The following is a 55,912-nucleotide window of genomic DNA, read 5'->3' on the forward strand; positions in this document are numbered from 1 at the left end:
CCACTGCGCCTGGGACCAGGGCCGGCACCTCTGGATGATCTACCTGATGCGCGTCGTCGACGCCCAGGTCGTGCTCAACAAGCCGGGTTCGGTGGTGCTGTGGACCAACTGCCACCACCCGTTCTACGACAACAACCCCTACCCGGAGACCGCGCCCGCACAGCGACCCGTGTGGGTCGGGGACTTCTGGGACATGTTCGGGGCGGGCCACCGCCTGGAACTGGACAACCTCAAGGCGATTGCCGAATACCGGCACCGCAACGGTCTGCCGATCACCCCGGCCTGGATGAAGTGAGTCACGCATGAGCCAACCAGTTGTGAGCCTGCTCGACGTTTCGACCTATCTTCCGGGCGAGCCGATCAGCGCCGACTACTACGCGCAGTTCGCCGATTCCGACGACCTGCGGGACAACCTGATGTTCCGGGCGCCGAAGTTCCGCCACCACGTGGCACCCGACGAGACGGCCATCGACATGGTCGAACGCGCGGCGGCGGGCCTCGTCGACCGGCACGGCTCCGACGCCCTCGCCGACGTCGACATCCTGATCACCCACACCCAGTTGCCCGACATGCCGTTCTACGGCGGCGGTGGCGGTATGGCCAATCGGCTTGGCATGAAGCCGAACTGGGTGATCGACCTGCACAACGGCGGGTGCGCGGCCTTCATCCTGGGCCTCAAGCTGGCCAAGCAGTTGATCGCCTCCGGGGAGGGGCGTACCGCGTTGGTGGCGGTGGCGCAGAACGCGGCGGGCCAGGTCTTCGACCAGGTCACCATCCGGCCCAAGGCGCAGGCGTCGGTACCCGGTGATGGTGCCGCGGTGGGACTCGTTGCAGCCTCTGATGTTTCGCCGATTCTCGACGTCGAATGCCGCACCTACGGCGAATACGCCGGTGACATGACGATGTCGGTCGACCCGCCGCGCAAATGGTGGCAGGCCGGGCCCGGCGAGGGCTGCATCGGCTTCACCGAGAGCAAGATCACCAAGGTGCTGGCCCGGGGCAATCGTCAGGTGCCCGAGGTGGCGTACGCGGTGTGCGACCGGATCGGTCTGGCGCCCAAGGACATCGGCCTGCTGGTCACCAATCAGCCGAACCGCGTGTTCCTGCGGAACTGGCGCGAGGCCCTGGAACTGCCAGAGTCCAAGCACCGCGACACGTTCGACGAGTGCGGCAACCTGTTCGCCGCCGGCGTGCCCGTCAACCTGGACCGGGCGATCACCGACGGACAGGTCGGCGAGGGTGACGTCGTGATGATGGCGGCCTTCGCGCACGCCGGTGACTTCGCCGGTGCGGCCGCCGTGCGCTGGGGCGGACAGCGATGACGCCCACGTGCGCGTTGGCCGATGCGGTCGGTTCGCTACCCGCCGCGGACGACCCGCTGGCGTTGGCGCTCAACGAGAATCCGTTCCCGCCACTGCCTGCGGTGCGGGCCGCGCTCACCGCGTCGATCGGTGTGGTGAACCGGTATCCGGAGTTCCTGCCGCAGCGGCTGCGGTCGCTGATCGCCGGGCACGTCGGCGTCGACGACGACCAGGTGCTCGTCGGTGCGGGCGCCACGGGCGTCATCCTGCAGGTGCTGCAGGCCGTCACGCACCCCGGCGATGTGCTGGTGACGGCGTCACCGACCTTCGACGGCTACCCGATCTTCGCGCAGATGGCGCGACTGCGGTCGGTGACCGTGCCGCTGGACCGGCACGGTCACCACGACCTCGACGCCATGGCGGCGGCCGCGGCGCGAGCACGCGTGGTGGTGATCTGCCGTCCGCACAACCCGACCGGGACGGTCGAGTCGGCCGCCGACCTGTACCGGTTCCTGGACCGGGTGCCGTCGGGCACCGTCGTCCTGCTGGACGAGGCGTACGTCGAATTCCTGGCCCCCGAGCTGTGCCTGGACATCCCGTCGCTCGTGGTGCGGTATCCCAATCTGGTTGTGGTGCGCACCTTTTCGAAGGCCTACGGACTGGCCGGCCTGCGCATCGGCTACGGCGTGTGTGCGCCGTCGCTCGCCCGCGACCTGTGGGGTATGCAGCTGCCGTTCGGGATCGGGATCACCGGCCTGGTGGCCGTCGCCGCGTCCTACGATGCGGAAGATCAACTGCGGCAACGTATCCGGATGATCGCCTCGGAAGGGGCGTTTCTACGGGCGCGGCTGCGCTCGATGGGTGTGTACTGCACCGACAGTCACGCCAACTTCGTCTATCTGCCGAGCGGGGCGCGGGCCTGGGAGTTCGGCGACGACGGCCCGCGGGTGCGCAGCTACGCCGACGGCGGCGTCCGCATCACCGTCGGGGACCGCAGGTCGTCGCGCGCGGTGCTGGCGGCCATCCGTAAGGCGGTGGACGGGACGGGCGTCGGGGCCTGACTGCATCGGCCGAGGGGTCCGGTGCGGTATGAATGAGCGGTGAGCAGCGACCCCATCGCCCGGGCCCGGGCCAACTGGGAGCGGGCCGGCTGGGGCGACGTCGCCGACGGCATGGTCGCGGTGACGTCGGTGATGCGGGCCCACCAGATTCTGCTGGCGCGCGTGGAGACTGCGCTGCGGCCCTATGACCTGAGCTTTTCCCGCTACGAACTGCTGCGGCTGCTGGCGTTCAGCGGTAGTGGCGCGCTGCCGATCACCAAGGCGTCCGACCGGCTGCAGGTGCACGTCACGAGCGTCACCCATGCCATCCGGCGGCTCGAGGCCGACGGTCTCGTCGAGCGGGTGCCGCACCCCACCGACGGGCGGACCACCCTGGTGCGGCTGACCGAGGTGGGCCGCTCGACGGTCGAGGACGCCACGGTGACCCTCAACAAGGAGGTGTTCGCCGACGTCGGGATGTCCGATGAACAGTCCGCGGCGCTGGTCGATGCGATCGAGACCCTGCGCCGCACCGCCGGCGACTTCTGACCGGCTCAGCGCCGCAGCGGATTCCGCGATTCGATCAGGGGCCGCAGCGATTCGGCGAACATCGGTTTGGCGAAGTAGTAGCCCTGGCCGATGTCGCACCCGTACGCCGAGAGCTGCTCGGCGGTCGCGGCGTCTTCGACTCCTTCGGCGACGCTCGTGATGTTCAGGGCGTGGGTCAGATTGATCACCGATCGAACGATGGCGGCGGCGCGGGGATTGTGCGTCATCGGCAGCACGAACTCCCGGTCGAGTTTGAGTTCATCGACCGGCAGGTCGCGCAGGTAACTCATGGTCGAGTAGCCGGACCCGAAGTCGTCGATCGACACCCGCAGTCCCGACTTCCGGAGCCGATCGATCACCACCTCCGTCCGGCTCATGTTCGACAGCAGCATCTGCTCGGTGATCTCGACAGTGAGGGCGCTCGGCGGCAGTGAGTGCTGGGCGAGGATGGCCCCGATCCGATCGGCCAGATCGACGTCGGTCAGCGACGGCGCGAAGAGGTTGATGGCGACCGGCACATTGCGATATCCCGACCCGAACCAGGTCGAGGCGTCCAGGACCGCTTGCTTGAGCACCGTGTCGGTGACCGAGCCGATCAGGCCGTTGCGCCGGATCAACGGCAGAAACTCGGACGGGGTCAGCAGGCCGAGCTCGGGATGGGGCCAGCGGAGCAACGCCTCCACACCGACGATCTCGCCGGTGGCGAGCAGCACTTTTGGCTGATACACCAACTTCAACTCGGAGTCGCCGATGGCACGGCGCAGTTGCCCGAGCAGTTGCACACCGGCTTGGGCGGGCGGCTGGATCCGCCCGCTGTCGCTCCACCGCTGCGGCAGGTCCAGCGGCGAGACCTGGCGCATGTCCGCGGAGAAGGTCTGTACGCCGCCGATGCCGGTCCGCTTGGCGGCGTACAGCGCGATGTCGGCCTGCTGCATCAGATCGTCAGCGGTGACGTCTGGTTCGTCGGCGGGGGTGATCGCCAACCCGACACTCGGGTGGATGAAGACCTTCTCGCTGTTGAGCGAGAACGGTGCGTCGAACGCCTCGATGATCCGCTCGGCGATGGTGGTGGCCGCATTCGGTGCCGACCGGATGAGAACGGCGAATTCGTCGCCGCCGAGCCGGGCCACGGTGTGCTCGGCCGGCACCGTGTTCTTGAGCCGACTCGCGACGTCGATCAACAGCTCGTCACCGCTCGGGTGCCCGAGGTTGTCGTTCACCATCTTGAAGTCGTCGAGGTCGAGTGCGAGCACGGCGATCGGAACCCGGTCGTCTCCACGTGACTGGATGGCCGCATCGAGGTGGTCGTTGAACATCAGCCGGTTGCCCAGCCCCGTCAACGGATCGCGCCGGGTCTGGTCGGCAAGGTCGAACAACAGCCGCCGATTCTGAATCAGCACGATCAGCTGCCGGACCAGTGCCGTCATCACGAGCACCGACGCGGCGACCAGTACCGGCTTGTCGTTGGTCACCGGCCAGAGGTCGATGAGCCCGACGACCACTGCGGCCACCATCGGCGAATAGGGGAGCCAGAGCAATGGATCGGACAGGGCCTGCCGTTTCCGCCCCGTCGCCGACGGCGGTTTGCGCGCATCGATCAGCCCGCCGGCGCTGAACAGCACCAAGCCCGCGGCCCAGCCGACGACAGCCACCGGACTGGTCGAATTCGATTGGGCCAGAACGTATATCCAGATGCTGTCGGCCACTGCGACGACGATCAGCCCCGTGCACACCAGGACGATGGCCTGGCGTTTGCCCGGTACCGTCGAACTGACCGTCAACACCGCCACCGTGATCATGACGACGTCCGAGATCGGGAACGCGACCGACACCGCGGTCGCCAGCCAGCTGGAATGCGTGGATGCGAACAGGTCTTCCAGGATCAGCACCCAGCACACGAGGAACAGCGCGGAGGCGACGATGACGCCGTCCAGCACGGGGCGCAGTGCCGACATGCGGTCGGGCCGCACCTTCCCGGCGGACGCGACCACCACAGAGCAGGGCAGCAGCAGGAACGCGGCATCGGCCACCGACGGAAACGCGGGCGGCGAACCGAGCACGGCGTGGTGATAGAGCAGGATCAGGTTGCCGGCGACCCAGCCCGCCATGCCGATCGCGAGTGCCAGCCAGGCGCGCTGTCGCCGGCCTCGGTTGGCCCGGTAGGCGGCCACCGCGGCGAGGCAGGCAAGGCTGCTGAAGACCGTCAGCCCGGTGTCGTTGGTGAGACGTGCCGCCAACGTGCCATGGTCACCGAAGATCACCAGATAGGCGAATACAGCGAAGATGACTGCAGCAGCGCCGATGACCGTATTTGTGTTGCCTGTGCGCACCTACACCCCCATGTCAACCACGATGGTTCGGTATTTTTCGGGCGTTGTCAAAATTTGCCAAATCAGCCGCGAGATACATGACGGATGATTTCTAGCAACCGTCAGGCCATTGTCATCAAGTCGTCGATGGCAGCGGGATGGTGGCGGTGACGATGGTGCCCGAGCCGGGCCGGGACCGGATATTTAGCCGGCCGCCGACGATCTCGGCGCGCTCGGCCATCGACAACAACCCGTAGCCACCCGTCTCGTCGGCGCCCAGCGGGCGCTCGAACGTGTCGAAACCGGTGCCGTTGTCGATGATCTCGAGCCGGGCGTGCTCCGCGTCGGCGGTGAACTTCAGCAGCGCATTGCTTGCGTGGGCGTGCTTCACGACGTTCTGCAGGCACTCCTGCGCGATGCGGTACAGCGCCAGCTCGATGTGGTCGGGCAAGCGGACGTCGGTCAGCTCCACGTCGACGTCGAGCTGACCGATGGAGCGCGCGAGGCTGGCCAGCCCGCCGGCCAGCCCCAGATCGTCGAGGACCGGCGGGCGCAGGTTCCCGATGGCGGCGCGGGCCTCGCCGAGCGTCAGGTCCACCAGCTCCCGGGCCAGCGTCAGCTGCTCGGCCGCGACGGCGGTGTCGGTCCCGACCGCCCGGCTCGCGGCATCGAGCCGGTACGACAGCGTCACCAGCCGTTGCGAGATGCCGTCGTGGATGTCGCCGGCCAGCCGGCGGCGCTCGATCTCCTGGGCCTCGATGACCTGCTCGACGAAGTTCTCATGGGCACGTTCACGGGCGACGAGCTGGCGGTGCAGCCGGGCCTGGTGCATGGCCCCGGCGATGAGCCGGCCGATGACCAGCAGCAGCTCAACGTCGCGGGCGGTGAATTCCCGGCGCTCGACGGTGTGCACGTTGAGCACGCCGACCAGCCCGCCCGGGTCGGTCTCCATCGGCACCGACACCATGGACGCGAAGTCACTGCCGCGCAGCGATTCGAACGGCCGGTAGCGCGGGTCGGATTCCTTGTCGTGGCTGATCACGACGGGCTCGCGGTTGCTGGCCACCCACCCGGAAACGCCCTCGCCCAGCGGCAGCCGGATTTTGCCGACCTCCTGGTCGAACGGCGGGGTGGCGCCCGTCAATGTCAGCGAGCGTTCGGTGTCGTCGAGCACGTGGACGAAGCAGACGTCGGTGCCGGTGGCCGCGGTGATCATCCGGGCGGCCGCCGCGGCCAGCGGCTCGACGCCGGGTCCGCTCGATGCGGCCTGGATCAGCTCGCGCAGCAGGGCCAGCTCGCGGTCGGCGGTCAGCACCTCATTGCGCGGCGTCATCGGTAGATGCCCTCCCGCAGCGCGGTGGCCACGGCGCCGGCCCGGTCACTGACGTCGAGCTTGCGGTAGATGGACCGCAGGTGACTCTTGACGGTCTCCTCGCCGATCACCAGCCGGGTCGCGATACCGCGGTTGGACAGTCCGTCGACGACGAATGACAGGATTTCGCTCTCGCGCTGCGTGAGGCCCTGCCGGGCGCCGGGCCAGAACTCGTCGCGCTGCATGCGGGCGGCGGTATCGGCGGCCCGGGCGGCCATGCTCGGGTCGATGGCCGTCGCCCCGCCGTGCACCAACTCGAGCTGACGGACCAGGTCGTCGCTGCTGATGCTCTTGAGCAGATAGCCCGCCGCCCCGACCCGCAGCGCCTGATAGAGGTACTGCTCGTCGTCGTACACCGACAGCATGACCACCTTGCGGTCCGGGGCACGTTCGCGCAGTTCACGGCACAGGTCCAGGCCGCTGGCGCCCTGCATCCGCACGTCGCACAGCACGATGTCGGGCTGCAGCTCGTCGACCACCGCGGCCGCACGTTCGGCCCCGACGGCCTGGCCGACCACCCGCACCCGGTCGCTGAACGCGGCCAGCATGGCCTTGAGCCCCTCGATGACCATTTCGTGGTCGTCGACCAGGATCAGCCGTACCGGCGCAGCGGCGCCGGCTTCGGGCTCGCTCGTCATGCGCGATGCGCCTCCGGCTTCTCGCTGGTGGTCATACGCGATGCGCCTTCGGCTTCTCGCTGGTGCTCATGGCATCACCTTAGAGCGGCGATTCCGCGCTGGTCGGGAGGACCGGCTGTGGACCATCGGGAATGTTCATCCCGAATCTCGCCCGTCTAATCCCCCGTTGGGGGGAGGCCCCGCACATGTGACGTGGGACACCCTTGTACTCATGTCGGTGAGTTGTGTGGAGCGCACGTTCTGGTGGGATGTGGCGCGCCCGGCCCATGCCGTGATCGACCCGCTGCGTGCGGTGATCTTCGACCTGGACGGTGCGCTGGCCGATGTCGAGCGCGACGCTCATCGCGTGGCGTTCAACGCCGCCTTCGCTGAACACGGACTGGACATCTCCTGGTCGGTGGCCGAATACGGCCGGCTGGTCCGCATCGCCGACGAACAGCGCCGCGTCGCCTCGGCATTGCGCCGGCGCGGATACGGGCGGGTCAGCAACGAGATCGCGGCCCACGTGTACCGCACCAAGACCGACCTGTTCGAGACGTCGGTCCTCGACGGTGACGTGAGCCCGCGCGACGGCCTCGACGACCTGGCGGCCGGATTGTTCGGCGCCGGGGTGGCGGTGGCTGTGGTCAGCACCGGCAGCCGGTCGTGGGTGGAGCCGCTGGTCCGTCAGCTCCTCGGTGACGGCATTGCCGAGACCATCGTGACGCCCGACGATCTGCCGCGGCCCAGTCGGGAACCGGATCTGCACGGCCACGCCCTGTGGGAGTTGGGGCTGGGACCGGAGAGCGCGCTGGCGGTGGCGGGTGGTGTCCGTGGTTTCCGCGCGGCGCGCGCCGCCAAACTGGCGACGCTGGTGGTCACCACCGGCTACTCCGCCGGCCACGAATTCCCCGGGGCGGTCCAGGTGCGCGCGGAGTACGACGGCCTGCTGGCCGCCGGGTGCGAGCGCCTACACAAGAACTGGTGGTCAGCCCAGGGCTGACCACCAGTTCTTCACAGCTTTTCAATTGTCGAGGCGGGGCGCCGAGCCCCGCCTCTTTCAACGGCTCAGAACCACGGAAGGCTGATCTTCGGCAGGCCGATCTTCGGGAAGATCCGCGGGTGCGGCGGGAAGCCGATCTGCGGGTGCGGGATGTCCGACATGTCCGGCAGGCCGACCTTCGGGGCCTTCGGCAGACCGATCTCCGGGTGGGGCAGGTCCTCAGGCTTGGGCAGCTTGGGGGCTGCCAGCTTGGTGAAGTCCGGCATCTCCGGCAGACCGGCGGACGGGAGCTTCGGCAGACCGATGCCGGGCAGCTTCGGTGCGGCCAGCGCGCCGAGCGAGCCGATGGCCGGTGCGCCGATGGCCGGCAGGCCGCCGAGGCTGGGGGCAGCCACGGCCGGTGCCGCGAGTGCCGGAGCCGCGATCGCCGGGGCGGCGGCCGCCGAAGAGACCTTGGCGATGTCGCCGACGGCGGACAGGGTGCCGAACGTGGCGGCGGTCGCAGCCGGAGCTGCGGCAGCGGCGACCGGCGTCCCCAGCGTCGCGCCTGCGGGCACGGCGGCTGCGGCACCGTTCAAGAGCAGCGCCCCGAGGCCGGTGACCAGACCGCCGAGACCGGCGTCGAGCACCAGGCTGGGCAGGCTCAGGCCGGGCAGACCGAGGGACAGCGGCACCGCGACGGTGGCCTCCGGCGGCTGCATGCTCGACAGGTTGATCGGCGGGAAGCCACCCAGGCTCCAGTCGTCACCCCAGTCGAGGCCGTTGTCGTTGTTGCGCGCCGTCTTGCCGGTGTGGCCGGCGGTCGAGCTCGAGGTCGAGTTGGAGACGGTCTTGCTGCCGGCCGTACCCACGTCACTCGACGGCGTCGTGGCAGATTCGTTGTTCTTGCTGGCCTGCTGCGTCTGTGTCGGCTGTGCCGGGTCGGTGCCCGGGTTGCTCGGGCTCGACGGACCGGGCGATGCGAAGGCGACGCCCGCCCCGAAAAACGCCACAGCAATCGCGGTAGCCGAGGCGGTGGCCCCCTTGGCGGAATATTTGAAAGTCATGCGGCGCGAATCCTCCCTGTGCGACCCACGCATCCTATGCCCTAATGCGCGCGATGTCACAGTTAACTAACGAATACCACTGTGACGTGCGGTGATGGTGATGCGACCTCATTGACGCAGGAGATTGATTACCGCGCTGAAGTCGAGATCGGCATGCTCGGCGGCAAACTTTGCGTAGATGTCCGCGGCGTGGCTGCCGAGGGGTGCCGACGACCCCGTCGAGCGCACCGCAGCCATCGCCAGACCGAGGTCCTTGTTCATCAGGGCGGTGGCGAAACCGGGCTGGAATCCGTTGTTGGCCGGGGAGCTGGGGACCGGTCCGGGGACGGGACAGTTCACCTGCACGGCCCAGCAGTTGCCGGTGGCGCCGGTGATCACGTCGAACAGCGACTGCTTGTCCAGGCCGAGGTGCTCGGCGAGCACGAACGCCTCACCGATCGCGATCTGCTGGACGGCGAGCACCATGTTGTTGCACACCTTGGCGGCCTGGCCGGCGCCCGAGTCGCCGCAGTGGATGATCTTGCCGGCCATCGGCTCGAGCACCGCGCGTCCGCGTTCGAAGGCCTCGGGCTCGCCGCCGACCATGAACGCCAGCGTGCCGGCCGTCGCGCCCTTCACGCCGCCCGACACCGGGGCATCCAGCTGCGCGAAGCCGTGCTCGCCGGCCAGGCGGTGCACCTCGCGGGCGTCGTCGACCGAGATGGTGGACGAATCGATGAACAGCGCGCCGGGGGCCGCGGCGGGCAGGACGTCGGCGTAGCAGCTCTTCACCAGGTCGCCGTTGGGCAGCATGGTGATGACGACGTCGGCGCCGGCCACCGCCTCGGGGCCGCTGTCGAAGGTCGTCGCGCCGTGGTCGCGCGCTGCCTGCGCCGCGGCCGGGACGGGGTCGAAGCCGTGCACGGTGTGCCCGGCCGCGATGAGGTTCGCCGCCATCGGGCCGCCCATGTGGCCCAGGCCCAGGAATGCAATCGTCGCCATCAGTCTGTCCTCCCTAGTTCTCCGCGATTTGTGCACGATTTCTCGCGCTCACCGCGGATTTTCGTGCACAAATCGCTCAATTACGTGCGGCAGCCGAAGCTGCCCGGCCGATGACCACGCGCATGATCTCGTTCGTCCCCTCCAGGATGCGGTGCACCCGGAGGTCGCGGACGATCTTTTCCAGCCCGTACTCGCGCAGGTAGCCGTAGCCGCCGTGCAACTGCAGCGCCTGATCGGCCACCGTGTAGCAGGCCTCGGTGACATGGAGCTTGGCCATGGCGCACAGTTCGACCTTGCGCGGATTGTTGGTGTCGAGCGCGGTTGCCGCCCGCCACAACATGTTTCGCGAGGTCTCGAGCGAGGTGGCCATCTCGGCGAGGGTGAACCGGATGGTCGGCTCGTCGATCAGTGCCCCGCCGAACGCCTCGCGCGAGGCCAGGTAGCCCAGCGCCTTGTCGTAGGCGGCCTGCGCGCCGCCCAGGGAGCAGGCGGCGATGTTGATGCGGCCACCGTTGAGGCCGTTCATCGCGATGGAGAAGCCGGTGCCCTCGCCGTCCGAGCCGCCGAGCATGGCCTCGGCGGGCACCCGCACGCCTTCCAGGATCACCTGGGCGGTGGGCTGGGCATGCCAGCCCATCTTCTCCTCGTTGGCGCCGAAACTCAGTCCCGGCGTGTCCTTTTCGACGATGAAGGCCGAGATGCCGCGTGGTCCGTCGGCCCCGGTGCGGGCCATCACGACGTAGACGTCCGAGACGCCCGCGCCCGAGATGAACTGCTTGACGCCGTCGAGCACGTAGTGGTCGCCATCACGAACGGCCTTGGTGCGCAAGGCCGCGGCGTCGCTGCCGGCACCCGGCTCGGTGAGGCAGTAACTGGCGATGGCCTCCATCGAAGCCAGCTTCGGCAGCCAGGTCTTGCGCTGCTCCGGCGTGCCGTAGCTGTCCACCATCCACGCGCACATGTTGTGGATCGACAGGAACGCCGCGATCGTCGGATCGGCGGTGGCCAGCTGTTCGAAGATGCGCACGCCGTCCAGCCGGCGGAGCCCACTGCCGCCCACGTCGTCGTTGCAGTAGATGGCCGCCATGCCCAGCTCGGCCGCTTCCCGCAGGACGTCGGTGGGGAAGTGGTCATCGGCATCCCACGCCAAAGCATTTGGGGCCAGCCGTTTTTCGGCGAACGCGGCCGCTGTTTCGGCGATCACGCGTTCGTCGTCGTCCAGTCCGAAAAGGTCGATGCTCAACGCCGGCCCTTACTTGAAGGTCGGGATCGAGAACTCGGCCCCGTCCTTGATGCCCGACGGCCAGCGCTCGGTGACGGTCTTGACCTTGGTGTAGAACTGGATCGATGCCGTGCCGTACTGGTTGAGGTCGCCGAAGCCGGACCGCTTCCAGCCGCCAAAGCTGTGGTAGGACACCGGAACTGGGATCGGCACGTTGACGCCGACCATGCCGACCTGCACGCGCGAGACGAAATCCCGGGCGGTGTCGCCGTCGCGGGTGAACACCGCGACGCCGTTGCCGTACTCGTGCTCCGACGGCAGGCGCAGGGCCTCCTCGTAGTCGTGGGCGCGGACGATCACCAGGACCGGGCCGAAGATCTCGTCGGTGTAGATCGACATGTCGGGGGTGACGTGGTCGAACAGGGTGGGGCCGAGGAAGAAGCCACCGGACAGGTCGGCATCGTCGAATGTGAGGTCGTCGCTGGCGCGTTCGCGGCCGTCGACCACGAGCTCGGCACCGGCGTCGACGCCCTGGGCGATGTAGCCCCGCACCCGCTCGAGGGCCGCACCGGTGACCAGTGGGCCGTAGTCGGCCTTCGGGTCCAGGCTGTGCCCGACGCGCAGCTGGTTGACGCGCTCGACGAGCTTGTTGCGCAAGCGATTTGCGGTCTCTTCGCCGACCGGGACGGCGACGCTGATCGCCATGCACCGCTCGCCGGCGCTGCCGTAGCCGGCGCCGATCAGTGCGTCGACGGCCTGGTCCAGGTCGGCGTCGGGCATCACGACCATGTGGTTCTTGGCACCGCCGAAGCACTGCGCGCGCTTGCCGTTGGCGGCGGCGTTCGAGTAGATGTACTGCGCGATGTCGGTGCTGCCGACGAAGCCGACGGCCTTGATGTCCGGGTGCTGCAGGATGGCGTCGACGGCCTCCTTGTCGCCGTTGACCACCTGCAGGACACCGGCCGGCAGGCCCGCCTCGATGAACAGCTCGGCGAGGCGCAGCGGCACCGAGGGGTCGCGCTCGGACGGCTTGATGATGATGGCGTTGCCGCAGGCCAGCGCGGGCCCGGCCTTCCACAGCGGGATCATGGCGGGGAAGTTGAACGGCGTGATGCCGGCGACGACGCCGAGCGGCTGGCGCATCGAGTAGACGTCGATGCCGGCGCCGGCGCCTTCGGTGAACTCACCCTTCATCAGGTGCGGGATGCCGACGGCGAACTCGATGACCTCGACGCCGCGCTGGATGTCGCCGAGGGAGTCCTCGAAGGTCTTGCCGTGTTCCAGCGAGAGCAGGCGGGCCAACTCGTCCTTGTTCTGGTTCACCAGGTCGATGAACTTCATCAGCACACGCGACCGGCGCTGCGGGTTCCACGACGCCCATTCCCGTTGCGCGACAACGGCACCCGCCACGGCGGCGTCGACGTCGGAGGCTGACGCCAGGAGCACCTGGGCCTGGGTCTGGCCGGTGCTGGGGTTGAGCACGTCGGCCGTGCGGGTCGATTCGCCGGTGGTGCGCCGGCCGTTGATGAAATGCGGAATCTGGGTGGTCATGACATCCGTCCAAGGTGTGCAGAGTTCGGGTTCTCGGCTCGAGGCGAGATACTTGCATATCCTAGTAATTCGGAACCGGTGTTGGCAAGGGGTTTGCTGACGGGGTTCCGCGTGCGGTTGCCGACGCGGTTGCTCAGCAGGATTTCGGAAATGCCGGACTTCTTTGCCGATGCGTAGACCAAACTCGGAAAAACTTGTCAGGATTGATACGGCGAGATGCTCCTACATACAGGCGAGGCCATCCGGGCCGAGCCGAGGAAAGGCGGAGCACAATGGCTACCAAGCTGAAAAAGTTCGTTGCTGGAATTGCTGCTGCGGCGGCGGTCCCGGTAGCTCTGGCAGGCGCGGGCACCGCGCACGCGAACCCCTTGGGCGTGAATCCGGTGCCGCACTACGGCGGCATCTGGATCGGCTGGAGCGGTGGCAGCGGAGGCACCTGGTGCACCTACACCTCCGACTGGTTCACCACGAGGGCCTACCAGAACTCCGCCGGCGAGGCGGGCTTCTTCGTCCCGGGCATTCCGCTGAACCGGTTCTGGGACATCAACGTCAACTGCGACAACGGCGACACCGGCTCCTACCCGGCCTACTACTACTGATGATCAGGGGAGAACCCTGCCGATGAGCGCGCTTATCGATTGGGACGAAGCACCCGACGAGGAACTTGCCCGCGCGGCCGCCTCGGGCGACCGCGCGGCATTCGCCGCGATCTACGACCGCTACGCGGACCGGCTCAACGACTTCGTCGTGCGCATGGTCCGTGACAGTGACGCCGCTGCCGACTGTGTGCACGAGGCGTTCTGCACCGCGGCGACCGGGCTGTCGAAACTGCGTCAGCCCGAGAAGCTGCGCCCGTGGTTGTACGCGGTGTCGCGCTCGCAGGCCCTGCGGCACATTCAGCGCCGCAAGCTCGAACAACCGGCTGACGACGAATACCTCGACAGTGCATCGGCCGAGGCCGGTCCAGATGCGCTCGCCGAGCGGGACGACCTGGCCCAATTGATCCGGGAGGCCTGCGGCGGTCTCTCGGACCGCGACCGTGAGGTCATCGAACTGAGCTACCGCCACGGCCTCGACGGACCGGAACTCGGCAAGGCTCTCGGCGTCAGCCCGGCGACCGCCAACACCCTGACGCATCGGGCGCGGGAGATGGTCGGCCGCTCGCTCGGTGCGCTGCTGGTGGCCCGGCAGACGCGCCAGGATCCGGCGCGCTGCCCGGAGCTGGCCGCGGTGCTCGATGGTTGGGACGGCACGATGACGGTGCTGATGCGTAAACGCATCGCCCGGCACATCGAATCGTGCCCTGAATGTGAATCCGAACGGCGCCGCCGGGTGAGTCCGGCCGCGCTGCTCGGCGCCATGCCCTTCATCCCGGCCCCGAGGGAACTCCGGGATACGACGCTGGCCGACATCCAGTTGGTCTGCCGGACAACCGATTTGGTCGACGGCGCCGATACGGGGACCGGCGCGGGTGCCGTAACCCCGCAGGCGGAGGACCGGCGCCGCCGGCTCGTCCTGCCGATCAGCCTGGCTGCCGGCGCGCTGGTACTGCTGGTGGCAGGCCTGGTCTGGACGTTGGCCGGGCCGGGCCGCCACGGCCGCGAACCGGTCGACAGCGGCATCACGGCTCCGCTGGAAACGCCTGCGACGACGCCGCTTTCCGCTCCGCCGAGCACGCCGCGCAGCGCGCCGCCGCCGTCGAGCGAGCCGGGGACGCAGGTGCCCGGAGTCTCGACCAAATCTTTCCCGCCGGTGGTGGCACCGAGTCAGCAGCCGCAGCAGGAATTGCCGGCCGCCGAACCGATGCCGGCACCGCACCCGGCGCCGCCGGATCGCACGGCCAGCCGGCCCGGACCGGTGACGCGGCCGCCGATGTCGGTTGCGCCGCCCTCGTTCGAGGCGCCGCCTGCTCCCACCGGTGATCCGGGTTCCGGTGGCCGGAGATAGACCTGCTGCGCGCAGAGTCGTTGACCCTGACGTGAGGGCGTAGGCCACTCGAACAACTGCGCCCTGAGTGCAGGGTCAGCGTGGTTGCGTCGCGCAGAGTCGTTGATCCTGTCGTGACGGCGTAGGCCACTCGAACAATCGCGCCGTCAATACAGGGTCAACGCGAAAATGCCCGCCGCGGTGGGGGATACCACCGTGGCGGGCGTTTGCGTCTACCGGACGTCAGCCGGCATCCAGGGGCAGATTCGGGTTGATCGGCGGGGTCTTGCCGGGGCTCGGAATGGCGAGCGGGCCCTTCAATACCGGGCCATCGGGCTTGGGAGCGGGTGCCGGCTCCTTCGGCGGTGCGGCCGGCGGCGCCGGCAGGTTGATGACGATCGGCGGGAACGTGGGCAGTGGTTGCGCGGGCGGTTCCGGGATCGCCTCTGGTGCGGGAGCCGGTGGCACGACCTCGGGGGCGGGAACGGCCGCCGGCGCCGCGGTGACGACGACGGGTGCTGCCGGTCGCTGGGGCGCGGCCGCCGGCACGTGGTCGGGAATCACCGGCGCCGCCGGCGCCGCCTGCGGGGCAGAGGGCGCGGGCAGCGCCGCCGGCGGCTGCACCAGAACGGCCGGCGCGGCCGCGGGCACGGCAGTCGAACCACCGGCCGGTGCCACCGAGGTGCCGGCGTCGAGTGAACTGATCGCGGTGAAGGCCACGGCGGCCGACGCCACGATGACGCTGGCCGCGCCGCCCAAGGCAAGTGCGACGCGGCGCCGGGCCCAGCGGCCGTCGTCGGTGCCGACGGCGACGGTGACGTCGTCCTCCGGTGCATCGGGCAGGGCGAGTTGGTCGCTGTACGCGAGCCGGGGGAAGGTCACCGAACGCGGGCCGGCGGCTACGGCGTCGGCAGCGATGGTGTTGTCGGTGTCGGGGTTCCACGGGGTGGGTGAATGGTTGCTCATGCTGGTATGAGCACTGCCGGCAGCAGAGTCTGACAAGTTTTTCGCGGCGATTCGGAATCTTCCGAAAAAAGTGTCCCCGGTGTCCGGGGGTCGCGCTCCTACCTATGACAGAGCCCGCACGGGGCGCCTGCGACACCAACCAAGGAGCACGAAATGAGCAACAACAACCCTGCCAAGCGGCAGTCCCTCGCGAAGCGGGCCGCCGCGGCCGCGCTGCTGTCCGGCAGCATGGCCCTGGCCGGCATGGGCCTGACGGCGGGCACCGCCCAAGCCCAGCCGTCCATCCCCGCACCACAGACCTGGGGCCACGACTACTGCTCGTGGGCCTGGTGGGACTGGGAGCACTGCCACTACTACTGGCACTGGTACGACTGGGACTGGAAGCACTCCGATCACAAGAAGCACTGACTGGCCGTGATGGCACACCGCCCACGCGGATTCGAGACGCAGCCGGGTCTGGTGTTGAACCGGGTCCGGTCTGCTCTCGTTCTCCTCATTGAAGCCAACGCCGATGCTCGTTAATTCGGCAAACCACCTCGCCTTCGCCGGATTAGCATCAGTGCATACCGGCGATCGATCCGGTACGGGAGCCCGTCTCATGACCGCAGTGCCAGATTGGGACATTGTCAGCGACGCCGACTTGGTCGGCGCCGCCCTCTCCGGAGACCGCATGGCATTTGCCGGTATTTATGACCGCTATGCCGACCGGCTCCACGACTTTTGCGTCGGCATGGTCCGGGACCGCGATGCTGCCGCGGACTGCGTCCAGGACGTGTTCTGCACTGCCGCAACAGCTTTGGACAAGCTACGGGAACCCGACAAGCTGCGTCCCTGGCTGTACGCGATCGCCCGGAACGAGGCGTTGCGCCGCATCCGGCAGCGGCGCCGCGAAGAACCGTCAGAAGAACTGCCCGACGAGGCGTCCGGGGACGCCGGACCCGACACCCTGGCGGCCCGCAACGAACTGGCCAAACTGGTCGCCGAGGCCGCCGGCGGATTGTCCGACCGGGACCGCGCGGTGCTGGAGCTGGGCTATCGCCACGGACTGGAGGGGCCCGAACTCGCCGAGGCCCTCGGCGTAAGTACCGCCAGTGCCAAGAAGATCATGCAGCGGTTGCGCGACACCATGGAGCGCTCGCTGGGCGCGCTGCTCGTCGCCCGCCGCGGGCAGAGTGGCAACAGCTGTGGAGAGCTGGGCGCGATCCTCGCCGGGTGGGACGGGACCTTCACCATCCTGATGCGCAAGCGGATCGCCCGGCACATCGAAAGCTGCCCGATGTGCGATCAGGACCGGCGCCGCATGGTCAACCCGGTCGCGCTGCTCGGCGGCACACCGCTGTTCATCCCTGCGCCGACCTGGTTGCGGGACCGCACGCTGAATCGGATTCAGCTGACGTCGGCCTCCACCGATCTCGGCAGCGCACCCACCGAAGCACAGACGGCGCTGCCGGATGCGCCGACCGAACAGTTCGCCGCGGCCGACGTCCTCGACGCGGAACCTGCCGCCACGTCGCCCAACGGCCGCGTGATGCTGACGATGTCGCTGCTGATCGGCATTCCGCTGATCGTGCTGGCGCTGACCATCGCCTGGCGGTACGAAACCAACGCGCCCGTCGCCCCGAAAGGCGTCACCACCTCTGTCACCGCGCCGCCCAGCACCACGCCCGAAAACCCGGTGACCACCACCGCCGCGCCTCCGCCGCCGCCCAGCCCGACCGCTGTCGTCACCGCTCCGCCCGAGCCGACGACGGCCGCGCCGCCCCGGGCGGTGCCGCCGCCACAGCAGTCGCCGGTGCCGGTACCGCTACCGCCGGCCGCGCCCGTCGTCACACCTCAGCCGTCGCCGCGACCGTTGCCGCCGCACCGCCCGCGGCCACCCGTGGTCTCGGAACAGCCGTCGCCCAGTCAGGCGCCGCCCGTCATCACCGAACCGCTTCCGTCGCCGACCCCGACGACACCGTCCGGCACACCCAAGCCGCCCCGGCCGCGGCCGCTGCCCCCGATCGACGTCGGCCCCATCGAGCCGGCACCGGTGACGACGACGCAGCCGCCGGTCATCTACTAGCCGATTCCGAACTGCGAAGAAGCAACCCGCCAAAAGTTGTCCCGCCGTGGGTGCCGCGCGACTCCTACCTGTGAGAGCCGCCCATCCGGGACAGCAAGAACGACACAGGAGCACGCCATGTCCACTGCCATGACCGCCACAATGCCGAACCTGGAGTACTCGTCTGACCCGGCCAGCGGAACCCTCCATGGGATGCCGACGATGCCGTTCGGAGCGCTGGCCTGGTCACTGACCGAACCGGAAGAAGCCGAAGAACCTTTGGCGCCGAACCTGATTCCCGCCGCACCGCTCGCCGCGACGCGGACACCCAGAACCCTGCGGGTCGCGCTCGTCGCGATGGTGTTCGGCGGGGTCACCGTCGCCGCCGCGGTCGGTGCGATTCTGCTCGGCGGCAACGACGAACCGTCGACACCCCTGGCCGTCGTCGACCACACCCGGTCAACTCCGTATGTCGCCCCGGCTCCGGCTCCAGCCCCGATGCCGACCGCCAACCATGTGGCGACTCGGGCACCGGCGCCGGTCCCCAGTGTGGTCAGCGCGCCCGTCGTCGTCCCGCCGAAGGCCATCGCGCCTGCGCAGCCGGTGGTCGTGCCGCCTGCCGCCGAGACCCCGAAGCCGACGCACGGGCCGCACTGGAACTGGCCGCGCCGCATCTGGCAGCACCACGACAAGCAGGACGGCCCGCAGGATGGTCAAGGCCAAAAGCGCTGAGCGCCAGGCTATCCGCGCAAGCCCAGCGGACCGGCCAGCGCCGTGAGCGTCGGCACCAGCTTGTCCCAGCCGCCGAGCACCTGGACCGTCACGTGATCGGCACCGGCGTCGAGGTGCTCGGTGAGTCGTGCGGCGACGGCGTCCGGCGTGCCGTGCGCGACGACCGCGTCGATCAACGCATCGCTGCCCGGCTTGGCGATGTCGTCTTCTGAGAAGCCGAGTCGGCGCCAATTGTTCAGGTAATTGGTGAGATTCAGATAGAAGTCGACGGTCTGTCGCCCGATCGCCCGTGCCTCCGCGGTGGCCTCGGCCGAACCGTCGGTCAGCACCACCTTGTGCTCGGGCGCCAGGAACGCGTCCGGCCCGATGACCTTGCGCGCCTCGGCGGTGTGCTCGGGGGTGGTGAGGTACGGGTGCGCGCCGGCACTGCGATCAGCCGCCAGCCGCAACACCTTCGGGCCGAGGGCCGCCACCACGCGGCGCGCCACCGGAACTCCCGCGGCGTCCAGCTCGTCCAGGTACTCGACGAGGACGTCGTACGGCTTGCGGTACTCCTTGGTGTGCTCGGGATGGCCGATGCCGACGCCCAGCACGAACCGTCCCGGGTACGCGGCCTCGATCCGGTGGTACGACTCGGCGACCTGCGCCGCGGGCGCCGTCCACACGTTGACGATGCCGGTGGCCAGCTGCAGCTTCTCCGTCGCGGCCAGGATCGGTTCGACGAAAGCCAGGTCACCGGCGGGGGAGCCGCCCGGCCATATCGCGCCGTAGCCCAGCTTCTCGATCTCGGCGGCCTGCTCGGGGGTCGGGGCGCCGAACGTCCACACCCCGACGCGGCCCAGGTCCAGCTTGCTCATGGTCGATCCCTCCAATTACCGCAGGCCCAGTGGGCCGGCGAGTTCGGTCAGTGCGGGCACCAAGTTGTCCGGCGACGTCAGCACCTGAACCGGTACGTGGTCGGCGCCGGCGTCGAGGTGCTGCTTCAGCCGGGCGGCGATCGCGTCGACGGTGCCGTAGGCGACCACCGCGTCGACGAGCCGGTCGCTGCCGGGCTTGGCGATGTCAGAGTCAGTGAACCCCAACCGCTTCCAGCTGTTGAGGTAATTGTTCAGATTGAGGTAAAGCTCCAGGGCCTGGCGGCCGACGGCCCGCGCCTTGTCCGCGTCGGTCGTCAGGATCGCCTTGTGCTCGGGCGCCAGGAACGCGTCCGGCCCGATCAGCTCACGCGCTTGGGCGGTGTGCTCCGGGGTGGTCAGGTAGGGGTGGGCACCGGCGCTGCGCCGGGCCGAGAGCTTCAGTACCTGCGGGCCGAGCGCGGCCACCACCCGGTGTTCCTTCGGCACGCCGTACTCGTCGAGCTTGTCGAGATACTCGTTCAGCGCGTCGAGCGGCTTCTTGTACTCGGTGATGACTTCGCGGTGCCCGACGCCGATGCCGAGGAGGAACCGGCCCGGATAGGCGGTGTTGATGCGGTGGAACGACTCGGCCACCGGTCCGGCGGCCGCCGTCCAGATGTTGACGATGCCGGTCGCGACCTTCAGCCGCTCCGTCGCGCCGAGCAGTGGCTCGACCCAGTCCAGTTCCGCGGGCGGGGATCCCCCGACCCAGATCGCGCCGTAGCCCAGCGCTTCGATTTCTGCTGCCTGTTGCGGCGTTGCGCCGCGCCCGAATACGCCGTAGCGCCCAAGGTCTGGTTTGGTCACCTTTGCGGCAACTCTGGGGCGCGGGCGGCTATTCCGTTCGGCGCGCCGTGAGTCGAACTATCCCGCTGCCACGGCCGGGAACTCTTCCGGCGCCGGCGCGTGCACGGGCAACGTGACGATGAACGTGGTGTCGCCCGGTTTGGATTCGACGTAGATGTTGCCGTGGTGCTTCTCGCAGATGATGCGCCACGCCAGGTCGAGCCCCAGTCCGGTGCCCTCGCCGAAGGGTTTGGTCGTGAAGAACGGGGTGAAGATGCGCTCGATGACGTCGGGCGGAATGCCCGGTCCGTTGTCGTTGATCTCGATCCGGACGGTGTCGTCGCTGACGCGCTTGGTGCGGATCGTCAGCACGCCGCAGCCCTTCATGGCCTGCAGGGCGTTGTCGATGATGTTCGTCCACACCTGGTTCAGATCGGCTGGGTAGCACTGCAATTCGGGCAGTGCCGGGTCGTATTCCTTGACCACCTTGACGCAGGTGGTGCCGTCCTTGCCGATGCGGTCGCCGAACATCATCAGGGTGCTGCGCAACAGCTCATGTACGTTGGCGTTCTGGTACGGGGCACGGTCCATCTGGGAGTACTGTTTGGCGCCGGCCAACAGCGTCGAAATCCGTTTGCTCGCTTCGGAAATCTCACACATCAGCAGCTCGGTGTCGATGGTGTACTTCAGCCAGCCCAGCGCGCCCTGCAGCGTGGCGGACGCATCGGCGCAGCCGAGGGACGACGAAATGCCTTCCAGCCAAGCAACATCCAGGCCGGCGTCGACGAAGGTGGGGGCGTAGTCCCAGGCGGCGGCGATGCCGTGGTCCTCGAGCCATTCGCCGATTGCGTCTTCGCGGTCGGAGGCCTCGATGGCCGACAGCTCCTGCGTCCTCGCCTTGGCCACCTGCTCGGCGATGCCTTCCTGAATGCCGACCAGTACTCGCAGTGACTGCGGGCTGACCTGACCGTCGGCCAGCATGGCCAGCTTGTGCCGCATCTTGCCGATGCGGTCGTGCAGGTCGGCGACGGCGCGCGCGGTCGCGGCGGCCGGGTTGTTCAGCTGGTGGGTGAGGCCGGCCGAGAGCTGGCCCAGGGCGAGGAGCTTTTCGCGCTGGCCGACGATCTGCCGCCCGCGGCGGCCGCCGACCTTGTGGCCCTCCAGCAGATGCACCGCCATCGGGAATTCCTTGCGCATGAAGTCGGCGTAGGCGTTGGCGTCCAGGACGAAGAACCGCGACGGCTTGGTCACCCGCACCGACGCCTCATAGACCGGCTGCTCGTCGGGGATGTACGCGGACCAGGCGCCGCAGTACACGCCGCGCATCGAGGTGCGGTTGGTCTCGATGTCGATGCCGCCGGACTTCATGGACATCACCAGCTCGCCGTCGAGCATGACGTAGAAGCAGGTGGCCGGTTCGCCCTCGGTGCAGACGGGGCCGGGCTCGAACGTCGCGATGTGACCGTTGGCGCACAGCGTGTCCAGCTGCTCGTCGGTCAACGCCTCGAAAAGGAACAGCGTTTTCAGTTCACTTCGCGCGCACGTCTCGCCCATACCGGTCTCCTCCTACGTCTCGGCCAGATACCGGTGCACCAGCATCACTGCCATCGAGCCTTCGCCAACCGCGGCTGCGACCCGTTTGGCCGATTCAGCGCGGACATCTCCTGCAACAAACACACCGGGCACACTTGTTTCCAAGTGGTGCGGCGGCCGGTCCAGGTTCCAGCCGCAGACGTCCTTGAGATCCGGGCCGGTGAGGATGAAGCCGTGGTCGTCGCGGGCGATGCCGGCGTTCTCCAGCCACTGGGTGCGCGGGGTGGCGCCGATGAAACAACACAGTCGCGTCGACTCGACGTGCTCCCGCTCGCCGGTGGCGTTGTTGACCAGCCAGAGCCCGGTCAGGTGCCCGTCCTCGCCGCAGGTGTCGACCACCTCGGTGCAGGTCCGGACGCTGATGTTCGGGGTGTTCTCGATCTGCTGGATCAGGTAGTAGGACATCGACGCCTCGAGCGACTTGCCGCGCACCAGCAGCGTCACCGACTTGGCCTGCTGCGACATGAACATCGCGGCCTGGCCGGCGGAGTTTGCGCCGCCGACGATGTAGACGTCCTCGCCCGCGCATTCGGAGGCCTGCGACACCGAGGCGCCGTAGAAGACGCCGTTGCCGACGTAGCTGTTGCCGACGCTGTCGGGGTCCTCCCAGCACCCGGCGACCTGCAGATGCCGGTAGTCGACGCCGGTGGCCAGGATGACCGACCGTGCGGTGATGCTCCGGCCGTCGTCGAAGGTCAGCGTCTTGCTGGCCAGCGACGAGACGTCCAGCTCGACGACCTCACGGGTGGTGATGACCTCGGCGGCGAAGCGCTCGGCCTGCCGCCGCGCCGAGGTCGTGAGCTCGGCGCCGGAGATTCCGGTCTCGAAGCCCAGGTAGTTCTCGATCCGCGAGCTGCGGCCCGCCTGTCCGCCGGTGGTGGTGCGCTCGATCAGCACCGTGCGCAGCCCCTCGGACGCGCCATACACCGCGGCCGCCAGGCCGGCCGGCCCGCCGCCGATGACGGCGAGGTCGTACATCTCCAGCGACGGGGTGGTGGCCAGGCCGAGCATCGCGGCCAGCTGGGCATCGGTCGGCTGGACCAGCGTCTCGCCCTGCTCGGAGATCACCACCGGCAGCTCCAGCCCGTCGAGGCCGGCAGCGGTCAGCAGCTGCTTGCCCTTGGGCTCGTCCGATGCGTACGCCCGGTAGTAGTGCTGGTTACGGGCCAGGAACTGGCGGACCTCCCACGAGCGGGGATTCCACCGGTGGCCGATCACCTTGGTGTGCGGGACGGCGCGGTCGCCGACCTCGTGCCAGGCCTCCAGCAGGCCGTCGATGATCGGGTACAGCTTCTCCTCGGGCGGATCCCAGGGCTTGAGCAGATAGTGGTCCAGGTCGACCAGGTTGATGGCGTTGATCGCGGCGTGGGTGTCCGCGTACGCGGTCAGCAGCACGCGGCGGGCCAGCGGAAACACGTCCATGGCCAGTTCCAGGAAGTCGATGCCGTTCATCTCCGGCATCTGGTAGTCGGCGATGAACATCGCCACGGTGTCGCCCCGTAGCTGCAGCTCGTTGATCGCTACCAGCGCGTCCTGTCCGGATTCGGCGCGTACGATCCGGTAGCGCTCGCCATAGTGTTTGCGCAGGTCGCGGGCGACGGCCCGGGACACTGCGGGATCGTCGTCCACGGTGAGAATCACCGGATTGCGAGCCGGGGAAGCGGGTCCAGTCATCGCTGTTCATTATGCGCCCTGACTTGCGAAGACGATGCGCCCACCTAGGGTCTGCCGGGGTGCCTCGCGGATTTTGGTACCTGGGGTCCGAGCGGGTATCGTGGACCAACGGTGCAGCTTCTGCGCCGGCTCTTTGCGTGCTCTGTTTTGAAGTTCCCCGGAATTTCCTGGCATTAAGTCCACGTTCTTGTAGCCGGGGTGGGCTCTGCGCCGAGCACGGGCGTATGAGATACGAAACCGAAGAACCAGAGGATTACCAAAGAGTATGGCCAAGAAAGACGGCGCCATCGAGGTCGAGGGTCGCGTGATCGAGCCCCTGCCCAATGCGATGTTCCGCATTGAGCTGGAGAACGGTCACAAGGTGCTCGCCCACATCAGCGGCAAGATGCGGCAGCACTACATCCGCATCCTGCCGGAGGACCGTGTCGTAGTGGAGCTCTCTCCGTACGACCTGTCCCGTGGCCGCATCGTGTACCGCTACAAGTAACGCCCGAGCACCACCAATTCAGAACCGAGAAAAGGATCGCTAAGTCGTGAAGGTGAACCCGAGCGTCAAGCCGATCTGCGACAAGTGCAGGGTGATCCGCCGCCACGGCCGGGTCATGGTGATCTGCTCTGACCCGCGGCACAAGCAGCGGCAGGGCTGAGCATCAGCTCAAGCAGCACCCAAAACTGAATGCAGACCTCCCAGTACCACTGAGGGCATACGGCTCTCAACCACGTCCGGCACGGAGGCCGGACCCCGAAAAAGACGGGGAACGGACTGGGATCAGACCTCCGCAACGAAAAGGAACACTGCCTGATGGCACGCCTCATGGGCGTTGATCTCCCGCGTGACAAGCGCATGGAGATCGCGCTGACCTACATCTACGGCATCGGCCGTACCCGCAGCCAGGAAATCCTGTCTGCCACCGGCATCGACCGGGACCTGCGCACCAAGGACCTCACCGACGACCAGGTGACCCAGTTGCGCGACTACATCGAAGGCAACCTCAAGGTCGAGGGTGACCTGCGCCGCGAGGTGCAGGCCGACATCCGTCGCAAGATCGAGATCGGTTGCTACCAGGGCCTGCGCCACCGTCGTGGCCTGCCCGTGCGTGGCCAGCGCACCAAGACCAACGCGCGTACCCGCAAGGGCCCGAAGCGCACCATCGCCGGCAAGAAGAAGGCCAGGTAAGTAAATGGCACCCACCAAGAAAGCCGGCGCTGCTTCGAAGCGCGGCAAGCCCACTCGTCGCCGGGAAAAGAAGAACGTCCCGCACGGCGCCGCTCACATCAAGAGCACGTTCAACAACACCATCGTCTCGATCACCGATCCCCAGGGCAACGTCATCGCCTGGGCCTCGTCGGGTCACGTCGGCTTCAAGGGTTCGCGCAAGAGCACCCCGTTCGCCGCGCAGCTCGCCGCCGAGAACGCTGCCCGCAAGGCGCAGGAGCACGGTGTCAAGAAGGTCGACGTCTTCGTGAAGGGCCCGGGTTCGGGCCGCGAGACCGCGATCCGTTCGCTGCAGGCCGCCGGCCTCGAGGTTGGCGCGATTTCCGACGTCACCCCGCAGCCGCACAACGGCTGCCGTCCGCCCAAGCGGCGCCGGGTCTAGGGAGGATTTGAAAAATGGCTCGTTATACCGGACCCGCCACCCGCAAGTCGCGCCGCCTCGGCGTCGACCTCGTCGGTGACGATCAGTCGTTCGAAAAGCGCCCCTACCCGCCCGGCCAGCACGGCCGCGCGCGGATCAAGGAGAGCGAATACCGCACCCAGCTGCAGGAGAAGCAGAAGGCTCGCTTCACCTACGGCGTCATGGAGAAGCAGTTCCGCAAGTACTACGAGGAAGCCAACCGCAAGGCTGGCAAGACCGGTGAGAACCTGCTGCAGATCCTCGAAAGCCGTCTGGACAACGTCGTGTACCGCGCCGGCCTGGCCCGTACCCGCCGCATGGCCCGTCAGCTGGTCAGCCACGGTCACTTCACCGTCAACGGTGTCAAGGTGAACATCCCGAGCTACCGGGTGTCGCAGTACGACATCATCGACATCAAGCCGAAGTCGCTGAACACCCTGCCGTTCCAGATCGCTCGCGAGGTCGCCGGTGACCGTCCGGTCCCGTCGTGGCTGCAGGTCGTCGGCGAGCGTCAGCGCATCCTCGTGCACCAGCTGCCCGAGCGCGCCCAGATCGTCGTGCCGCTCACCGAGCAGCTGATCGTCGAGTTCTACTCGAAGTAATTCGAGTCCTGGTGGCCCGCCCAATCCCGGGCGGGCACCAACCAACCGGCATCAAATAGCGGGTGCCGAGAAGGAGATAGAAAAATGCTGATCTCTCAGCGACCCACCCTGTCCGAGGACGTGCTGGCCGAGAACCGGTCGCGGTTCACCATCGAGCCGCTGGAGCCGGGCTTCGGTTACACCCTCGGCAACTCGCTGCGGCGCACGCTGCTGTCGTCCATCCCGGGCGCAGCGGTCACCAGCATCCGCATCGACGGTGTCCTGCACGAGTTCACCACCGTCCCCGGGGTCAAGGAAGACGTCACCGACATCATCCTGAACCTCAAGGGCCTGGTCGTCTCCTCGGAAGAGGACGAGCCGGTCACCATGTACCTGCGCAAGCAGGGCCCGGGTGCCGTCACCGCCGGTGACATCGTGCCCCCGGCCGGTGTGACGGTGCACAACCCGGACATGCACATCGCCACCCTGAACGACAAGGGCAAGCTGGAGGTCGAGCTCGTCGTCGAGCGCGGCCGCGGTTACGTCCCGGCCGTGCAGAACAAGGCTTCGGGTGCCGAGATCGGCCGTATTCCGGTCGACTCGATCTACTCGCCGGTGCTGAAGGTCACCTACAAGGTGGAGGCCACCCGCGTCGAGCAGCGCACCGACTTCGACAAGCTGATCCTGGATGTCGAGACCAAGAACTCGATCGCCCCGCGCGACGCCCTGGCTTCGGCCGGCAAGACGCTGGTCGAGCTGTTCGGTCTGGCCCGTGAGCTCAACGTCGAGGCCGAAGGCATCGAGATCGGCCCGTCGCCGGCCGAGGCAGACCACATCGCCTCGTTCGCGCTGCCGATCGACGACCTGGAGCTGACCGTGCGGTCGTACAACTGCCTCAAGCGCGAGGGTGTGCACACCGTCGGCGAGCTGGTCTCGCGTACCGAGTCGGACCTGCTGGACATCCGTAACTTCGGCCAGAAGTCCATCGACGAGGTCAAGATCAAGCTGCACCAGCTGGGTCTGTCGCTCAAGGACAGCCCCGCCACGTTCGACCCGTCGCAGGTCGCCGGCTACGACGTGGCCACCGGCACCTGGAACAGCGATGCCAGCTACGACCTGGACGCCGACCAGGACTACGCCGAAACCGAACAGCTGTAATAAGAAATTCCGTCCCGGCCCTACCTGATACGGGGGCCGGCCCCAATTAGGAGAAGTAGCAATGCCCAAACCCACTAAGGGTGCTCGCCTCGGCGGGTCGTCGTCGCACCAGAAGGCGATCCTGGCCAACCTGGCCACCTCGCTGTTCGAGCACGGCCGCATCAAGACCACTGATGCCAAGGCCCGGGCGTTGCGTCCGTACGCCGAGAAGCTCATCACCCACGCCAAGAAGGGCGCGCTGCACAACCGGCGCGAGGTGATGAAGAAGATCCGCGACAAGGACGTGGTGCACACCCTGTTCGCCGAGATCGCACCGCATTTCGCGGACCGCGAGGGCGGCTACACCCGCATCATCAAGGTCGAGAACCGCAAGGGCGACAACGCCCCCATGGCCGTGATCGAGCTGGTCCGGGAGAAGACCGTCGTCTCCGAGGCCGACCGCGCCCGTCGCGCGGCCGCCGCTCAGGCGAAGGCTGCCGAAGCCGAGGCTCCCGCTGAGGAAGCCGCTGTCGAGGCTCCGGTTGCCGAGGTCGAGGCTGCTGACGAGGGCATCGCCGACGCTCAGACCGCTGAGGCCGAGGCTGAGGCGACCGAGGATGAGGCCAAGTCCTAATCACGCTGTGAACGACGTGCCCGCCATCGAATCCGATGGCGGGCACGTTCGTTTACGGCTGGATATCTCGTACGACGGCACCGAATTCGCCGGTTGGGCACCGCAGGCCGGGCAGCGCACGGTCGCCGGTGTCATCGAAGAGACGTTGTCGACGGTGTTCCGTGAGCCGGTGCGCCTGGTCACCGCGGGGCGGACCGATACCGGCGTGCATGCCGCCGGGCAGGTCGCACACGTCGACGTGCCTTCTGCCGCACTGAGTTTCGCCTATCCGCGCTCGCCGCGGCCGGGGGACCCCGAGTTCCTGCCGCTGGTGCGCCGGCTCGCGCGGTTCCTGCCCGCCGATGTGCGGGTGCGCCAGATCGTCCGGGCCGCACCGGGTTTCGACGCCCGGTTCTCGGCGCTGCGGCGGCACTACGAATATCGGTTGTCGTTGGCGCCGTATGGCGTTGAGCCGCAACAGGCCCGGTTCATCACACCGTGGCCGCGGCCGCTGGATCTGGACGCCATGACGGCCGCCTCGCAGGAGTTGTTGGGGCTGCAGGATTTTGCCGCGTTCTGCCGCTTTCGTGAGGGCGCGACGACCATCCGGGATCTGCAGCGGCTGGACTGGCAGCGCTCGGGTGATCTGGTCACCGCCCACGTGACGGCTGACGCCTTCTGCTGGAACATGGTGCGGTCGCTGGTCGGCGCATTGCTCGCCGTGGGGGAGGGCCGTCGCGAACCCGGTTGGATCGCAGGCCTTTTGGCGGCCGACAGCCGGTCCAGCGAGTACGCCGCCGCCCCGGCGCGGGGCCTGACGCTGGTGTCGGTGGACTACCCGCCCGACGATCAGCTGGCGTCCCGGATCGCCGTCACCCGGGATCTGCGTACCCTCGATTAGCTCACGGTGCCGGCGGTGGGGGCGGGGCCAGGCGGGCGGCGACGAAGTCGGCGGCCTGATTGACCATGCCGGACCCGATGTAGCCATCCTGCAGGTGGTTCTGCCAGTCGCCCTGTAGTTGAGCGATGGTCTGCGGCAGTCCGTCCATGCAGACGGGATCGGCGCCGTTGCACTGGTCGATGGTGCGATCCAGGTAGATCGGGCTGATGTTGGAGCCGCCCATCCGGTGGGTGACGTTGCCGAACAGCGCCACCGCGGCGACATGGGAGTCCATCCCCGGCGGCAGCGGCCTGTTGAATCCCCAGCCCGGGTTGTCGGAGGTCAATGCCACGGCCGCCGATGCGGCGCCCAGCGAGTACCCGCCGATCACCAGCCGGGTGTCGGGGCACCGCGCTGCCATGTCTTGAATACGCGAGCTGATGTCGTTCGCGCCCTGGGCGATTTCGACGTTGGCGGGATAGTTCACCGCGTAGACCCCGACATTCAGAGGTGTCTTGGCGCGCAGCGCGTCGACGAATGCGCCGCCCACGCGGCCGACGCCCGGTCGCTCGTTGCGGCCGCGCGCGAAGATCACCTCGACCTGCGGGCACGGGTCTGCCGCTGCGGCACCGATGACATCTGCGGGGGCTACGACCGTCGCCGCCACCACCCCGGTGGCAACCGATGCTGCCGCGCCGGCCAGGGCGACGGCAGACCGGACGGACGTCATGACGGAGCGGGGGGTCATGGCTGGAGTCTAGCGGCGGATCACAGACGCGCAGCCACGAACTTCGCGGCCTGGTTCACCATGCCGGACTTGATGTAGCCCGGCGCGAGGTGATCCTGCCATTCCGAACGCCATTTGTAGGGGCTGCTCGGATTACAGACCGGGTCGTCGGAATGGCAGAGGTCGATGGTCCGATTCTGGTACGTCGGGCTCAGCGCGGAGATGGGCAGGGCCCAGTTGGAGCCATTGCCGAAGAGCGCCACGGCCGCGATGTGCTGATCGGCGCCACGGGGCAGGGGACTGTTGAAGGTGAACGCCGAAATGGGCACGGCGATAACCAGATCGGTGGCGGCGGCGCCCAATGAGTAACCGCCGAGCACGATTTTGGTCGATGGGCAGTTGCGGGCGAGCCATTGCACGCGCCGGCTCATGTCGTTGGCGGCTATGTCGACCTGGGTGTCCGCCGGGTAATTCACCGGGTACAGACCGATATTCGGGCCGCGGAGCTGGCGCAGCGCGGTGACGAAGGCGGCGCCAACCTGTCCGGGGCCGGGCGGCTCCATCCTGCCGCGGGCGAACACGACCTCTGCGGGAGCGCACGTGGCAGCGGCGTTCGCCACCCCAATGTCAGTCAGTAGCACCGACATTGGGGCGGCGCCGACAGTCAGAGCGGTGATCAGCACACAGAGCGTCCGGCGGCCAATCACAAATCCGATGGTATCCCGACGAATTGACGGTCTCGTCGAGAAATGATGCCAGCCTTACAACAATCCGGCGACGAAGCCGGCGGCTTCGTTGGTCGGGCCGCCTGCATAGGTCTTGTGCGCGGGCACACTCTGACCGTCGGTCTGGCAGATCGGATCCCCCGCATTGCACAGGTCGATGACCTTGCCGCCCCACACCGGGCTCGCCGTCAACGGCAGACCCAACTTGGCGGACGGATTGCCGAACACCGCGATCGCCGCGACGTGGCCCGCGGCCTCCGGGGGCAGCGGGTTGTTGAAACCGATGCCCGGAACGGGGATGGCGCCGATGACGTCCATCACCGCGGCGCCCTGCGAATAGCCGCCGAGCACCTGCCGGGTGTTCGGGCAGTTCTCGGCCATCCACTGGATGTGGGCGCTGGCGTCGTTGGCACCGTCAGCGGCGGCCAGGAAGTCGTACGACGCCGGGTAGACGACGGCGTAGGCGCCGACCGAGCGCCCACCGACCTTGTTGCGCAACTGATTCACGAACGCCCCGCCGACCCGGCCCAGGCCGGGGTCTTCGGACGTGCCGCGGGCGAACGTCACCTCGATGTCGGGGCAGTTGGCAGCGGCGGCGGTGCCGACGGCACCCAATGAAGGCGGCGTCAGCACTGTGATGCCGGCCATGACTACGGTGGTTGCGGTGCCGGCGAAGGCCCGGCGCAGTGCACTGATGATCACACCGAATCCTAACCGCGAGGCCGGATGTGGTTCGGGTGACAGACGCTCAATGGCTGGTCAGACGCGGGATGCGATGAACTGCGCGGCCTGCCCGATGTACTCGGACGACTCATAACGCGAGTGCGCGAACGGGTTTCGGCCGCGCGAGCAGATCGGGTCGCCCCACAGGCACAGATCGACCGAGCGGTTCGAGAACAGGCCCATGGAGTCCAGCGGATGACTGAATTTGGCTGAGGGGTTACCGAATACGGCGGCCGCCGCGACGCGGCTCGCGAGGTCGGCGGGCAGCGGCGGTGCCGAGCCGACATCGCCGACCCGGTCGCCGAGCGGCGGAACGCCGGCCAGCATGTCTACCACCGCGGCGCCCTGCGAGTACCCACCGAGCACGATCTTGGTGCTGGGGCACTGCTGCGCCATCAAGGCGATGCGGTTCTGCGCGTCCGTCGCGCCGTCCTGCGCCGTGAGGAAGTCGTAGGACGCCGGGTAGTCGACGGCGTAGCCGGTGACGGTGCGGTTGCCGACGAGCGGCTGGATGGCGTCGACCAGGACCGAGCCGACGCGGCCCATGCCGGGGTCGTCGTGCGTGCCGCGGGCGAAGATCACCTCGATGTTCGGGCAGGGGTCCGCCTGGGCGGGTGCCGACGGCAGCAGCGCGGTTCCGGAGATGACGGTGGCGGCGATTGCGGCCACTCGGACCGACATGCTGAGCAAGGTCACGCGGGCCATCTTCACATATGGGGCTCAGCTACGGCCAATTGTTTGACCTGCTGGCAAACCCTCCGGACTGTCGGGCCAATCGTCATGCCAGGTCGCTTCGCCGCGGTCGCCCTGGCGGGCAAGCGCCAGGCCGGCCAGCACCACCGCGCCACCCAGCAATTGGATGCCGGTGATGGCCTCACCCAGCAGTGCCCAGGCCGCCAGGACGGCGAACATCACCTCGGACAGGCCGACCAGTGAGGCGAACCGGGGCTGCAGGCGGGCGATGCCCATGATGCCGAAGGTGTAGGCCAGCGCGGTCGGCACGATGGCCAGGGCGATGACGGGGACCAGCCAGGACGTCGTCAGGCCGGCCAGCGTGGTGGTGTGGCTGGTGAAGGTGAGCGGCATGACGCCCGAGACACCCAGCAGCGCCACCGCCGCGGCGCCGACGATCAGGCCGCCGGTGGCCAGGGTGACGGAGTGCAGGCCGGTGCCGTCGGCGCTGGCCTTGTCCGACATGACGAAGTAGCAGGCGGCGCAGACCGCGGCGCCCATGCCCCACGCGATGCCGGCCAGGCTGATCTGGGCTGCGGTGTGGCTGCCAGGCCCGATCAGGCCGAGCACCAGCGTGATGCCGGCGATGGCGATCGCGACGCCGGCGAGCGTGAGGGTGCTGGGCCGGCGCCGGGTCGTGGCCCACACCCAGCCGACGACCAGCAGGGGCGCGGCGTACTCGAGCAGTAGCGCCACGCCGACCGGCAGGTACGTGACGGCGTTGAAGTAGCACAGCTGGGCGCCCGCGATCGGGATGGCGCCGTAGGCGATGACCGTCCCTTTGTGGCTCAGGGCTTCGCGTACCCAGCCCCGGCGCAGGATGGTCGCGACGACGGCCATGATGAGCGCGCCGCCGGTCAGTCGGGCGACCACCGCGGCGGTGGGGCTCCAGCCCGCTTCGATCAGGGACTTGCCCAGGCCGCCCGCCATCCCGAAGGTGAAGGCGGATGCGACGGCGAAGATCATGCCGGTCCGGAAGTGGCCGGCCGCGGTGCCGTTCGACAAAGTCACGGGCCACCTCCGATGATGTAATGAGTGAAGTTGGGATTGGTCATGACGCTACGGAGGGCGGGTGTAACGAGTCAAATGAATTTCAGTCATGACACGGAGCTCACGCTGCGCGCGGCGTGTGTGTTGATCAACAGCGACCGGGTCGACGGTGACCAACTGGCCGATCTGGCGGCCCTCGACGGGTATCTGAACGACTTCGGCTGGACGGGCCGGCGCGACCGGGACACCGCGGAGCTGGCCGCGGTGCAGGCCCTGCGCGAACGGCTCGGGTTGCTGTGGGCCGCGGCGGACGACGAGGAGGCGGTGGTCGGCCAGGTCAACGCCCTGCTCAGTGACACCCGCGCCAACCCCTGGCTGACGCGACACCCCGAGATGCCGGAATGGCACCTGCACCTGGCGGCCGACCAGGACCCGCTCGCCCAGCGCATGGGCGCCGAGATGGCGATGGCCCTGGCCGACCTGATCCGCGCCGGTGAACTGCGCCGGCTCAAGACGTGTGCGGCGTCGGACTGCACCGCGGTGCTGATCGACATGTCGCGCAACCGATCCCGCATCTTCTGCGACACCGGGAACTGCGGGAACCGCCAGCACGTCGCGGCGTACCGCGAACGCCGCGCCCGCGAGAACTGACATTCGGCGTCTGACGCGCCCGCGCCGGTTGCCGCAATGCATCGCGTGACAGGCCTGCGTCTCCTACCGTGATGTCCGACAGCGGATGCAGTGTTTTGAGCGGAAGGACGGGCCATTGGCCGAATTCGTGGCGGCCATCGACCAGGGCACCACCAGCACCCGGGCGATGATCTTCGATCACTCAGGTCGCGAGGTCGGACGCCACCAGCTCGAGCACGAGCAGATCCTGCCGCGGGCCGGGTGGGTCGAGCACAATCCCGTCGAGATCTGGGAGCGCACCGGCTCGGTGCTGCAGACCGCGCTGAACAAGACCCGGCTGTCGGCGTCCGATCTGGTCGCGCTCGGTATCACCAACCAGCGTGAGACGACCATGGTGTGGAACAAGCACACCGGCCGCCCGTACTACCACGCGATCGTGTGGCAGGACACCCGCACCGACCGCATCGCCTCGGCCCTGGAACGCGACGGCCACGGCGACGTCATCCGCCGCAAGGCCGGCCTGCCGCCGGCGACCTACTTCTCCGGCGGCAAGATCCAATGGATCCTCGAGAACGTCGACGGCGTGCGGGAGGCCGCCGAACGCGGTGACGCGATCTTCGGCACGTGCGACACCTGGGTGCTGTGGAACCTGACCGGCGGCACGCGCGGCGGCGTGCACGTCACCGACGTCACCAACGCCAGCCGCACCATGCTGATGAACCTCGAGACCCTCGACTGGGACGACGAACTGTTGTCGTTCTTCGGGATTCCACGCCAGATGTTGCCGACCATCGCGTCGTCGTCGGTGTCGGAGCCCTACGGGCTGACCGCGGCCGACGGCCCGCTCGGTGCGCCGGTACCCGTCACCGGCATCCTCGGCGACCAGCAGGCCGCCATGGTCGGGCAGGTGTGTCTGTCGGCGGGCGAAGCCAAGAACACCTATGGCACAGGCAATTTCCTGCTGCTCAACACCGGCGAGAAGATCGTGCGCTCCGAGCACGGGCTGCTCACGACGGTGTGTTACCGGTTCGGTGACGCGAAACCTGTTTACGCCCTTGAGGGTTCGATTGCCGTCACCGGATCGGCCGTGCAGTGGCTGCGAGATCAGTTGGGCATCATCGCGGGGGCCTCCGACAGCGAGACGCTCGCCCGCCAGGTCGAGGACAACGGCGGCGTCTACTTCGTGCCGGCGTTCTCGGGACTCTTTGCGCCGTACTGGCGTTCGGACGCCCGCGGCGCGATCGTCGGCCTGTCGCGGTTCAACACCAACGCCCACATCGCCCGGGCCACACTCGAAGCCATCTGCTACCAGAGCCGCGACGTCGTCGACGCCATGGCCGCGGACTCCGGCGTCCACCTCGAGGTACTCAAGGTCGACGGCGGCATCACCGCCAACGAACTGTGCATGCAGATCCAGGCCGACGTGCTGGGCGTCGAAGTGGTGAAACCCGTTGTCGCCGAGACCACTGCGCTCGGCGCGGCCTACGCCGCCGGGCTGGGGGTCGGCTTCTGGTCGAACCCCGACGAGCTGCGCGCCAACTGGCAGGAGCACAAGCGCTGGGCGCCGTCGTGGGACGACGGCCAGCGCTCCGCCGGATACGCCGGCTGGCAGAAGGCCGTCGGTCGCACCCTCGACTGGGTCGACGTCTCCTAGGGATTTGTGCACGATTTTCCGCGGTCGGCGCGGAAAATCGTGCACAAATCCCTGGCGAGAATTGGTGTCGGGGCATGCGTTTGTCCGCGGTTAGGCTGCTAGCCGGGGGATGGACATGGCTCGGGGGCAGGGCGCGCAACTGGAGGCCAGCGGCCGGCGCTTTCAGGCGCGGCGGCTGATCCACGCACTGGTGTGTGGCGACGCGGCGATGGTCGACGAACCCATTCGTGCGCAATCGATTTCGTACGCGGCGGGCTGGCTCGCCTCACTACTGGCGGTGGCGGTGTGCGCGGTGATCGCGATCGCCTCACCGGCGGGCCGGCTGGGGGACGCGCCGATCGTCATGGTTCGGGACACCGGCGCGCTGTACGTCCGGATCGGGTCGACGTGGCATCCCGTCCTGAATCTCGCGTCCGCGCGGCTCGTCGCCAAGTCCGCGGCCAATCCGGTGGCGGTCGACGCCGAGGCGATCGCGGGCGTGCCGCGCGGCCCGCTCGTCGGAATCCCGGGTGCGCCAGCACAATTGGGGCGGCCGCTCGAGGCGGCGTCGTGGCAGGTATGTGACAGCGGAACGACGGTACTGATCGCCGGTACGGACACGATCGGACCTGACGGTGCGCGGCCTATCTTGGCAACGGCGGCGGGAGAGCACCTGTCCGCCACGTATCTGTTGTACGGCGGCAAGCGCGCCGCGGTGGACCTGCGTGACCTTGCGGTGGTCCGGGCGCTGCGACTCGACGGCGTGACGCCCCGGCCGGTGTCGCGATCATTTCTCGACCTGCTGCCCGAACTACCCGCGATCACCGCGCCGTCGATTCCGGGGCTCGGCCGGACGGGGCCGGGCGGCTTCGTCGTCGGGCAGGTGCTGCGGGTGAGCCGCGCCGATGCTCCCGAACATCACGTGGTCCTCGGCGGCGGTCTGCAGCGCGTCGGTGACGTGGCGGCCGACGTCATCCGGTTCACCCATGGAGTGGCCGACGGTGACCTTCGCACCGTGCCGCCGGCGGCCATCGCCGCCATTCCCGCTGTCCATGACCTTGCGGTGTCGACGTTTCCGGACCAGGCGAGCCCGCCGCTGCCGAGCGCGGCACCGGTCTGCGCCCGCTGGCGCGCCGACGGCGACCGAGCGGATACCGTTGTCGTGCAAGGGAAACCGGATGCGGCCGCGGTGACGCTGGCGCAGGACGACGGCGACGGTCCGAACATCGATGCCGTGGCATTACCGCCGGGCCGGTATGCGTATGTGCACGCCACCGGGGTGACCGGTGGATCGGTGACCGGACCGCTGTACCTGGTGACGGACAGCGGCGTGCGGTACGGCATCCACGATGCCGAAACGGCGAAGTATCTCGGGGTGGAGGGTGCGCCGCTGCCCGCGCCGTGGCCGCTGCTGGCCCGGTTGCCGGGCGGGCCGGAGTTGAGTGTGGCGGCGGCCGGGGTGCTGCGCGACGGCCTGTCGCCCTAGCGTCGCGGCAGGTTTGCCATGGTGGCCTCGGGGGCATTCCGGGTGCCATGACCGACCTGCCGACTTTCGGGGTGGAGGAGGAGTTTCTCCTCGTCGATCACCGTGACGGTGCGCCCCTGCCGCGCAACCAGGCGGTCGCGGAATATGCGGCCGCGCGCGGTGTCGACCTACAGCTCGAGTTGACCAGGTGCCAGGTCGAGACCACCACCGCGGTGATGACCACCAGCGGCGATCTGCGTGCGGAACTGACCCGGCTGCGTCGCGTCGCCACCGAGTCGGCCGAAGCGCAGCGGGCGCGGCTGCTGGCCGTCGCGCTACCGCCGACGGTGCCGCATGCGTTCCCGGTGACGACGAAAGAGCGGTATGCCCGTATCGCCGATCGGTTCGGCATGATCGCTCATGAACAGGGCATCTGCGGGTGTCACGTGCACGTCGAGGTGCCCAGTCGGGCGGCGGCCGTCGACGTCAGTAACCGGCTTCGGCCCTATCTGCACCTGCTCCTCGCGCTGAGCGCGAACTCCGCGATCTACCGCAACACCGACAGCGGTTACGCCAGCTTCCGCGGCGTGCTGTGGACTCGCTGGCCGAGCGCCGGACCGCCACCATACTTCGACTCGGTCGAGGACTACGACGCCGTCACCAACACCCTGACGCGGGCCGGTGCGGTGCTCGACGACGGCATGCTCTATTGGGATGTGCGGCCTTCTGCCAATTTCCCGACCGTCGAGGTGCGCGTGGCCGACGTGCCGGCAACAGTGGCCGAGACCGTGTTGCTGGCAACGCTCATCCGGGCCGCGGTGATGACGGCGCTGGACGCGCAGGAGCGCGGGGAACCGGTGCCACGCCTTGCTGATTGGACACTGCGCGCCGCGCACTGGAAGGCGGCGCATGACGGCCTCGACGGCGAGGCGATCGACTTGGCGGGCGACTGCTCGATGGCGCCGGCCCGGGTTCTGCTTGCCGGATTCATCGAACACCTCCGCCCGGCCCTCGAAGCGCTGGGTGACTATGACATGGCCCGCGACGAGCTGGCCCGCATCGCCGAGCAGGGCAACGGGGCCATGCGGCAACGCCGGGCCTGGCGACGCCGCAAAGAGGTCGCCGACGTCATCTCCGAATTGGCCACGGCGACAACGACGTTCGATCCGCTAGCCCTGTGACCGTCGACTGAGCTTCGCGGTGCGTGCGTCCCCGTCGTGCGGGGCGGGAATTGCCTTGGCGCGGATGGCCTTAACCGTCAACCAGACCGCTGAAATGAGAAAGTAGATTGCGCCCATCGCCGCGTATCCGGCAAGGGTCTTGGCCGACTCGATGGTCGGCGTGTGTGCCTGGGTGATGAACAGGCCCCCGACGAGCGCCGACTGGCCGCCGCTGAGTGCCATCGCCCACTGCGCGCCGACCTTCCAACGTCGAATGGCGGTGATGAGTTGCAACAGACCGGCAAGGGTGGCCCACGCGCCGAAGACGGCGAGTACCCACGTCGTACCTGCGAGCAGGGCGTAGGCAGCCACGATGGTGACGATCAGACTGACCGCAACGTTGATCAACTGGCTGCGGTTTTGCGCCGGTCCACCGCTTCGCGCGGCATCCCAGAAATTCGCGGCGGCGTCCCATAGCGGATAGAGGATGAGCCACCCCGAGGCCAGCGGAAGGCTGTGCTGTGCGAGCGTCAGCGCGACGGCAACCCACGCGAAGGAGAAGGCCGCGCGAACGAAGTAGTAGGTCTTCAACCACTGCTCGCGGTTGGGCTCCGACAGGCTTGCTTGCTGAATCGACATGATTGTGTCCTCTCAATGGGTGCGGACGAGCATCCCGACACCGGGGGCAATCCACCAATGGGGCGGATGCCGTTGACGGGGACTGGACAAACTGTGCCGCAACGGATTTGGTGCGGGCATCTTGGGATTCAGATGATCCGCGGTGGAGCGTTGGGGATGGATAGCTGCGACGAATCGGCTTCGGCGGGGTGCGGCGCGTTGCTTGCCGGCGGCTGATGGCGCTTCGGCGACCTGTTCGTTGCCGGCAATGCCGCCGTGGTCACGAAGTTGCCGTCGGTGCGGAGCCCGAAGCGTCGAGGCGGTTGACCAGAGGGGTTACGACGGTGGCGAACATCTTGGCATCGCCGTAGGCGCGGGCGGACAGCATCGCGCCGTGCACGGTGGCCATGAACATCTCCGCGTCGACGCGGGGACTTGTCTCGATTCGAATCAGATTCTGCTCGGCGCCGCGTTCGAGAACCGACGTCAGCCACGCCGACAGTGCGCGAAAGTGAGCGGCCACCTCGTTGGCGACTTGTTCTGGGAGGGAAGGAAGTTCGGCGGCCAGAAGGGCGCAGACGCAAAACGGATGCGTTGCGTCGGCGATGCAGGTACGCCAGTAATCGACATAGCTGCGGAGCCTGCCGACGGGATCGTCGACGTGGCGTTCTATCTCGGCGAGTCCGGAGAGGGCCTCCTGTCGATAACGGCTCACCACCGCACAGACCAGATCGGCCTTGGTGGCGAAGTGGTGGTGAATGCTCGGCTTGCGGATGCCGATTTCGTTCGCGATATCGGCGTAGCTGAATCCGTTGTATCCGCCGGCGATGATGAAACGTCTTGCATGAGCAAGGATTTCGTCTGCCGTCGATGGAGATTGTGCCACGATTCGCAGCCTACCTTCTAGTAGGTAGACAGTCAAACTCGAAGCGGATGACGGTGGTGGATTGCCTTAACCGGCGCCGCCGCTGCCCCGAAAATCTGTTGGCTTCGCCATTGCGCGTGTGGATGCTGTGTCGAGTGGAAGCACTCGCTCACTGGCCGTCGTTGAACGATCAGGTCGCGCTGGCCAACGAACTGTTCAGCTCACCCATAGGCGAACAGAAGGTCGCCGACTGGCTCGCTGAGCAGGTCCGCCTGGTCCACGATGTCGATTTCGCCCAAGACTTCGCCGCACATGTCCAGCTACCGGGCATCGGGCCACTGGAGTACGCCCACCGCCACGTTCGCACCACGCGCGGCGAGCTGCTCGGCGGGATCCGGTTCTACTCACGCAACATCGCCCGCCCGTTCGTCGACGTCCTCGCCCACAGCTTCGACGACCTCGACGCCCTCGCCGACTGCGTACTGGGCGAATGGTCAGTCTTCAGCGCACGCTACCTCCGCCTACGTACCGCGCCCGGGCTCCTCACTGGTAGACCAGGGGTCATCCTCGACGAGACGATTCACCTCGCCCGATACCGGGACATGCCCCCTGCCGACGGCCGCGTCGTCCTCGACCGTTTCGAGGATCCCGAGGACGCCATCGCCCTTGTCGAAGCTCGTTACACCGCTGTGGCCGCCACGGACCCGACTCTGGCCAACAACCTGTCCATCGCAACACCAGATGAGTTGCGGTCCTGGCACCGTAGCGATCAACTCCGCGCCGTGCGACGCCAGGACACAACGATCGGTGTGCTCGCCATCGCACCCGGCGCGATCGGGTGGATCAGTGGTGAGGAAATCAACGAGGAAGTCATCAGCGATGCTCACACAGGCCACCGGTACGCGGCCTCAGCGCAAAGGGCCTGGGCTCACTGCGTTGCCACCGATACCGACCAGCTGCTGATCGGCACCATCGACCGCCATAACCACGCCTCACGTGCGACCGCTCAACGGGCCGGCCGACCGAGGGCCCTCGACGACGTCTTCATCGCGATTGCCAAGTGACACGAATTTGAGAATTCCTATCCTTCTGATCGAGCGGCCCGCCGGGCCAGCACACGCCGAGTATCGCCGACCCGATCGAAACGTAATCCACGATTCGTGGCGTTCGCCTTAGCGTTTCAGGCGGCCACCTCGTTGAGCTTGCCGGTCGCCACGTCGAAGATGAAGCCCCGCAACGATTCGTGTTTGGTCACGAACGGGTTGGCCTCGATGCGGCGCAGCGACTGGCGCACGTCCTCAGCGATGTCAGAAAAGGCTTCGGCGGCCCATGCGGGCTTCAGGCCGGTTTCGTCCTGTATGGCCTTCTTGAAGTCGTCATCGGTGAAAGTCAGCATGCCGCAGTCCGTGTGATGAATCAGGATGATCTCTCTGGTGCCCAGTAGCCGTTGGCTGATCGCCAGGGAACGGATTTCGTCGTCGGTGATGACGCCGCCGGCGTTGCGGATGACGTGCGCCTCACCCTCCCTGACTCCCAGGATGCGGTACACGTCCAGTCGGGCGTCCATGCAGGCGACGACCGCGACGTGCTTGCTTGGGGGTAGAGGCAGCGGGCCGGTGAAGGACTCGGCGTACGCCTGATTGTTGGCGAGGTATTCGTCGGTGACGGTCACGCGCAGATTCTCCTGTTCGCGTTGCTGACAGCTTGCCTTCGCAGTTGAGCGTATTGACAGTCCCGACGGGGTGGGAGGGTGGAAATCAGTCTGATCCTGACGATTAGGACTCTTGGGGTCCGCGCCATTTGCGGACGGCGGGCGGTGCCCCTCCTCGCTGGACGGCGATGGGTGGCGTGTCCTGGACGCGAGACCGGCACAACTTTTAGTTGCATCGCCTAGGATTTCGGAGTGCCCGATATGGATCGCCGTAGCATCATGATGATGGCCGGGCTGGGCGTGGCTGCAGCCGTGCTGCCCCCGGCCAAGGCCGGAGCCCAGCCGAACGCGGTGTCGCCGGGCCCTGGATTCGCCCCGGCCGCACCTGCAGGGTCGGCCGGCGCGCCGGCGATGCTGTTCCAGGACGAATTCAACGGCCCCGCGGGTGCGCCGCCGGATCCGGCGTGGTGGTTCATCGTGCCCGAGCGTGAGGTCATCCGGAATCCTGTCGAGTGGGATCAGCCGTACAACATGGGTCGATACGTGACCGACCAGGAGCACGTGTTCCAGGACGGCAAGGGCAACTTGGTCATCCGAGCGACCCGAGGCCCCGGTGCGAACATTCAGGAGCGTTACGCCAGCGCCAAAATCGTCGGTAACTGGCGCGGTGGCATCGGCACGACGTGGGAGGCTCGGGTCAAGCTGAATTGCCTGACCGACGGTGCCTGGCCGGCTTTCTGGCTGCTCAACGATGATCCGGCTCGCGGCGGCGAGGTCGATCTGGTGGAGTGGTACGGCAACCGGGATTGGCCATCGGGGACCACCGTGCACGCCCGGTTGGACGGGACGTCGTTCGCCACCGACCCGCACCCGTTCGACAGCGCCTGGCATACCTATCGAATGACCTGGCAGCCCAGCGGCATGTACTTCTGGAAGGACTACGCGCCGGGCATGGAGCCGTTCTGGTCGGTGCCGGCCAATTCGCTGGACGACTGGCCGTTCAACGATCCGGGTTACACCCTGGTCCCCGTGTTCAACCTCGCGGTGGGTGGCTCGGGCGGCCGCGAACCAGGTGGCGGCCAATACCCGGCCGAGATGCTGATCGACTGGATTCGCGTCTTCTGATCAATCGGCCGGCAACGGTCGACGCCCGTCGTGGCTGGCTCAGTTCTGCAAAGCGTCACAGGTGGCCGCGGTACACCTATCGCCGGCTTCTCGGGAGGCTTAGGCGAGCATCGCGCATTTCGCGCTACCAGCGCAGCATCGGCATGGGGTGCAGCGGGTGCTTCAGGGTCCAGCTTGCGGCGGTCCGAACGAGCAGCGCCTGAAAGCCGAGATACGGGAATGCTTGCACGACTTGGGTGATGTCGGTGCGGGGCACTCCGCTGCGGATGAGTCCGCGTGATACGTCGATGCGATCCGCGACGCGAAAAGTCTCGGTCCACCGGTCCTCGCAGGGACGTAGCTTGTGATGCCACTCGACCATCTGTCGGGCGCGCTCGACGTTGTCGACGCCGTAGGCGGATGCCAACTCGTCGACGTACTGAAGTGACGGTTCGATGTAGTCCCAGCCGGTGGTCCAGACGCCGATGTCGTGCAGGGCCCACGCCAGTGCGACATCGTCGGGAATCACGTTCAACTGCAACAGTATTCGCTGGTAGTTGAGGCAGCGGTAGACGTGGTTGCGGTACCGCTGCGCGTCGGGTCCCAGGAACTCGTGAAAGCGGGCCAGCACGTCGTCGGTGACGGCGTGCGCTTCGATCAGTTGGGTCATTGCTGGTCTCGTCGGGTCGTGGCGAGCGTCTTACGTTCGATGCTCTTTGCGAACAGGGGTGTCTCCACGGTGTTGTGCCGAGTGATCGATGCCTGACTTTCGGCAGCGGCCTGATCGGCTGTGATGCCGTGGTGCTGGAGAAACTCAAGATACTCGGTGGTGGGCAGGATGAGGACCCTGTTGGTCAGGGTGAGTTCCCGCGTGACCGTCGGCGCCCGGTCACGGCGACGGCTGCCACCGCGATGCAGATGGCGGTGCCGAGGAAGGCGATGCGCCGCGACGGTCGGTGGTCGGGACCGGGCGCGTGCGTTGTCTGCGCGGTCGACACCCGCGCGGGGGCGGGTGTCGGGACACCGCTGCTCACCGCAGCCAGTGGGTCGACGACGCCGCGTCCCACCTGGGGATTCCAACCATCGGCCGGATGGCGCGCGGTGTCTTCGATGCGGGCCATCACCTGGCGGAGGGACAACTGCGGCAGCCGCGAACGCACCAGTGCGACAACACCACTGACGACGGGTGCGGCGTAGCTGCTGCCCGACAGCGGGCGCCCGTCGGGCCGGCTGTCGACCAGTCCGTCGCCCTGCGCGCTCAGTGACACCACCGACTCGCCGGGCGCGGCGACGTCGACCCAGGGTCCGGCCAGGCTGAATGGCGACGGCATCCCGTTCGGGCTGACCGATCCGACGGTGAGCACGTAGTCGTCGTACCAGCCCGGGCTGACGACGGTGTGCACCGTGTCCCAGTCCGGCGTGCCCGGCCGTTTGGGATCCGACAGCGGGTTCTGCCCCGCGCAGTCACCGCTCGCGTTGCCCGCCGCCGCGACCACGGCTCTGGTCGTCGTTGGCAGTTCTCAAATGGATGTCACATTCTCAATTGAGGTGTCACGCAATGTCACAAATGACAAAAATTTGAGAATCTTCTGGGCACGCGCCGCGGCCCGATGCCTCGGGGGTGTGTCAGTCCTCAAAAGGGCGTTGACGTAGGTGAACTGAAAATGGCAACAACATAGCGGATACCGGCAATTTTGCCTCTGGCTGGACCTCATGAGGTGACCGCAGACTCGTCGTATGACATTGCCGGACGCTTCATCCTCTCAAAAGGAACTGCCCTCCACCGACGCCGATGTGGTCACGCTGCCGAGCACACCACTAGCGCTCGCCGCGCTCGAATTGGTCCGAGGCGCAGAGTTGCCGGCGATCGCCAATCACAGCGTGCGGAGCTATTTGTTCGCTCGGCTGCTCGCTCCACAGGTTGGGCTGGTACCTGGCCGGGATTTCGACGACGAGCTTCTCTATTTTGCGTGTGTCTTGCACGACGTTGGATTGTCACCGCTCGCCAAGAGAAACACGCGCTTCGAGGTCGACGGTGCGGACCGCGCGGCCGAGTTTCTCAGCGCCCATGGTCTGGAGGCGCAGAAGGTCGACGCGGTCTGGGAAGCCATCGCCCTCCATAACACCGCGGTCATACCTGAGCGGATGGGCGCCCTTACTTCTCTGACATACCAAGGCGTCGCCATCGACTTCGGCGGTGTGCTTGGTCTGCCGGAGTCACACGTGAACGCGGTAACCGCACAAATCGGTGCCGTAATCCACTCCGCCTACCCTCGTTTCAATATGGCTACGTCGGTCATCGACGCGGTCGCCGATCACGCTGCAAGTGGTCCGAACAATGCCCCGCGCTATAGCCCTCCGGGCGAAGTTTTGCGTGAGCGACGCGAATTCGGTGTGACCTACGGTGAGCAACTCATCGCCGATGGCGGTTCACGCTGGGGCAACTGAGCGCCGAAGAACGCCCATCGAACAGCAACTCCATGACGGCTGGTTTGCCGAAGTGGATATGAAATGAACGACGAAAGGATGCACCTGAATGTCTACACCTGAGTTCTTCGATACCCCTGGATATGGAGATATTTTTCGCACGCAGTACAGCTATGGTCAGGCCGTTCGGATCGGCGATCGCGTGGAAATCTCCGGCCAGGGTGGATGGAACGATGACCTGACCTTCTCGGCCGATTCTCTGGAAGCAGAGATCCAGAAGGCCTTTGACAATGTCGAGAAGACCCTTGTGGCGGCGGGTGCAACGTGGAATGACGTCGTGAAAGTCAATACGTATCACAAGCCCACCAGCGAGGATTCTATCGGTGACGACCACCTGGCGGCAGTTGTTGATCAGTTCCGCACCCGGGCGGGGGAACATCTGCCACTGTGGACTGCGCTCGGCGTGAAAGCGCTGGGTCTGCCTGAGATGCGTATCGAGGTCGAGGCTGTGGCTCTGATCCGGTCTGGCGACAAATAATTCGCGCACAACAGGACTGTCTCGGCACGAGGCTGCGCTGGGACAGTCCTGTCGGAATCATAACGGCATACATGTTCCTTGCTGCGACGGGAATGGGCGAATTACTCGGCGACAGCCGGCCAGTGCCGACCTGCAGCGCACAGTGCAATCGCCCGAAACGAGAGGACCGTGATCATGAAGATTCTCGTCACCGGGGGCTCAGGATTCGTCGGTGAACAGCTCGTCAGGAGGTTGGCTGCAGATGGGCACACCGTCCTCGCTCTTGCTCGGTCTGTCGCATCAGCCGATAAGGTCCGTGCGTTGGGGGCGACGCCGCTACCCGGCGATCTTGATCGTCCAGACGAGTTCTACCTACCAGCGGTCGATGCCGTCGTGCACGCCGCGGCATACTTCCGCTTCGCTGGTCCGCGTGCGGCGTACTTCCGCTCCAACGTCGCAGGCACCCGGGCGCTACTCAACGCGGCGAAGCGCGCCGGCGCCACCACATTCGTGTACTTGAGTGCGGCTGGAGTTGTCATGGACGACCACGGCGCACCCATGCAGGCTGTCAACGAGTCCGCGAAGACCTATCCGAAAAGCTTCTCCGGCTACATCGCAACGAAGTCGATCAGTGAGTCTGAAGTGCTGGCGGCAAACACGACCAGTTTTCGGACTATCGCGCTACGCCCCTCGGCGATCTGGGGCCCAGGCGACTCGTTCAGCCGTGAGATTCCCGGCCGCATCGAAACCGGGCATTTCGCATTCATCAATCGCGGTGACTACCCGTTCAGCACCTGTCACGTCGACAATGTGGTCGAGGCGGTGCAACTCGCACTCGTCGGCGATCCGGGTGGACGCGCCTACTTCGTGAACGACCGGGAACCCATCACCTTCCGCCAGTTCATAGCAGGGCTGGCGGATGCCCAGGGCCTCTCCATCGACAATCTGCGATCGGTTCCCTACTACGCGGCGGTTTCCCTGGGATGGATAATGGAGAGCATCGCTTCCCTCCGTCCGGGTCAGACCGATCCACCACTGACCCGAACGATGGTCCGCATGATCGGACGAGAATTCACTACCGACGATCGTGCCGCCCGAGCCGAACTCGGCTACGTCGGCCGAACCTTACGCGCCGACGGCCTCAAGCAATTGAGAACCGCACCCTAGTGCGGAAATGCTGCGCCGCAACAGGTCCCGTAGTAGCCGCCGCATGCACCCCGTTTGCAGCTGTATTGCTGCACGCTCATACAAAGGAAGACCATGATTCGCAGGACATCCCCGCAGGTCAACAACTTCATCACGCCTGACGTGTTCAAGGGCTTCGGCTTCAATCAGATCGTGAGTGCGGGCGACACCGTCCATCTCGCAGGCGTTGTCGCAAATGTCGGCGGCCTGGAGGACCTGCAGATCGTTCATCCCGATGACACTGCCGGGCAGTTGGATTTCATCCTGCGAGTTATCGAAGACCTCTTGAGAACTGAAGGCTTGGACCGCACAAATCTCGTATCCCTGACGATCTACGCATCCGACCTGCCCGCATTGGCGGAAGCCATTCCCCGGGTTTACGTTCCGTGGGTCGGGGACCACGCTCCCAACATGTCCATCGTCCAGGTCGCCGGCTTCTTGTTGCCGGGTCAAGTCCTGGAGATTCCGGCGATCGCCTATCGCGGATGAGTCCTGCCAGCGGCCGACTACGGTCCGAAGAGAGGTAACCCCACGACTGAATGCGGCTAGGCGCCCGCAGACTGCTCGGCGATATGGCTGCAGGCATGCGTACGGCAGTAGCAACGCGAGACGCAACCGACCTTTCCTACAACCAGAATGAAGGCATGAACGATCACGTTGAGGCCGAACAGCATCGGCACAAGCTGAAGATTGGATCCATCATCTTCGATGACATGGACCAGATCGACTTCACGGGTCCCTACGAGGTGCTTGCGTCTCTGAGCAACGTCACATACACCACATATGGCCTGTCGCCGCAACCCGTCCGTGATTGGCGTGGACTCAGACTTCTACCCGATGCGGTACTCGAGGACGCGCCCAAGCTGGATGTTCTCCACGTACCGGGAGGTCTTGGTCAGCAGGCCCACATGGAAAACCAGCATCTATTGAATTGGTTGCAAATGCAGGCATCTGGAGCTCGATGCGTCTTATCGGTGTGTACCGGCGCACTGCTGCTGGGAGCCGCAGGGCTGTTGCATGGACGGCGTGCAACAACACACTGGGGTTCGCTCGATGTTCTTCCGATCTTCGGCGCGACCGTCGTCCGTGAGCGCGTGGTCACCGACGGTAGCTTCGTGTTCGCCGCGGGAGTCACCGCTGGTATCGACGCGGCACTGATGGTCGCGGCCGAACTGCGCGGACTCGATGAAGCCCAAGCGATCCAACTCTTCATGCAGTACGCGCCCGAGCCGCCGTTCTCCAGCGGCACACCCGATACGGCGCCGCCACATGTCTTGCAATCGGTAACCGCCCAAGGCAAACCCCTTCTTGAGCGGAGACTTCAAACCGCCCGGCGGATCGTCACCAACAGCTGAGCCGCGCAATGCGTCGGACTCTTTCGAAAGAGCGTCCCAGCCGGCGTGAGACCTGTTCTGCCTCACAGTGATCAGCTCTGCTCACGCATCGACACAGGCGCAGTCTCGACTACCAATTTGCCTGGGGTTCCAGATTCAAACGATCGGACGAAAGCGCCCGGCAGCTCATGGAAACCGTGGACCACGGTGCCAATCTCTTTGAGACTCCCTTCTCGGAGTCCCTGAGAGAGCTCCCGCTGAGCCTTCGCCGCGCGGTTGAAGTAGTCAAGGACGATGAATCCCTGTACATGGGTGCGTTTACTGAGCAGCAGCCCGAAGTTTCGGGGCCCGGCGGGCCTTTGTTCCAGGTTGTATCCATCGATCAAGCCGCATAGGGCTATGTGGGCGTGGTTGTTGAGTCGATCGATAGTCGCTTCGAACACTGGGCCGCCGGAGTTCTCGAAGACGCGGTCGATCCCGTCCGGGGTGGCCGCGACCAGTTGTTCTGCCCAGTTCTTCGCCTTACGGTCGACGACGTCATCCGCGCCGAGATCGTCGAGAACCATGCGGCACTTTTCGGGGCCGCTGGCGACGCCGACGACGCGGGCGCCTGCATGCTTGGCCAGCTGCACTGCGATGCTGCCGACAGCACCGGAGGCTCCCGAGACCAGGACCGTCTGTCCGACTTGAGGTTTGAGTATGTCGCGTATACCTGCCCAGGCGGTAAGCCCTGTCATGCCAAGGATTCCGAGCCAGCGCTGCAGCGGTACGTCCGAATTCTCAGGGATACGTTCCCACTCAGATCCGGGAGCGGTGACCACGAATCGTTCTTGCCAGCCGACAAACCCGCGCACGAGATCTCCTGGCGAGAATTCTCTGTTGCGTGTGGATGCCACACGGGCGATGCCCAGCGCGCGTACCGGTGCGCCGATCTGGACAGCTGGTAGGTAGCTTGGGCGGTCGTCGAGCCAGCCACGAATCGCAGGATCTATTGAGACAAAGAGGGTTTCGAACTCTACATCGCCGTCGTTGAGTTCTGGAAGTACGGTCTCCACGAGGCGAAAATCCTCCTCGGTGACCGGTCCTTTCGGGCGGCGGGCCAGCACATGCTGCAGAGTCTTCGTCACGTGGCGCTTCCTTTCATGGCCGGCTCGCGCAGCCGTCCATGCCACGGTAGAAACGAACCAAGCTGTGCGGCTTGGCTAAATGCGCACGTAGTTCGATTCCAGCGCTGCATCACATATCGACGTGGAACGGCTTCCGTCGCCGTGCGCGGGGTGAAAGTGGGCGTGCGCCTGAGCCCAAGACGTGCTCCCGATCACATTCATAGGTTGAATGTCGCGTGGCGCTCAGCCGGACCGCCACATCGTCAGCAGAAGGAACTTTGCCATGACTGGCCAGGCTTCGCTCAGTAACGTCCAAGTGGCCATTACGGTCGATGATTTCGTGCTGTGGGACGGTACGCCGCTCCCCGAAGGGCATAGCTCGCTCGACGTGACCCGCGCACTCGCGGAGGCGCTGGCCGGCGCCGGCCAGCACGGTGTCTACGGATTCGCACACACCTACAGCATCGCCAAGGATCCGGCTAGCTTGGCGTGCTGGAACGCGTGGCTGGAGGCCGGCCATCACCTGGGTAATCACACCCATCAGCACGCTCCACTGCGCTGGATGAGCGCTGACGACTTCTGTCGTGACGTTGATCAGGCCGAGGAGCTCATCGGGTCGCTTGTCGACCTAGCCCCCGAGCGCTACTTCCGCTACCCGATGGATATGTCCTCCGGGTCGGAGAGCAAACGCGGACAAGTCGAGGACTTCCTGCGCGACAACGGATATCGAAACGCACCCATCACCTGCTGGTTCGGTGACTTCGTCTACATCGTGCCGTATCAGCGGTCCCTCATCACCGGAGATGTTGACGCACAAGCCAGGTTAGAAGACCTCCACGTCCAGGGCGCTATCGAAGGTCTGGAGTCGCATGCTGCATCTGCGCGCGCCATGTTCGGCACCGACGTACCGCACATCTGGATGGTGCATGGCACGCCCCTGGCTGCCCGCACTATCGGACGCATTATCGAGGCGTACAAGCAGCGAGGTGTGCAATTCGTCAGCCTTGAGAAGGCAATGCAGCATCCGGTGAACTTCAGCATGCCGCCCGTCGAGGATTCCTTCAGCAACCACCTTCAGCGCTATGCGATGGCGGCCGGCATCGCGAAACCCGACCTTTCTGAAGATCTTTTCGGCGAAATCCTGTTCAAGTGCCCGGTCAACGGGATGGACACCCTTCAGTACTACGACGAGAAGGTCCTTAAGCCGATCGCTGATCGCGTCGGATCGCCCTATCTATGGGACTGGTCGTAACCACGGTGCGGTGTCCAGGCCGTCACATCATAAGAAAGCGAAAGTAACTCGTGCTCAATCTCTCTGTCATGCTCACTGATACCGCGCGGGAACGACCCGCGACGACAGCGGTGCTCGAAGGGGACCGGCGGATGACCTACGTTGAGGTCAACGCTGCGGCCAATCAGATTGCGGCGCTGTTGATTCGCCGTGGCGTAAACGTCGGAGATCGAGTCGCGATGAGTGTCCCGAACGTTCTCGAGTTCCCCGTCATCTACTACGGGATTCTGAAGGCGGGCGCGGTCGTCGTACCGATGAACACCATGCTGAAACGCGCCGAAGTTGCCTACCATCTTGGCGACTCGGGCGCGCGTGCGTACTTCTTCGCCGCTGACTACCTGCCCGACGATGCGTGGCGTGGCTTCGACGACGTGGCTACATGCGAATTCGCCATTGCCGTCAGTGACCTAGCCGAACTCCTCGGCGAGCACTCCGGCGAGGACGTGTTGGTCCCGACCAAAGCGACTGATACTGCGGTCATCCTGTACACAAGCGGCACCACAGGTAAGCCCAAGGGCGCCGAGCTCACACACGCTAACCTTGTCCTCAATGCGCTGACGTGTCACCGCCTTTTCGGCATTCTCGGTGAGTCGCAACTGGTGACACTGCCGCTGTTTCACTCGTTCGCCCAAACTGTCCAGCTGAACGCCGGTTTCAGCCAGGGTGCAACGCTCGTGCTGTTGCCCCGGTTCGATGCCGACACCGTATTGAACCTGATCCGGGATCACCAGATTACGGTGTTCGCCGGCGTACCCACCATGTATTGGGCACTGCTGGGCGCAGCCACACACCGCATCGACATCACAACACTCGGCAGACAGCTCAAAGTGGCCATGTCAGGCGGCGCCGCGCTACCCGTCGAGCTTCTCAAGCGATTCGAGACCGTCTTCGGCGTCGGTATCCGCGAAGGATACGGCTTGTCCGAAACAAGCCCGGTGGTGGCTTTCAATCGACTCGACCGACCCAGCCGCCCCGGCTCCATCGGGATGCCAGTGTGGGGAGTTGAACTCGCGCTGCTCGGCACCGACGGCCAACACTGCGGTCCTGGCGAACGCGGTGAACTCCTCGTCCGCGGGCACAACGTCATGAAGGGATACATCGGCCGCCCTGATGCCACTGATGAGGTCATCGATCCTGCCGGCTGGTTTCACACCGGCGACATCGCTACTCGCGACAAAGACAACTTCTTCTACATCGTCGATCGCGCCAAAGATCTCATCGTGCGCGGCGGGTTCAACGTCTACCCCCGCGAGGTAGAGGAGACCCTGATGACGCATTCCGACATCACCCTCGCCGCGGTGGTGGGGATTGCCGATGAACGCGTCGGCGAAGAGATCAAAGCCTTCGTGATCACGCGACCGGGTACGACGCTGGCCGAATCTGACGTTATCGCGTGGTGCCGTGACCGCCTGGCCGTATACAAATGCCCACGCACAGTTCAGTTTTGCCACGAGCTCCCGCTCAACGCCACGGGCAAGGTCCTCAAACAACAGCTCAAAGACGCCAGCAGCGCCGCCATCGCATAGTCGGGTATCGGATCAACGACACTGCGCCACAACGCGTTTCCTGAACATCGCCAGTGGCTCGGAGCGCAAACGGAACCGCCTGTCCCGTGGTTCCACACTCGGCGCCCAGACCGCCACGCCACAGCGATGAGCGCCGCATTACTCGCTCACGCCCACCATCGCAGCAGACGCCTCAAAACCGCAGGCCGAGCGGTCCGACTGCAGGTTGTGCTTCTTTCCCGAATTTCATGACCCCAGACCTCAATCCCCGGAGCAACCAACATGGCTCATCTCACGCAACGCACTGCCACACCGCTGACCTGGTCCCAACCCATTGGGGAGTCAGGGTTCGAGCGCACCGGCGTGACGAGTTTCCTGGCGCGCATGCTCGGGTTGACCGTCGCGGTCATCGTGCTCGCCGTCGGCGGATTGGCAATGCCGCCGGTCGTGCGCGCAGACGAAACCGCCTATCTCCCGTTCTACACGCCGCCTAGTCCACTCCCGCCCGGCCGGCCGGGCGATCTCATCCGCACCGAACCGTCGCGGCTCGTGCTCGAACCATCCGGACAACTCGGCACGTTTGTCGGCACCGGAACGCGGATCATGTACCGCAGCACTGACGCCCAAGGACAGCCCGTGGCGGTGACTGGCACCTATATAGAACCCGACGTCCCCTGGCCGGGCCGCGGACCTCGCCCCCTTCTCGCGTACGCAGTCATGGGCTTTGGCATGGGCGAGCAGTGTGCACCATCGCGCATGTTCAATCAGGGCATCCACGCCTCCTTGCAGAGCGGTTTCGATGTCATGTTCAACCTGGAGGAGGGATGGGTCGCGACCCTGTTGGCCCGTGGCTTCGCCATCGTCATCACCGACGGTGTCGGCATGGGTATCCATGACTCTAGGTCTCCGCAATTCCTCAACCGCAACGCTGGCGGAGCTGCACTCATAGACGCCGCTCGCGCTGCAATGAAGTTGCCCGGTACCTCCCTGGACCCGCACGGCCCCGTCGCCTTTTGGGGGTGGCTCGCAGGCGCACACGCGGCGCTGTCGGCGGCAGAGTTGGCCACGAGCTACGGCCCCGAGCTGCACGTCGTCGGCACCTACGCCGCCGCGGCACCAACAGATATCGCGCCAGTCCTGCCCGCCATGGATGGCAACTTCTTGGCCGGTCTCCTCGGCTATGTCCTGCGAGGAATCATGGCGTCCTATCCCGCCACCGAGCGGCCCATCTGGGATGCGCTCACCCCGCGCGGCGCGGAAATGCTGGCCAATACCGGCCGTCAATGCCTCCTGCAGACTGGTGTCGACTACATGTTTCGCCATATCCAGTTCTGGTTCAGGCAGGACATCTTCGCCACCGCCGCCGCAGAACCCTTCAAGTCCCTCCTGTGGGCTCAGCGGATCGGCAACGTCAAACCCACCGGCCCTGTCTATCTGACGCACAACCGGTGGGATCCGTTTGATCCCTACTCCGCCGTAGAACAAACCGCAGCCGACTGGTGTGCAATGGGCGCCGACGTAACGCTGTGGACGAATGAACAGCCACCGCTGTTCAACAAACTGGACATCAATTCCATGCTGCCCGTGTTTGTCGACGGAGAGCGAAGTATGCGCTGGATCGCCGACCGGTTCAATGGGATACCCAGCGCGCCCAACTGCGGGCAGATTCCGGCTCCGTCCTGACATGTGACTTTTGCCGCTGTCTGGTTGCGAGCTCGCCCGAACACGCAGGAGCGGCGCCGCAATCGGGCGAATGCAGTTCGCTACGAGGCCGTGCGCACAGCGAAAGGTACGCTGCGCATATAGCCAAGACGTGTTCCAGGTCACATTTCTAGGGTGAGTGGGCTGCCACCAAGCCTGACCAGCGCAGCGCGTTTGGCCATAGGCAAAGGCGCCACGACGAGGAAGCGACGTTCCGACATGAGTTACATCGTGCAGACCCTTAGTACCCAGGATCTGGGTGCCAAGGAACGCAGCGATTGGTGGCGAGAGCGCGTGTCAGAGATTCACTGTCCGATGTCCTTCGCGCTGGCCGATGACTACTCCGGGCGGATCGAATATCAGCAGTCGGGTCGCTATCGACTGGTCCGTTGGTGGGGTGACACTGAAGCACTAACTCGAGATTCCAACCAGATTCGGCGATCTCCGCACGGCTCATACGAGTTGCTCATCCCAGTGCATGGTCATCTGCAGCTTGCACAAGGGGACAGTGACGTCGTGGCGGTGCCACACACGATGACGCTCACCTCGCTGGATGCTGCGATGGATATGCGACATGGCGACAACGTCTCGGCGGTAGCCCTCGTCATTCCACGAGATCACCTCGACTCTCGACTGGCGCGGTCGACTACTGATCGTCCGATATCGCTTGATGCGAGGCGTGGGCTCGGCCGGATCGTCGTCGATCAGCTACGCACGATCCGTGGCGAGCGCGATCAGCTGGACGGCTTCCAGTTCGACGCAGTCATGGACCGGATCGTCGACCTCATCGCCATCGCCTACAACGATCTCAGCGCACCGCTGGACGGTGTTCCCACCGACGCGCTCGTCGATTCAATCCGCCGCTATGTGCGCAGCAATGCACACGATCCAACGCTCACCGGCGCAGGCGTCGCCGCGGGCCTGGGCTGGTCACTTCGCCACATTCAGAACCAACTGCAACGCGTGGGCACCACACCCTCTGACCTGATCCGCGAGGAACGGCTCGCACTGGCGCGACTTCGCCTTCAGGATCCCGGTTGGCGGTCACAGAGCATCACCCAGATCGCCTTCTCCTCAGGATTCGGCGACCTGAGCACCTTCAGCAACGCATACCACCGCAGCTTTGGCGAACGACCGTCAGACACCCGCACAGCTCACTGAATTCTGCTGCCACCATCCGCTAAACACCGCGCGCACAACAACATACGTGCGCAAGGCTCCAAGCTGGTAGACCGAACCATCTCTTAGCGTCGAAGCATGGAACCTACAACTCATCCTGTCGCCGATAACGACACCCTGTTCTCTGTCAGCGGCCGCATAGGCGTGGTGACCGGAGGATCCCGAGGAATCGGCGCCATGATCGCCCGAGGCCTCGTTGCCGCCGGCGCCGAGGTGATCATCACCAGCAGAAAAGTCGAACAATGCCGCGCCACAGCGCATCACATCAACAGCGAAGCAGAGGCCTTCGGTAGCTCCGGGCGCTGCAGCTACATCAGTGCCGATCTCTCGACGTCCACCGGCATCGAACATCTGGTCAACTCGGTCAACGATCGCCACGAGCACATCGACATCCTGGTCAACAACGCTGGGACCACATGGGGAGCACCGCTAGAGGAGTACCCCTTATCCGGCTGGAACAAGGTACTCAACACCAACCTCGTCTCCCCGTTCGGAATCATCGTCGGACTACTACCGCTGCTCAAAAACGGCGCCCGCCCAGAGGATCCTGCCCGCATCATCAACATCGGCAGCGTCGACGGAATGGTGGCACCGCAGTGGGAAAACTACTCCTACAGCGCCAGCAAGGCAGGACTGCACATGCTCACCCGCCATCTCGCCGGCCGCCTGGCACGCGACAGCATCACCGTCAACGCCATAGCTCCCGGGCCGTTCCTCACGGACATGCTCAGCCATGTCGCAGCAGACCCAGCACGCGAAAACGAATTGCTCAACACCGTTCCCCTCGGCCGCTACGGCCAGTCCGATGACATTGTCGGCGCAGTCCGATTCCTCTCCTCAACAGCCGGCGCATTTGTCACTGCGGCCGTGCTACCTGTCGATGGTGGATTCAGCGGCGCAACGCACTGAATCGATCTGCCCGACAACAACCTGCACTACACGCACCCCCACCAAACAGCACAGGAGTATCGGCATGCCCGAAGCAGTCATCGTTTCCACCGCGCGAACCCCGATCGGCCGCGCAGTCAAAGGATCCCTCAGAGATCTACGTCCCGACGACCTCGCCGCCCACGCAGTGCTCGCCGCACTAGCCAAGATTCCCGAACTCGACCCAATCCAGATCGATGACCTCATGCTCGGCGTCGGGCAGCCTGCCGGAGAATCCGGAAACAACCTTGGGCGCGCAGTAGCCGTGCTGGCCGGTCTCGACCGCCTGCCGGGTGTGACAGTCAATCGCTACTGCTCGAGCAGCCTCCAGACAACGCGCATGGCACTGCATGCCATCAGATCTGGCGAAGGCGACGTCTTCATCTCCGCCGGCGTAGAGACAGTCAGTCGGTACTTCAACGGTGCCGCGGATAACCCCGAAGGACAAAACCCCGTCTTCGCCGATGCTCAGTCCCGCACCGCCGACCGCACGCGGGACAACTCAGGATGGGCAGATCCCCGCGCCAACGGTCAGCTACCAGATCTGTACATCGCGATGGGCCAGACCGCGGAGAACGTCGCCAACCTTAAGGGAGTCAGCCGCACCGATCAGGATGCTTTCGCTGTACGCAGCCAGAATCGCACCGAAGCTGCCACCGCGTACGGCTTTTGGGCTCGCGATATCGCTCCCGTGCCCCTTTCTGACGGCAGCTACGTCAGCACCGACGACTGTCCCCGAGCCGATGTCACTCTCGAAGCTGTGTCTGCCCTGCCACCCGTTTTCAGGCGAAACGGAACGGTCACCGCCGGCAACAGCTGTCCGCTCAACGACGGAGCCGCCGCACTCGTGGTGATGTCAGATGCCAAGGCGACCGCGCTCGGCATCACCCCACTGGCACGGATCGTCAGCACTGGCGTCTCCGGATTGTCACCAGAGATCATGGGGCTCGGCCCCGTCGAAGCAAGTAGGCAAGCCCTGCGACGGGCAAACCTCGGCATGGGGGACATCGACCTGGTCGAGATCAACGAAGCCTTTGCAGCCCAGGTCATTGCATCCGTGCGCGACCTCCATATCGATGAAGACAAGGTCAACATCAACGGTGGCGCCATTGCACTCGGGCACCCATTCGGCATGACAGGTGCACGGATCACCAGCACGCTGATCAACTCGATGATGTTCCACGACAAGCAATTCGGTCTAGAAACCATGTGCGTCGGGGGCGGCCAAGGCATGGCTATGATTCTCGAACGCCTGTCATAACAGGCCCCGGGTTGGTGGCGT

At 66.3% G+C, this 55,912-nt stretch carries 58 protein-coding genes (1 of these 58 cut by a window edge); 35 read left to right on the forward strand and 23 right to left on the reverse strand.

Annotated elements, in window-relative coordinates; all coding sequences use genetic code 11:
* The 4 genes in view from BR47_RS0112925 to BR47_RS0112940 are tightly spaced (at most 39 nt apart) and all read left to right on the forward strand, a layout consistent with a single transcriptional unit that may run on beyond the window.
* Positions 1-295, forward strand: partial view of a DUF8713 domain-containing protein gene (locus BR47_RS0112925; RefSeq protein WP_020101442.1) — the final stretch only. It extends 353 nt beyond the left edge of the window; 295 of the gene's 648 nt are visible here — the last part of the coding sequence; its start codon lies beyond the left edge, outside the window; the stop codon is at positions 293-295.
* A 7-nt stretch (positions 296-302) separates the two neighbouring features.
* Entirely contained in the window at positions 303-1,322 is a 1,020-nt protein-coding gene (locus tag BR47_RS0112930; protein WP_036427217.1) for a 3-oxoacyl-ACP synthase III family protein, read from the forward strand.
* Positions 1,319-2,362, forward strand: a complete 1,044-nt coding sequence (locus BR47_RS0112935; RefSeq protein ID WP_020101444.1) for a pyridoxal phosphate-dependent aminotransferase — start codon at positions 1,319-1,321, stop codon at positions 2,360-2,362. Before BR47_RS0112930 ends, BR47_RS0112935 begins: the two co-directional genes overlap by 4 nt.
* Before the next feature lie 39 nt (positions 2,363-2,401).
* Positions 2,402-2,890, forward strand: coding sequence for a MarR family winged helix-turn-helix transcriptional regulator (locus tag BR47_RS0112940; protein ID WP_020101445.1), 489 nt, complete (start codon positions 2,402-2,404; stop codon positions 2,888-2,890).
* Between the two features lie 5 nt (positions 2,891-2,895).
* Here the strand turns inward: BR47_RS0112940 and BR47_RS0112945 are convergent, their stop codons facing one another.
* From BR47_RS0112945 to BR47_RS0112955, 3 genes are all read right to left on the reverse strand, one after another.
* Complete coding sequence (locus BR47_RS0112945) at positions 2,896-5,220, reverse strand: putative bifunctional diguanylate cyclase/phosphodiesterase (RefSeq protein ID WP_029119762.1); 2,325 nt, start codon at positions 5,218-5,220, stop codon at positions 2,896-2,898.
* Positions 5,221-5,335: 115 nt separating this feature from the next.
* Positions 5,336-6,532: a GAF domain-containing sensor histidine kinase gene (locus tag BR47_RS0112950; RefSeq protein WP_029119763.1), complete on the reverse strand. Its 1,197-nt coding sequence runs from the start codon at positions 6,530-6,532 to the stop codon at positions 5,336-5,338.
* Positions 6,529-7,209, reverse strand: a complete 681-nt coding sequence (locus tag BR47_RS0112955) for a response regulator (protein ID WP_036427219.1) — start codon at positions 7,207-7,209, stop codon at positions 6,529-6,531. Before BR47_RS0112955 ends, BR47_RS0112950 begins: the two co-directional genes overlap by 4 nt.
* Positions 7,210-7,420: 211 nt before the next feature.
* Here BR47_RS0112955 and BR47_RS0112960 point away from each other — a divergent pair, with 211 nt between their 5' ends.
* Positions 7,421-8,191, forward strand: coding sequence for an HAD family hydrolase (locus BR47_RS0112960; RefSeq protein ID WP_029119764.1), 771 nt, complete (start codon positions 7,421-7,423; stop codon positions 8,189-8,191).
* Positions 8,192-8,256: 65 nt separating this feature from the next.
* Here the strand turns inward: BR47_RS0112960 and BR47_RS0112965 are convergent, their stop codons facing one another.
* From BR47_RS0112965 to BR47_RS0112980, 4 genes are all read right to left on the reverse strand, one after another.
* Positions 8,257-9,237, reverse strand: coding sequence for a hypothetical protein (locus BR47_RS0112965; RefSeq protein ID WP_141772229.1), 981 nt, complete (start codon positions 9,235-9,237; stop codon positions 8,257-8,259).
* 108 nt (positions 9,238-9,345) lie between these two features.
* Positions 9,346-10,218 carry a 3-hydroxyisobutyrate dehydrogenase gene (mmsB, locus tag BR47_RS0112970; RefSeq protein ID WP_020101450.1) on the reverse strand — a complete coding sequence of 291 codons (873 nt, stop codon included), beginning with the start codon at positions 10,216-10,218 and terminating at the stop codon, positions 9,346-9,348.
* A 76-nt stretch (positions 10,219-10,294) separates the two neighbouring features.
* Entirely contained in the window at positions 10,295-11,455 is a 1,161-nt protein-coding gene (locus BR47_RS0112975; protein ID WP_029105224.1) for an acyl-CoA dehydrogenase family protein, read from the reverse strand.
* Between the two features lie 15 nt (positions 11,456-11,470).
* Positions 11,471-12,991, reverse strand: coding sequence for a CoA-acylating methylmalonate-semialdehyde dehydrogenase (locus BR47_RS0112980; RefSeq protein WP_029119766.1), 1,521 nt, complete (start codon positions 12,989-12,991; stop codon positions 11,471-11,473).
* 272 nt (positions 12,992-13,263) lie between these two features.
* Here BR47_RS0112980 and BR47_RS0112985 point away from each other — a divergent pair, with 272 nt between their 5' ends.
* Both BR47_RS0112985 and BR47_RS32600 read left to right on the forward strand, forming a co-directional pair.
* Positions 13,264-13,590 carry a hypothetical protein gene (locus tag BR47_RS0112985; RefSeq protein WP_141772230.1) on the forward strand — a complete coding sequence of 109 codons (327 nt, stop codon included), beginning with the start codon at positions 13,264-13,266 and terminating at the stop codon, positions 13,588-13,590.
* A gap of 22 nt (positions 13,591-13,612) precedes the next feature.
* On the forward strand, positions 13,613-14,938 hold the full coding sequence (locus tag BR47_RS32600; protein WP_081831284.1) for an RNA polymerase sigma factor: 1,326 nt from the start codon (positions 13,613-13,615) through the stop codon (positions 14,936-14,938).
* 222 nt (positions 14,939-15,160) lie between these two features.
* Here the strand turns inward: BR47_RS32600 and BR47_RS32085 are convergent, their stop codons facing one another.
* A complete protein-coding gene (locus BR47_RS32085; protein ID WP_029119767.1) occupies positions 15,161-15,883 on the reverse strand; it encodes a hypothetical protein in 723 nt (240 codons plus the stop codon).
* A gap of 153 nt (positions 15,884-16,036) precedes the next feature.
* Here BR47_RS32085 and BR47_RS0113000 point away from each other — a divergent pair, with 153 nt between their 5' ends.
* The 3 genes from BR47_RS0113000 (at position 16,037) to BR47_RS0113010 (ending at position 18,659) form a co-directional block, all read left to right on the forward strand.
* Entirely contained in the window at positions 16,037-16,291 is a 255-nt protein-coding gene (locus tag BR47_RS0113000; protein WP_029119768.1) for a hypothetical protein, read from the forward strand.
* A 190-nt stretch (positions 16,292-16,481) separates the two neighbouring features.
* Positions 16,482-17,948, forward strand: a complete 1,467-nt coding sequence (locus BR47_RS33510; protein WP_036427221.1) for an RNA polymerase sigma factor — start codon at positions 16,482-16,484, stop codon at positions 17,946-17,948.
* A 117-nt stretch (positions 17,949-18,065) separates the two neighbouring features.
* Positions 18,066-18,659: a hypothetical protein gene (locus BR47_RS0113010; protein ID WP_141772231.1), complete on the forward strand. Its 594-nt coding sequence runs from the start codon at positions 18,066-18,068 to the stop codon at positions 18,657-18,659.
* Between the two features lie 8 nt (positions 18,660-18,667).
* On the opposite strand, the gene BR47_RS0113015 is transcribed toward BR47_RS0113010, so the two are convergent.
* From BR47_RS0113015 to BR47_RS0113030, 4 genes are read right to left on the reverse strand one after another with little or no spacing between them, the layout of a single operon-like run.
* Positions 18,668-19,516 (reverse strand): LLM class F420-dependent oxidoreductase, encoded by an 849-nt coding sequence (locus BR47_RS0113015; protein WP_020101456.1) that lies wholly within the window; start codon positions 19,514-19,516, stop codon positions 18,668-18,670.
* 15 nt (positions 19,517-19,531) lie between these two features.
* Positions 19,532-20,362, reverse strand: coding sequence for an LLM class F420-dependent oxidoreductase (locus tag BR47_RS0113020; protein WP_029119770.1), 831 nt, complete (start codon positions 20,360-20,362; stop codon positions 19,532-19,534).
* 57 nt (positions 20,363-20,419) lie between these two features.
* The gene (locus BR47_RS0113025; protein ID WP_029119771.1) at positions 20,420-21,895 is read right to left on the reverse strand and encodes an ATP-binding protein; all 1,476 of its coding nucleotides are present in this window, start codon (positions 21,893-21,895) and stop codon (positions 20,420-20,422) included.
* Positions 21,896-21,907: 12 nt separating this feature from the next.
* The gene (locus BR47_RS0113030; RefSeq protein ID WP_029105227.1) at positions 21,908-23,608 is read right to left on the reverse strand and encodes an NAD(P)/FAD-dependent oxidoreductase; all 1,701 of its coding nucleotides are present in this window, start codon (positions 23,606-23,608) and stop codon (positions 21,908-21,910) included.
* A 265-nt stretch (positions 23,609-23,873) separates the two neighbouring features.
* Here BR47_RS0113030 and infA point away from each other — a divergent pair, with 265 nt between their 5' ends.
* The 8 genes from infA to truA all read left to right on the forward strand — a co-directional run bounded on the left by infA (position 23,874) and on the right by truA (position 28,456).
* Positions 23,874-24,095, forward strand: a complete 222-nt coding sequence (gene infA / locus BR47_RS0113035; protein ID WP_003886926.1) for a translation initiation factor IF-1 — start codon at positions 23,874-23,876, stop codon at positions 24,093-24,095.
* A gap of 46 nt (positions 24,096-24,141) precedes the next feature.
* Entirely contained in the window at positions 24,142-24,255 is a 114-nt protein-coding gene (gene rpmJ / locus BR47_RS0113040; RefSeq protein WP_003879483.1) for a 50S ribosomal protein L36, read from the forward strand.
* A gap of 155 nt (positions 24,256-24,410) precedes the next feature.
* On the forward strand, positions 24,411-24,785 hold the full coding sequence (gene rpsM / locus BR47_RS0113045) for a 30S ribosomal protein S13 (RefSeq protein ID WP_020101460.1): 375 nt from the start codon (positions 24,411-24,413) through the stop codon (positions 24,783-24,785).
* Between the two features lie 4 nt (positions 24,786-24,789).
* A complete protein-coding gene (gene rpsK / locus BR47_RS0113050; protein ID WP_020101461.1) occupies positions 24,790-25,206 on the forward strand; it encodes a 30S ribosomal protein S11 in 417 nt (138 codons plus the stop codon).
* 14 nt (positions 25,207-25,220) lie between these two features.
* Entirely contained in the window at positions 25,221-25,826 is a 606-nt protein-coding gene (rpsD, locus tag BR47_RS0113055) for a 30S ribosomal protein S4 (RefSeq protein WP_020101462.1), read from the forward strand.
* An 84-nt stretch (positions 25,827-25,910) separates the two neighbouring features.
* The gene (locus BR47_RS0113060) at positions 25,911-26,963 is read left to right on the forward strand and encodes a DNA-directed RNA polymerase subunit alpha (protein WP_020101463.1); all 1,053 of its coding nucleotides are present in this window, start codon (positions 25,911-25,913) and stop codon (positions 26,961-26,963) included.
* A gap of 61 nt (positions 26,964-27,024) precedes the next feature.
* The gene (gene rplQ, locus BR47_RS0113065; protein WP_020101464.1) at positions 27,025-27,576 is read left to right on the forward strand and encodes a 50S ribosomal protein L17; all 552 of its coding nucleotides are present in this window, start codon (positions 27,025-27,027) and stop codon (positions 27,574-27,576) included.
* Positions 27,560-28,456 carry a tRNA pseudouridine(38-40) synthase TruA gene (gene truA, locus BR47_RS0113070; RefSeq protein WP_036427224.1) on the forward strand — a complete coding sequence of 299 codons (897 nt, stop codon included), beginning with the start codon at positions 27,560-27,562 and terminating at the stop codon, positions 28,454-28,456. Before rplQ ends, truA begins: the two co-directional genes overlap by 17 nt.
* A gap of 1 nt (position 28,457) precedes the next feature.
* Here the strand turns inward: truA and BR47_RS0113075 are convergent, their stop codons facing one another.
* The 5 genes from BR47_RS0113075 to BR47_RS0113095 form a co-directional block, all read right to left on the reverse strand.
* Positions 28,458-29,183, reverse strand: a complete 726-nt coding sequence (locus BR47_RS0113075; protein ID WP_036427226.1) for a cutinase family protein — start codon at positions 29,181-29,183, stop codon at positions 28,458-28,460.
* A gap of 20 nt (positions 29,184-29,203) precedes the next feature.
* On the reverse strand, positions 29,204-29,809 hold the full coding sequence (locus BR47_RS0113080) for a cutinase family protein (protein ID WP_051634787.1): 606 nt from the start codon (positions 29,807-29,809) through the stop codon (positions 29,204-29,206).
* A gap of 114 nt (positions 29,810-29,923) precedes the next feature.
* Positions 29,924-30,535 (reverse strand): cutinase family protein, encoded by a 612-nt coding sequence (locus tag BR47_RS0113085; protein ID WP_051128498.1) that lies wholly within the window; start codon positions 30,533-30,535, stop codon positions 29,924-29,926.
* A 111-nt stretch (positions 30,536-30,646) separates the two neighbouring features.
* Positions 30,647-31,315 (reverse strand): cutinase family protein, encoded by a 669-nt coding sequence (locus BR47_RS0113090; RefSeq protein ID WP_029119775.1) that lies wholly within the window; start codon positions 31,313-31,315, stop codon positions 30,647-30,649.
* A gap of 15 nt (positions 31,316-31,330) precedes the next feature.
* Positions 31,331-32,308: an EamA family transporter gene (locus tag BR47_RS0113095; protein WP_051634788.1), complete on the reverse strand. Its 978-nt coding sequence runs from the start codon at positions 32,306-32,308 to the stop codon at positions 31,331-31,333.
* 120 nt (positions 32,309-32,428) lie between these two features.
* Between BR47_RS0113095 and BR47_RS0113100 the strand changes: the two genes are divergently transcribed.
* The 4 genes from BR47_RS0113100 (at position 32,429) to BR47_RS0113115 (ending at position 37,241) form a co-directional block, all read left to right on the forward strand.
* Positions 32,429-32,983, forward strand: a complete 555-nt coding sequence (locus tag BR47_RS0113100) for a CGNR zinc finger domain-containing protein (RefSeq protein WP_020101471.1) — start codon at positions 32,429-32,431, stop codon at positions 32,981-32,983.
* 85 nt (positions 32,984-33,068) lie between these two features.
* A complete protein-coding gene (gene glpK / locus BR47_RS0113105; protein WP_177127374.1) occupies positions 33,069-34,616 on the forward strand; it encodes a glycerol kinase GlpK in 1,548 nt (515 codons plus the stop codon).
* Positions 34,617-34,731: 115 nt separating this feature from the next.
* Positions 34,732-36,081, forward strand: a complete 1,350-nt coding sequence (gene eccB / locus BR47_RS0113110; RefSeq protein ID WP_029119778.1) for a type VII secretion protein EccB — start codon at positions 34,732-34,734, stop codon at positions 36,079-36,081.
* 47 nt (positions 36,082-36,128) lie between these two features.
* Positions 36,129-37,241, forward strand: a complete 1,113-nt coding sequence (locus BR47_RS0113115; protein WP_029119779.1) for a glutamate--cysteine ligase 2 — start codon at positions 36,129-36,131, stop codon at positions 37,239-37,241.
* On the opposite strand, the gene BR47_RS30440 is transcribed toward BR47_RS0113115, so the two are convergent.
* Entirely contained in the window at positions 37,230-37,859 is a 630-nt protein-coding gene (locus tag BR47_RS30440) for a DUF308 domain-containing protein (protein WP_051634774.1), read from the reverse strand. The two genes, BR47_RS0113115 and BR47_RS30440, sit on opposite strands and share 12 nt — an antisense overlap.
* A gap of 259 nt (positions 37,860-38,118) precedes the next feature.
* Positions 38,119-38,760: a TetR/AcrR family transcriptional regulator gene (locus BR47_RS0113125; protein ID WP_231506703.1), complete on the reverse strand. Its 642-nt coding sequence runs from the start codon at positions 38,758-38,760 to the stop codon at positions 38,119-38,121.
* 98 nt (positions 38,761-38,858) lie between these two features.
* Here BR47_RS0113125 and BR47_RS0113130 point away from each other — a divergent pair, with 98 nt between their 5' ends.
* Positions 38,859-39,767, forward strand: coding sequence for a GNAT family protein (locus BR47_RS0113130; protein WP_029119781.1), 909 nt, complete (start codon positions 38,859-38,861; stop codon positions 39,765-39,767).
* A 116-nt stretch (positions 39,768-39,883) separates the two neighbouring features.
* Here the strand turns inward: BR47_RS0113130 and BR47_RS0113135 are convergent, their stop codons facing one another.
* A complete protein-coding gene (locus BR47_RS0113135) occupies positions 39,884-40,375 on the reverse strand; it encodes a beta-class carbonic anhydrase (RefSeq protein WP_029119782.1) in 492 nt (163 codons plus the stop codon).
* 240 nt (positions 40,376-40,615) lie between these two features.
* Here BR47_RS0113135 and BR47_RS0113140 point away from each other — a divergent pair, with 240 nt between their 5' ends.
* Entirely contained in the window at positions 40,616-41,479 is an 864-nt protein-coding gene (locus BR47_RS0113140; RefSeq protein WP_029119783.1) for a glycoside hydrolase family 16 protein, read from the forward strand.
* A 124-nt stretch (positions 41,480-41,603) separates the two neighbouring features.
* Here the strand turns inward: BR47_RS0113140 and BR47_RS0113145 are convergent, their stop codons facing one another.
* Both BR47_RS0113145 and BR47_RS30445 read right to left on the reverse strand, forming a co-directional pair.
* Positions 41,604-42,128: a hypothetical protein gene (locus BR47_RS0113145; RefSeq protein ID WP_029119784.1), complete on the reverse strand. Its 525-nt coding sequence runs from the start codon at positions 42,126-42,128 to the stop codon at positions 41,604-41,606.
* A 184-nt stretch (positions 42,129-42,312) separates the two neighbouring features.
* Positions 42,313-42,954 carry a S8 family serine peptidase gene (locus BR47_RS30445; protein ID WP_286154340.1) on the reverse strand — a complete coding sequence of 214 codons (642 nt, stop codon included), beginning with the start codon at positions 42,952-42,954 and terminating at the stop codon, positions 42,313-42,315.
* A 241-nt stretch (positions 42,955-43,195) separates the two neighbouring features.
* On the opposite strand from BR47_RS30445, the gene BR47_RS0113155 reads away from it, so the two are divergent.
* From BR47_RS0113155 to BR47_RS0113175, 5 genes are all read left to right on the forward strand, one after another.
* A complete protein-coding gene (locus tag BR47_RS0113155) occupies positions 43,196-43,906 on the forward strand; it encodes an HD domain-containing protein (RefSeq protein WP_051634775.1) in 711 nt (236 codons plus the stop codon).
* A gap of 88 nt (positions 43,907-43,994) precedes the next feature.
* A complete protein-coding gene (locus tag BR47_RS0113160) occupies positions 43,995-44,423 on the forward strand; it encodes a Rid family hydrolase (protein ID WP_029119786.1) in 429 nt (142 codons plus the stop codon).
* Between the two features lie 174 nt (positions 44,424-44,597).
* Complete coding sequence (locus tag BR47_RS0113165; protein WP_029119787.1) at positions 44,598-45,569, forward strand: NAD-dependent epimerase/dehydratase family protein; 972 nt, start codon at positions 44,598-44,600, stop codon at positions 45,567-45,569.
* Between the two features lie 93 nt (positions 45,570-45,662).
* On the forward strand, positions 45,663-46,076 hold the full coding sequence (locus tag BR47_RS0113170) for a RidA family protein (protein ID WP_029119788.1): 414 nt from the start codon (positions 45,663-45,665) through the stop codon (positions 46,074-46,076).
* 155 nt (positions 46,077-46,231) lie between these two features.
* Positions 46,232-46,942: a DJ-1/PfpI family protein gene (locus BR47_RS0113175; protein ID WP_051634776.1), complete on the forward strand. Its 711-nt coding sequence runs from the start codon at positions 46,232-46,234 to the stop codon at positions 46,940-46,942.
* 71 nt (positions 46,943-47,013) lie between these two features.
* On the opposite strand, the gene BR47_RS32605 is transcribed toward BR47_RS0113175, so the two are convergent.
* Positions 47,014-48,048, reverse strand: coding sequence for an NADP-dependent oxidoreductase (locus BR47_RS32605; protein ID WP_090562710.1), 1,035 nt, complete (start codon positions 48,046-48,048; stop codon positions 47,014-47,016).
* A gap of 262 nt (positions 48,049-48,310) precedes the next feature.
* Between BR47_RS32605 and BR47_RS0113190 the strand changes: the two genes are divergently transcribed.
* From BR47_RS0113190 to BR47_RS0113215, 6 genes are all read left to right on the forward strand, one after another.
* On the forward strand, positions 48,311-49,279 hold the full coding sequence (locus tag BR47_RS0113190) for a polysaccharide deacetylase family protein (RefSeq protein ID WP_029119792.1): 969 nt from the start codon (positions 48,311-48,313) through the stop codon (positions 49,277-49,279).
* A 50-nt stretch (positions 49,280-49,329) separates the two neighbouring features.
* On the forward strand, positions 49,330-50,844 hold the full coding sequence (locus BR47_RS0113195) for a long-chain-fatty-acid--CoA ligase (protein WP_029119793.1): 1,515 nt from the start codon (positions 49,330-49,332) through the stop codon (positions 50,842-50,844).
* 363 nt (positions 50,845-51,207) lie between these two features.
* Positions 51,208-52,506, forward strand: a complete 1,299-nt coding sequence (locus tag BR47_RS0113200) for a lipase family protein (protein ID WP_036427263.1) — start codon at positions 51,208-51,210, stop codon at positions 52,504-52,506.
* 237 nt (positions 52,507-52,743) lie between these two features.
* A complete protein-coding gene (locus tag BR47_RS0113205; protein WP_036427231.1) occupies positions 52,744-53,685 on the forward strand; it encodes an AraC family transcriptional regulator in 942 nt (313 codons plus the stop codon).
* A 96-nt stretch (positions 53,686-53,781) separates the two neighbouring features.
* The gene (locus tag BR47_RS0113210) at positions 53,782-54,612 is read left to right on the forward strand and encodes an SDR family oxidoreductase (protein ID WP_051634777.1); all 831 of its coding nucleotides are present in this window, start codon (positions 53,782-53,784) and stop codon (positions 54,610-54,612) included.
* Positions 54,613-54,676: 64 nt separating this feature from the next.
* Entirely contained in the window at positions 54,677-55,891 is a 1,215-nt protein-coding gene (locus tag BR47_RS0113215) for an acetyl-CoA C-acetyltransferase (RefSeq protein ID WP_029119797.1), read from the forward strand.
* Positions 55,892-55,912: the final 21 nt, after the last annotated feature.

It is taken from the genome of Mycobacterium sp. UNC410CL29Cvi84 (assembly GCF_000686745.1).
GTDB lineage: Bacteria > Actinomycetota > Actinomycetes > Mycobacteriales > Mycobacteriaceae > Mycobacterium > Mycobacterium mucogenicum_B.

Bases quoted from the DNA above. Each gene is read 5' to 3' on its own strand.
- BR47_RS0112930 (WP_036427217.1), top strand. From the start codon at position 303: ATGAGCCAACCAGTTGTGAGCCTGCTCGACGTTTCGACCTATCTTCCG.
- BR47_RS0112935 (WP_020101444.1), top strand. From the start codon at position 1,319: ATGACGCCCACGTGCGCGTTGGCCGATGCGGTCGGTTCGCTACCCGCC.
- BR47_RS0112950 (WP_029119763.1), bottom strand. From the start codon at position 6,532: ATGACGCCGCGCAATGAGGTGCTGACCGCCGACCGCGAGCTGGCCCTG.
- BR47_RS0112955 (WP_036427219.1), bottom strand. From the start codon at position 7,209: ATGACGAGCGAGCCCGAAGCCGGCGCCGCTGCGCCGGTACGGCTGATC.
- BR47_RS0112960 (WP_029119764.1), top strand. From the start codon at position 7,421: ATGTCGGTGAGTTGTGTGGAGCGCACGTTCTGGTGGGATGTGGCGCGC.
- BR47_RS0112965 (WP_141772229.1), bottom strand. From the start codon at position 9,237: ATGACTTTCAAATATTCCGCCAAGGGGGCCACCGCCTCGGCTACCGCG.
- mmsB (WP_020101450.1), bottom strand. From the start codon at position 10,218: ATGGCGACGATTGCATTCCTGGGCCTGGGCCACATGGGCGGCCCGATG.
- BR47_RS0112980 (WP_029119766.1), bottom strand. From the start codon at position 12,991: ATGACCACCCAGATTCCGCATTTCATCAACGGCCGGCGCACCACCGGC.
- BR47_RS0112985 (WP_141772230.1), top strand. From the start codon at position 13,264: ATGGCTACCAAGCTGAAAAAGTTCGTTGCTGGAATTGCTGCTGCGGCG.
- BR47_RS32600 (WP_081831284.1), top strand. From the start codon at position 13,613: ATGAGCGCGCTTATCGATTGGGACGAAGCACCCGACGAGGAACTTGCC.
- BR47_RS32085 (WP_029119767.1), bottom strand. From the start codon at position 15,883: ATGAGCAACCATTCACCCACCCCGTGGAACCCCGACACCGACAACACC.
- BR47_RS0113000 (WP_029119768.1), top strand. From the start codon at position 16,037: ATGAGCAACAACAACCCTGCCAAGCGGCAGTCCCTCGCGAAGCGGGCC.
- BR47_RS33510 (WP_036427221.1), top strand. From the start codon at position 16,482: ATGACCGCAGTGCCAGATTGGGACATTGTCAGCGACGCCGACTTGGTC.
- BR47_RS0113010 (WP_141772231.1), top strand. From the start codon at position 18,066: ATGTCCACTGCCATGACCGCCACAATGCCGAACCTGGAGTACTCGTCT.
- BR47_RS0113015 (WP_020101456.1), bottom strand. From the start codon at position 19,516: ATGAGCAAGCTGGACCTGGGCCGCGTCGGGGTGTGGACGTTCGGCGCC.
- BR47_RS0113025 (WP_029119771.1), bottom strand. From the start codon at position 21,895: ATGGGCGAGACGTGCGCGCGAAGTGAACTGAAAACGCTGTTCCTTTTC.
- BR47_RS0113030 (WP_029105227.1), bottom strand. From the start codon at position 23,608: ATGACTGGACCCGCTTCCCCGGCTCGCAATCCGGTGATTCTCACCGTG.
- infA (WP_003886926.1), top strand. From the start codon at position 23,874: ATGGCCAAGAAAGACGGCGCCATCGAGGTCGAGGGTCGCGTGATCGAG.
- rpsM (WP_020101460.1), top strand. From the start codon at position 24,411: ATGGCACGCCTCATGGGCGTTGATCTCCCGCGTGACAAGCGCATGGAG.
- rpsK (WP_020101461.1), top strand. From the start codon at position 24,790: ATGGCACCCACCAAGAAAGCCGGCGCTGCTTCGAAGCGCGGCAAGCCC.
- rpsD (WP_020101462.1), top strand. From the start codon at position 25,221: ATGGCTCGTTATACCGGACCCGCCACCCGCAAGTCGCGCCGCCTCGGC.
- BR47_RS0113060 (WP_020101463.1), top strand. From the start codon at position 25,911: ATGCTGATCTCTCAGCGACCCACCCTGTCCGAGGACGTGCTGGCCGAG.
- rplQ (WP_020101464.1), top strand. From the start codon at position 27,025: ATGCCCAAACCCACTAAGGGTGCTCGCCTCGGCGGGTCGTCGTCGCAC.
- truA (WP_036427224.1), top strand. From the start codon at position 27,560: ATGAGGCCAAGTCCTAATCACGCTGTGAACGACGTGCCCGCCATCGAA.
- BR47_RS0113075 (WP_036427226.1), bottom strand. From the start codon at position 29,183: ATGACCCCCCGCTCCGTCATGACGTCCGTCCGGTCTGCCGTCGCCCTG.
- BR47_RS0113080 (WP_051634787.1), bottom strand. From the start codon at position 29,809: ATGTCGGTGCTACTGACTGACATTGGGGTGGCGAACGCCGCTGCCACG.
- BR47_RS0113085 (WP_051128498.1), bottom strand. From the start codon at position 30,535: ATGGCCGGCATCACAGTGCTGACGCCGCCTTCATTGGGTGCCGTCGGC.
- BR47_RS0113090 (WP_029119775.1), bottom strand. From the start codon at position 31,315: ATGGCCCGCGTGACCTTGCTCAGCATGTCGGTCCGAGTGGCCGCAATC.
- BR47_RS0113095 (WP_051634788.1), bottom strand. From the start codon at position 32,308: ATGATCTTCGCCGTCGCATCCGCCTTCACCTTCGGGATGGCGGGCGGC.
- BR47_RS0113100 (WP_020101471.1), top strand. From the start codon at position 32,429: ATGAATTTCAGTCATGACACGGAGCTCACGCTGCGCGCGGCGTGTGTG.
- glpK (WP_177127374.1), top strand. From the start codon at position 33,069: ATGCAGTGTTTTGAGCGGAAGGACGGGCCATTGGCCGAATTCGTGGCG.
- eccB (WP_029119778.1), top strand. From the start codon at position 34,732: ATGGCTCGGGGGCAGGGCGCGCAACTGGAGGCCAGCGGCCGGCGCTTT.
- BR47_RS0113115 (WP_029119779.1), top strand. From the start codon at position 36,129: ATGACCGACCTGCCGACTTTCGGGGTGGAGGAGGAGTTTCTCCTCGTC.
- BR47_RS30440 (WP_051634774.1), bottom strand. From the start codon at position 37,859: ATGTCGATTCAGCAAGCAAGCCTGTCGGAGCCCAACCGCGAGCAGTGG.
- BR47_RS0113140 (WP_029119783.1), top strand. From the start codon at position 40,616: ATGGATCGCCGTAGCATCATGATGATGGCCGGGCTGGGCGTGGCTGCA.
- BR47_RS0113145 (WP_029119784.1), bottom strand. From the start codon at position 42,128: ATGACCCAACTGATCGAAGCGCACGCCGTCACCGACGACGTGCTGGCC.
- BR47_RS0113155 (WP_051634775.1), top strand. From the start codon at position 43,196: ATGACATTGCCGGACGCTTCATCCTCTCAAAAGGAACTGCCCTCCACC.
- BR47_RS0113160 (WP_029119786.1), top strand. From the start codon at position 43,995: ATGTCTACACCTGAGTTCTTCGATACCCCTGGATATGGAGATATTTTT.
- BR47_RS0113165 (WP_029119787.1), top strand. From the start codon at position 44,598: ATGAAGATTCTCGTCACCGGGGGCTCAGGATTCGTCGGTGAACAGCTC.
- BR47_RS0113170 (WP_029119788.1), top strand. From the start codon at position 45,663: ATGATTCGCAGGACATCCCCGCAGGTCAACAACTTCATCACGCCTGAC.
- BR47_RS0113175 (WP_051634776.1), top strand. From the start codon at position 46,232: ATGAACGATCACGTTGAGGCCGAACAGCATCGGCACAAGCTGAAGATT.
- BR47_RS0113190 (WP_029119792.1), top strand. From the start codon at position 48,311: ATGACTGGCCAGGCTTCGCTCAGTAACGTCCAAGTGGCCATTACGGTC.
- BR47_RS0113200 (WP_036427263.1), top strand. From the start codon at position 51,208: ATGCTCGGGTTGACCGTCGCGGTCATCGTGCTCGCCGTCGGCGGATTG.
- BR47_RS0113205 (WP_036427231.1), top strand. From the start codon at position 52,744: ATGAGTTACATCGTGCAGACCCTTAGTACCCAGGATCTGGGTGCCAAG.
- BR47_RS0113210 (WP_051634777.1), top strand. From the start codon at position 53,782: ATGGAACCTACAACTCATCCTGTCGCCGATAACGACACCCTGTTCTCT.
- BR47_RS0113215 (WP_029119797.1), top strand. From the start codon at position 54,677: ATGCCCGAAGCAGTCATCGTTTCCACCGCGCGAACCCCGATCGGCCGC.